This is a genomic window from Paenibacillus chartarius (genome assembly GCF_042432825.1).
GTDB classification, from domain to species: Bacteria; Bacillota; Bacilli; order Paenibacillales; family NBRC-103111; genus Gordoniibacillus; species Gordoniibacillus chartarius.
On the sequence record NZ_JBHLWN010000045.1, the window covers coordinates 1 to 56,669 of the forward strand.

Below are 56,669 nucleotides of genomic sequence, written 5' to 3' on the forward strand. Positions count from 1 at the left end.
CCGACACACCAACGACGCCCCACCGACACACCAACGACGCCCCGCCGACACACCAACGACGCCCCACCGACACACCAACGACGCCCCACCGACACACCAACGACGCCCCGCCGACACACCAACGACGCCCCACCGACACACCAACGACGCCCCACCGACGCACCAACGACACACCAACGACGCACCAACGACACACCAACGACGCCCCAACGACGCTCCAACGAAGCCCCAACTACGTCCCCGCTACGCTCCAAACTCGCACCAAATTCATATATCCTGCGGCACGCTGTTGTAAAACATACAAAACCTAAAACAAAAAAAAGGCGCCCACACAGGCACCTCACGCATTCCTCTTCATCGCCCCGCCGGGCTGCTCGCACACGACCAATTTATTTTTGCCCGTCCGCTTCGCCTCGTACAGCGCTTCGTCAGCGCCTCCGAACAGTTTCTCTTTGCCCATCCCGCGGCCATAAGCGTGCAGCCCGATGCTGACCGTGGCAACATAATTGTCTAATTCCGAATGGTGGATGCTCTCGATGCGTTTGCGCATATTTTCCAGAAGCAGCACAACCTCATCCAGCGATTTTTCCGTGAAAATAACAGCGAATTCCTCGCCTCCGTAACGCGCAGCGAAATCATGGGCGCCCGCCGACTGGCTGATCGTCTCGGCGACCCGTTTGAGAACAATATCTCCGGCCCGGTGCCCATAAGTGTCGTTCGTTTTCTTGAAGTTGTCGATGTCCAGCAAAGCAATGTGCAGTGACAATTGTCCTGTCTCGCTTTGCTCGATCAGTCTGTCCAAATATTCATGGAACGTCATGTGATTGTACAACCCGGTCAAGGCGTCCGTCTTGGCCAGCTTGTCCATTAACGTGTTCTGAATCATCAGCTCCTGCTTCGATTCAAGCGTTTGCCGCAAATCGCGCTCAAGCTCGGCGGAACGACTCATGAAAGCATCGATAATGTAAGCGGCGACCGTTAACGAGGAAGCGACGATGAAGATGTGCTTCGGCGCCAAGTACGGAAGCTGATAGCCTCGAATCAGGAACATTGCCGCGTAGCTCGCCAAAGCAAGCGCATACGAGAAAATCACTTTGCTTCGGCGCAAATAAAACATCGAAACGAGCAAGGGCAAAAAGCATGTAGTCACCACGACGACCGTCTGATAATGGAACACCATCAGAATGAACGAATAATAAGCCATTCCCGAAATCATAATGTAATCTCCGCCGCGGTGAAACAGGCGAAGCAGCAGCTCCATCAAACTGAGACCGATCAGCCAAAAGAGCGCAGTCGGGGCTAACAAACCGTACATATAGGCAAGCGGGTCCGGCTCTGTCCACATATAGGCAAACTGGGCTACTATGCCGATTCCGAACAGCACCCAGTACAAATTTAACATTTTGCGGCTCCAGCGCAGAGGGTCTCCTCCGGCCGCGGCGATCTTTTTTATCATTCGATACACTCCACCGTGACAATCAGTCTATCTACCATCATATCATTTCCAAAGAAAGGATGGAACGGGACTTTTCGCACAATTCGACAAACTCTAAGGCAGCCGGCTTGATCCTCATGTCCAATAGTTGGTTGTATATCTCTCAATCTCCCGACATACACTGAGAAGGAAGCGTTGCGATGCACCGAGCTATTGACCCGGTAGGAAAGGAGTGAGCCTTTTGGAACTGTTCACCTTGATACTGATGGAGCCCTCGGAGGAAGCGTCCTTAGAGCTGGCGCAGCGCCTGCAGGATGCGTTCGGTCCTTTACATAACAGTCCGAATGGAGTTGCGGTACAAGCCTTGCAGCTGGAGGGGCATTCGGTTGTGAGAGTGGAGGCGATCCTGCCGGGTTTCCAGCTTCACGAGCAAGGAGAGGCGGTCTATTCGCGGGCGGGAGACGCGATTGCCGGCTACGTCCAGGAGCGCTGGGAGAGCGCCATTTTGAAGGATCTCATCATTCGCGAATATCACTATACGAGTCAAGAGGACGTAGAGCATATTCAGGGGTATTGCAAGCAGTTTTTGTTTTATGATCACGAAGGCTTGATTTCCAGCGACGAAATCAATAATCGCAGGCGATATAAGATCGCTGCTGCAGTCACGGAGTACCTTCGAGCGCAAACACGGCTCAACCTGGAAGGATTTTTGCGGTTCCGGCTCAACGATTATATCGATGAAATGCGCGAAGTCGTGGAATACGCTATCGATGAATTTATGATGGACCGCCAATATCAGGAATTCATCTCCCTGCTGAAATACTTTGTGTATATACAGGAAGCGAAAATTCCAGCCGCTCATCTCGTGCACAAAGGCGGACATGAATTTTTGATCCTGAACGACAAGTGGGAGCCGATCGATACGAGCGCCCTCGATTCTTCGTTCACGCTGGAAATTCTCGATAAGGACATCAATTTGGAGGATATGATCGTTAGCACCCTGATTACGGTTTCGCCCCAGACGATTTTTATTCATACTCGGGAGCCGGATCAGCAGGTCATTCATACGATCACCCAAATTTTTGAAAACCGCTCGACGGTATGCTCGTATTGCCGGAGCTGCCAAGCCCATTTCGGAGAGGTCAAGATGCACGATCAGCTCTCGCCTTGACCGCGGCGCCGCTCGCAGTTATAATGTTTCTCATGAAGCGATGATCGAAGCCATGAATTCACGGACCGGCTGTTCAGAGAGAGGGGCCCCGGGTGCAAGCTCCTTCCGTCCGCCCATGAATTTACCTCTTCGTAGCTGCGAAGTGGAACGCGGAACCTAGCTCCGTCATTATACCTCGCCGGTTTATTCCCGTTACCGAATCCTTGAGGATGGCCGCCTGCGGGCGCGCTGTCGAAGTAGGGTGGAACCACGAGCCGATCACAGCACACACTCGTCCCTTTGCGGATGCGGTGTGTTTTTTATTTTGTCCAAATGCCAAGGAGGTTGACCCCCATGACGATCAAAATCAAGCTGCCCGACGGTGCCGTTCGCGAATACGAGCCGGGCACTACAGTCGAGCAAGTTGCCGAATCGATTTCGCCGGGGCTGCGCAAGAACGCCGTTGTCGGCAAACTGAACGGCAAGCTCGTCGATCTGAGCACGAAGCTCGAAAGCGACGCTGAGCTCGCCATTATTACCCTTGACAATGAAGAAGGTCTTGAAGTATACCGCCATAGTACGGCGCATTTGATGGCGCAGGCGATCAAGCGCATCTACGGGCAGAAGGCCGTTAAGCTTGGCATCGGGCCGGTCATCGAAGACGGCTTCTATTACGACATCGATATGGAGCAGTCGCTGACGCCGGAAGATCTCGTCAAGATTGAGAAAGAGATGGAGCGCATCACGCAGGAAAATCTTGCGATTACCCGCCGCGTCGTCTCCCGCGAGGAAGCGCTGCGCATCTTCGGCGAGCTGGAAGATCCGCTGAAGCTGGAGCTCATCAACGAGCTGCCGGAAGACCAGACGATTACTATTTACGATCAAGGCGAATTTTTCGATCTGTGCCGCGGCCCGCATTTGCCGTCTACCGGCCGGATCAAGGCGTTCAAGCTGCTCAGCGTCGCCGGCGCATACTGGCGCGGTAATTCGAATAACAAGATGCTGCAGCGCATTTACGGAACGGCGTTTCCGAAGAAAGCGCAGCTGGACGAGCATCTGGAGCTGCTTGAAGAAGCGAAGAAGCGCGACCACCGTAAGCTCGGCAAAGAGCTGGGCATGTTCACCTTCTCGCGCGAGGTCGGCCAAGGCTTGCCGCTCTGGCTGCCGAACGGCTCCAAGCTGCGCCGCGTGATGGAGCGCTACATCGTCGATCTGGAAGAAAAGCTCGGGTACGATCACGTTTATACGCCGGTGTTGGCCAACGTTGAGCTGTATAAAACGTCCGGCCACTGGGAGCATTACCATGAGGATATGTTCCCTGTGATGCAGCTCGATAACGAAGAGCTGGTGCTGCGCCCGATGAACTGTCCGCACCATATGATGGTGTTCAAGAGCGAAATGCGCTCTTACCGCGACCTTCCGGTACGAATTGCCGAGCTCGGCACGATGCACCGCTACGAAATGTCCGGCGCTTTGACCGGGCTGCACCGCGTGCGTGCGATGACGCTGAACGACGCTCACATTTTCTGCCGTCCGGATCAGATCAAGGAAGAGTTCGCCCGTGTCGTCAACCTGATTCGTCAAGTATATGAAGACTTCGGGATTAAGGATTACCGTTTCCGTTTGTCGTACCGCGATCCTAACGATAAAGAGAAGTATTATAACGACGATGCCATGTGGGAGATGTCGCAGCGCATGCTGCGCGAGGTTGTCGAAGAGCTCGGGCTTCCGTTCTACGAAGCGGAAGGCGAAGCGGCATTCTACGGACCGAAGCTCGACGTACAAATCAAGACGGCTCTCAAGAAGGAAGAGACGCTCTCGACCGCACAGCTCGACTTCCTGCTGCCGGAGCGCTTCCAGCTCGAATACATCGGCGAAGACGGACAGAAGCATCGTCCTGTCGTTATCCACCGCGGCATTATTTCCACGATGGAGCGCATGACTGCATTCCTTCTGGAAAATTTCGCGGGTGCGCTGCCGACATGGCTGTCGCCGGTTCAAGCGAAGGTGCTGCCGGTATCGCCGGCGTTCGAGGCTTACGCTCGCGAAGTAACGGAAAAGCTGCAGCGGGCGGGAGTCCGCGTGGAAGCGGACCTGCGCAACGAAAAGCTTGGTTATAAAATCCGCGAAGCACAGCTGGAGAAAATCCCGTATATGCTCGTCTGCGGCGAGGCCGAAGTACAGAACGGCACGCTGTCGGTGCGCAAACGGGGCCAAGGCGACTTGGGCGCGCAAAGCACGGAAGATGTCATCAAGCTGATTGCGGACGAAGTAGCGAATAAAGTCGTATAAATCAAAGAATGAAGCTCTGGAGGCGGATAATTTCCGTTTCCGGAGTTTTTTTTATTGCATGAAAATCGGCATACATATAGTACGGCCCAGCGGGGGAATCTACTATTGAAGCTCTGTAAAGTATAAACGGAAAGGAAATTGGACAACCTCCTATAGTAGGGGAGGTATCGAATTTTATGGAAATCGGAATGAGCATTACCAAGTGGTTCGGTATGCTGCTGCTTACGGTGATGGGGGGAACGAGCGTCGACCGCGATCTGGTCGCCTCGAATCATCAGCAGACAACGCCGGTACCTGCAATTGTCAGGGAACAAACACTGCTCGAGGATGAAGTAAAACCGGTAATTGCCTACGAGAAGCCGGATCTGCCGGAACGGGAATCGTCGCCGGAGACGTCGCGCAAGGTTGCCGTCAATTACAAGCTGGTGCCAAAGCTTAACAAAGATGCGTTACAATCATATAAGGCAGTGGAAGTCGTTGCTACAGGCTATTATGCAGGCAAAGAGTCGACAGGGAAGGCGCCGGGGCACCCGGAATACGGAATCACGTATTCGGGCGTGAAAGTTAAACGCGACGAATATGCGTTTTCCACCGTTGCTGCGGATCCGAAGGTGTTTCCGATTGGCACGGTACTTTATATTCCAGGGTACGGCTATGGGATTGTAGCGGATACGGGCAGCGCGATCAAAGGGAAGAAAATCGATTTGTACTTCGATACGAAGGATCAGGTGTTCCGTGAATGGGGCAAGAAGACGGTTACCGTACTGGTCGTCAAGAAGGGCGAAGGCAAGCTGACCGAAGTGATGATGAATGAGCTGCAGAACGAAATTTTGAATACACCTGCCATTTAGGCGGGTGTTTTTTTTGGCTTGTTAAGTAAAGGGGGGGGCTAAAGTGCCCGGTATTATCGCCATGTCGAAGGCCGCTGGGATTTAACAAAATTAACGCCTTCAAAGCCGCTTAATTCAGGAACCCGACCACAGGACCTTGCAGTTCGCAGCAAAGCGGCATGCAGCCAAAGGCCTGGTGTTGGCTTTGCAGCAATTACCACTGATGAAAACTAACGCTGCAGTACATCATAGTACCGGGGAGGTGATTGAGATGGCAAAGAAAAAGAAACAACAACTTCAAGACACTGAATTTGCTGCGGAAGCAGTGAATGTGACAACCGAGCCAGCTAACGCACCTAAGGCCGGTAAAACGAAATAAGCGCTAAAACCTTACACATATGCAAGCTTGAACACGGGAGAAGCGCCGCTTCTCCCCTTTATTTTGCATAAAGTAGTATTCAAACGGCCCTGATTGTAGTAAAATAAGAGCATTGTTAAGTTATATGACGTGTGGGAGATAGGTGAGTTCTCATGATAACTTCAGCGATGTCAAACGATCAGCCGCTAAAGTGGACGAAACGAAAAGCTGCCGACGTATACCCGTTCCTGGAGACGTATATTGCTCGTAAAGAGCAAGCCATCGCCGAAATTGAGCAGGTTGTGGCCCGTTACGAGAAGAAGCGCCTGATGGAGGATCGCGCTTATCAAGCCATGTCTCCGCTCCGCCGGATGATTAGCGGCAAGAAGCCGGATCATCATTTGGCCGTGGAATATATTCATTATGTGAAGAAGCCGATGGAGCAGGTGAAGCGGCTGCGCGCCGAGGTTGAACAGGCTAAGGCGATATTGACGCAATCCCAGCCGCATGACGATGTGCATGTGCCGGAGGACTTAGGATCGTAACAAGCATACCGAAGGATGGATGTAACCTTGCCCGGGCGTTGATAACGCTCGCTGCAAGGTTATTTTTGTTCGTAAAAAAAAGCGCCCTCTCCGGGGGAGAAGACGCCGTGCGGTTAAGGCTTGAGATCGGATTTGAGCGTGCCGAGATCGAGGAACCCGTCTTCGGTGCTGTAGGCCGGTACGCCGTGAATGCCGACGTCGAGGCCGACCAGCTCCTCGTCGCGGGACACGCGCAGCGGCGTCAGCTTGCCGATCCATTTGCAAGCGATCCACGTGGCGGCAAAGCCCCAGATACAGCAAATGAGCAGGCCAAGCGCCTGTGCGCCGAGCAGCGACCAGCCGCCGCCGTAGAACAGTCCGGCATAGCCTTGGCCGACATTCGCCGTCAGCTCCGGCATCGCGAACAGGCCGACGGCAAGCGTGCCGATGGAGCCGCTGACGCCGTGCACCGCAAACGCGCCGACTGGATCGTCGATACGGCGAGATTCAAGAAATTCGGTAGCGAACACCATGGCAATGCCGCAAACGATGCCGATACCGATGGCGACGATGTCGGAGACGAAGGCACAGCCGGCCGTGATGCCGACCAGGCCCGCCAATGCCCCGTTGATGACCATCGGCGGATCCGCCTTGCGGTAGCGCAGCATCGTAAACAGAATGCAGGTGGCCGAGCCGGCGGCTGCCGCCAGCATTGTTGTTACCGCAATATGTCCGATGGAGCTGTTCGTGGCGCTGAGCGTAGAACCGGAGTTGAAGCCGAACCAGCCGAACCAAAGAATGAAGGCGCCGACCGATGCAAGCGGCAGGTTGGACGGAGGGACGATATTCACCGATCCGTCGGAGCCGAACTTGCCGATTCGCGGACCGACGAGTATGGCCGCCGCCAGGGCGGAGAAGCCGCCCAGAGCGTGAATGACGGCCGAGCCGGCGAAGTCGATCATGCCGAGCTTGCCGAGCCAGCCGCCGACGCTCCATACCCAGTGGCCGGCGATCGGATATATCAGTCCGGTCATGACGATCGTATACAGGATATAGGCCCGGAAATTGATGCGTTCGGCTACCGCGCCGGATACGATCGAGATAACGGCGATGACGAAGGCGCTTTGAAACAGCCAATACGTTTCCTTCGATATCGTCAGATTAATGTGGGACAGGTCCCCGTTAAGCAGAAACCCGCTAGTACCGATGATGCCGAAGGCGTCTTTGCCGTACATGAGTGCGAAACCGAAGAAGTAGAAGATAAGAGCGCCGAAGGCGATGTCGACGAAAACCTTCATAATAATGCTTACCGCGTTTTTTTGCCGGACGAAGCCGGCCTCGAGCAGAGCGAAACCGCCTTCCATCAGCAGAATCATTGCAGCCGTTAATACAACCCAGATCGTATCAAGACCGCTTGCAAGCGTCTCCAGGCTCATGATTTGGCCCCTTCCACCGGATGATAGCTAACATGAATAAAGCTGTTGACACCAATTATACGGGGGTGTCGAAGAAACTGTCAATAAAATGCGTAAGATAAAGTGACAATGAAGGCTTAATATTCGGATTTTCTGTATTATATGACGTATCGTGTTAGATATAAAATCAGTCTCGGGACCGATTCCCGCCTCCACCCCTCGTCTCTTCTCAAGAGCGGGTTGATTCGGTACACTGAAGCTACAGTACAAATCGTTCAAGACCGGGCCCAACCGAATCGATTTCCGGAGCCGGTCACACGTCATCGGAGGGAATAACATGCTGCAGCGCGTCTTTATAGGATTGTTGCTGGTTGGCGCCGGCGTTTTGTTTTTGCTGAATCAGACCGGGCTGATTACGATTAATATCGGCGAGCTTTTGCGCACCTACTGGCCTGTGTTTATTATTATCGCGGGGGTAAACGGTATGCTCGCCTCTCTGCGTTACGGATGGAGTGCGGCGATTTGGAACGTGGTCGTATGCGGGGTCGGCGTTATTTTCCTGCTGCATAATCTGGGAATCACGGGCTTGTCCATCGGAGAGATGTTCGCTTATTTGGGTCCTGTGGCGCTTATCCTGTTCGGGTTAAGCGTCATGTTCAAGCCGTCCTCTTCCGCCCCTCCATCTCCTCCAGTGGTGGATAAAGAGGGCGGCGATTTCAGGCACCCTGACCGTTCTTACTATGATATTTACGGGGAGGAGCCCCCAAGCATCGACGGGAAGACGGACACGCCAAAAGAAGGCTGCAGCGAGAACAACAAGGAGAATCCTAAGGAGAGCCGTGAGGAGATTCCAAAGGAGACTCAAAGGGAGATTCATAAGCAGATTCATAAAGACAGCTTTAAAGCGGATATGGAGAATTGGAAAAATCAGCTCAAAGCGGCCAAATGGGAGCATAAAAAAGCCCGCCACGCTTGGAAGGAAGATTGCCGTAATTGGCGCCACTACCAGCGTCAGTACGAAAACGAGCATAAGCACGAGTACATTAATACGTTCGGGCCCGGCCATGGGGCGGCGCAGCACAAGTCCGGCTTCATCGGCGACGTCGTGCTGGGTAAAGATTATTGGGAGCTGCAGCCGATGACCATATCCCACTTTATCGGCGATACGCTGATCGACCTGACGAAGGCGACCGTCCCTTACGGCGAGACGAAGATTGTCGTGTCGGCGTTCATCGGGGATGTGAAGATGCTCGTACCTGCTGATCTTGACCTGGAAATCTCCGTAAGCGCCTCGTCCTTCATCGGCGATATGCACGTGCTGGACCGTCACGAAACGGGGATGATGAGAAACCTGAGAACAGAGTCCGCAAGCTATGACGAAGCCGAGCGGAAAATCAAGCTGATCGTAAGCTCCTTCATCGGCGATGTCGTCGTACGGAAGGTGGGCTGACGTGAGGCTGGTGCTGAGACGAATTCGCGAATTTAATATGAAATGGCGGCTTATGGTGTATTTCTTTACGGCGAGCTTGCTCGCCGTAGCCTGCGTGTGGGTCGCCTTCCAATATTATAGAGATCAGCTTACCCGCGGCGATGTGCAGCTTGGGGTGTTCGCCGCGATTGTGTGCGCCGGTCAAGTAGTGGGCTATATTGCTGCCAAATGGATGCAGCGGAAAATCGATCTGCTGCACGTTGCGATCATCGAGCTGTCCAAAGGCAATTTCACGAACCGGATTCCGATTGAACCGAACGATCCGTTCCAGCAAATCTTCAGCGAATACAACCGGATGGCCAGGTCGCTTGGCGATCGCATGCAGCTGCTGCAGAAGCTTGGCGGGGACAAGGCTTTGGCCGAATACGCATCTACGGAAGCGGCAGTCATGGAGGAGCGGCGCCGGCTTGCCCGCGATCTGCATGATACGGTAAGCCAGGAGCTGTTTGCTATGCATATGTCCGCATCTTCGCTGCCGAAAGTGCTGGAGCGCAATCCGGACGCCGCCGCAGGACTGATGGATCAGTTGATCCGTATGTCTCATCACGCCCAGAAGCAAATGCGCGGATTGATCGCTCAGCTGAGGCCGATCGAGCTTCACGACAAATCGCTGCAGGAGGCGCTGGATATGTGGTTCCCGGAATATTGCCGAACGAATGAGCTGCAGGGTCAGCTGGATGTGAACGTGAACGGTGAGCTTCCGGAGGCTATGGAGCAGCAATTATTTCTAATTATACAAGAGAGCATGGCGAATATCGTCAAGCACGCTTCGGCTACGCAAGTGACGCTGCAGCTTCAGGATCACGGGCATCAATACGTGCTTCTCGTGCTGGATAACGGCAAAGGGTTTGCCAAGAGCGACCTGCCTTCGGCATCGCACGGACTGAGCACGATGCGGGAACGCGCACAGAAGCTGGGCGGCGATGTGGAGATCGTCAGCCGGATCGGCAGCGGTACGACGGTACGGGTGCGCATTCCGAAGTTCCCGGACAATGAAACGGAGAGGACGAACGAATAGTGATGGATACGGCGAGTGTGAAAGTGATGATTGTTGACGACCACGATATGGTGCGTACCGGGCTGCGTACGTATATGATGCTGGAGCCGTCGCTGGTTATAGCGGCGGAAGCGGGCAACGGTAAGGAAGCGCTTCAAAAGCTGGAGTCGATGACGCCGGAGGAGCGGCCCGATGTGATGCTCGTCGATTTGATGATGCCGGTCATGGACGGGATTGAAACGACGAAAGAAGTAACGAGACTATACCCCGGCATCCGCGTCGTCATGCTGACCAGCTTCCTGGAGGAGGCGAAGGTCGTGCAGGCGGTGGAGGCAGGGGCGTTCAACTATGTGCTGAAGACGGTTTCTTCCGACCAGCTGGTGGACACGGTGCTGAGCGCGGCGCGCGGCGTTCCGGTCATGAATTCGGAGGTGTCGCTTGCCTTGACCCGCGGTTTAAGGCAGCGTACGGCTCCGGGGGAAACGGACGACTTGACGGCGCGGGAGAAGGAGGTGCTGCTCTTGATCGCGGAAGGCAAAACCAACAAGGACATTTCCGAGGAGCTTCATATCAGCATTAAAACCGTGAAAACGCATGTCAGCAACTTGCTGATGAAATGCGAGCTCGAGGATCGGACGCAGCTCGCTATCTACGCGCACAGGAAGGGCTGGATGGACAAAGCGGGCAATTGACACATAAACAGCCAGCTGCGGGGGAAGCCTACTCTCCATAATAGGCCGGATTCCGGCATACAGGAGGAGCCTGGGCATGAAACCGCTGCAATCCCGTTTGGAGCATCAAGAAGAATCGTTCGACCGTGTCCGCGACGTGCTGACCGGCTTTCAATTTAACATCGGAGGCAACTGGGACTACGAGCACGGCTACTTCGACCGTTCTCTGGACGAGGCGCATAAAGTGTTTCTGCGCATCCCGTTCCAAGCGACGCGCGGAGTGATCGATGCGGAAAGCGCGCAGACCGGGGCCCGCGTAGAGCTGGGGCAGCCGTTCGTTCTGAAGCATGTGTATAATGAAGGCCTCGACCCGGAGGCGGAAGTGGAAGTGATGGGCGGGCTGGTCGACCAATTCTCGGCTCCGCTCGACCCGGATGCCGAAGTGGAGCAGAAGTGGGTCACGCAGGCTTCACAGCTTTTGGAGCAAGTGGAAGCGGAATTTTTGCAATAAAACCGAATCTTTTACCTCCGTTTATAGTTTCTTTAATGTGCGATTAAGGTTGAGGGTGCATGATAGAGGCATAGCCAGTTAATCATCTGCATTCGCCGGCGGCTCATACGAACCGATGGCCGGCGCAATCTTACCTTTATAAACGGAGGGCATATGCTATGGAAGACAACAACAACAAACGCGACTATGACGAATTCTTCAAGCCGCAGAAGGATCACGATGCCGAAGAACGGACCGGCAAAGCTGAGCAGCCTTCGTACTATTACTCTTACGGTCCTTATAAATCCGGAGCCGAGCGTCCGGAGAGCGAAGCGGAAGTGACCACGTATACGTCCGCGGCGAGCGGCTCGACGGGCAGCGTAGAAGTGTCGCCGCCACGTCCGGTTCGGCCGTTCGGCTATACGGACGGTTCCGGCCAGCAGACGACGTTCAACGGCTGGCAGGAGCAGAAGCGTCAGCGCACCTCGTTCAAGAGCGTGTTCTCCGCATTCCTTGCCGGTGCCGTCGTTGTAGGCGGGCTGATGTTCGCCGCCGACAAGACGAATATGTTTACCGGCGACGTGAAGCCGCTGACTTCGAGTCCCGCCGCTTCCCAATCGAATGCCGGCGGAACCGGCAGCGCGGGAAGCAACAACGGAGGCGCGACGACGGCGGCGCTCGACACATCCCGTCCTGACAACATTTCCGAGATTTTTAAGCAGGCAAGCCCGGCGGTCGTCAAGATCGAGACGAAGGTGAAGGCGCGCAGCGGCCGAAGCGGCAGCTCGCTGTTTTCGGATCCATTCTTCCGTCAATTTTTCGGAGATTCGTTCGACAATCAGCAGCCGCAGAGCGGCGACCAGCTCGTTCCGGGCGGAGCGGGGACCGGATTTATTTTCGAAAAGTCCGGCTACATCTTGACGAATGAGCACGTCATTGACGGCGCCGAGGAGATTTATGTTACGGTAGAGGGATACGACAAGCCGTTCAAAGCGACGCTGCTCGGCAGCAACTACGATTTGGACCTTGCGGCTCTGAAGATTGAAGGCGACAAGGATTTCCCGATTCTACCGATCGGCAACTCGGACACTGTTGAAGAAGGCGATTGGGTCGTTGCTATCGGCAACCCATACGACTTCGACCATACCGTCACGGTCGGCGTATTGTCCGCGAAGGAACGTCCGATTTCGATTCCGGACCAGAATGGTACGCGCAACTATAAGCACTTGTTCCAGACGGATGCGGCGATTAACCCGGGCAACTCCGGCGGACCGCTGTTGAACTTGAACGGCGAAGTCATCGGGATTAACACAGCCGTAAGCGCGCAAGCGCAAGGGATCGGCTTTGCCATTCCAACCAATACAGTGACTCAAGTTCTCAATAACCTGAAGAACAACATTACGATTCCGAAGGAGCCGGCTCCGTACATCGGCGTCCAGTTGTCCGATATTAGCCAGGATTGGGTTTCCGAGCTGAAGCTGGAGAATACGGAAGGCGCACTAGTCGCTTCCGTGCCTCGTCGTACGCCGGCGTTTACCGCGGGTATCCGTCAATATGACGTCATTACGGCAGTGAACGGCCAGAAGGTTGCGAACACCGCGGATTTGAAGAAGAAAATTGAAGCGGCGAAAGTCGGCGATAAGCTGACACTGACCATCGTGCGCAACGGTGCCAAGCAGGATGTCTCTGTTACAGTAGGAGACCGGAATGAAAATTCCGACCTGAATAATTAAGATACGGACCGTGCTTTTGGAGCAGAGGCTATCGGGGTTCCCGAAGCCCTGCTCCTTTTTGGTAAGCGGGAGTACGTGATACAATGGGAGTGCTTATGATGACGGGTTTAACGGGGAGGCTGAATCAGCCGGTGAGAGAGAAAATATTGGTCGTCGACGACGATGACAAAATTACGTCCATGCTGCGCCGCGCACTCGCTTTCGAAGGCTATACGGTGGCGACGGCGGCCAACGGGCTGGACGGGCTGAAGGCGATGCTGGAGCAGGATCCGGACCTGCTGATCCTGGATGTGATGATGCCGCAGGTAGACGGCTGGGAAGTCGTGCGCCGCATCCGCGAGGGCGGCAGCGACGTGCCGATTCTGATGCTGACTGCAAAGGATGAGGTTAGCGACAGGGTCAAAGGGCTTGACTTGGGCGCCGACGATTATTTGGTCAAGCCGTTCGCGCTGGAAGAGCTGCTCGCCCGCGTGCGCGTGCTGCTCCGCCGCCGTACCGAACGCGCGGAAGCGCCGACGAACCGCATCTCCTATGACGACTTGACGATGGATCTCGATACGCGCGAGGTGACCCGCGGCGATCAGCTCATTGAACTGACGGCGAAGGAATTCGAGCTGCTGCACTTGTTCCTGCAAAATCCGAAGCGGGTGCTGTCGCGCGACGTGATTATGGAAAAAATATGGGGCTACGATTATAGCGGCGAATCGAACGTGCTCGAAGTGTACATCGCCCTGCTGCGTCAGAAGACCGAAGAGTACGGGCATAAGCGAATCATTCAAACCGTTCGCGGCGCGGGCTATGTATTGAGAGGAGATTGACGATGTCGATTCGTCTCCGCCTCACCATGTGGTATACCGGAATTCTGGCGGGAACGCTGCTGCTGTTCGGAGCCGGGCTGTACTTTTTTCTGCACTACTACTTATACGATCAGATTCGCAGTGAAATGCAGGTGCAAGGAAACAAGACGTATCAGCGCATATTGCCGGTGTATTCGCTGCGCGGCAGCGGGCTCGATCTGCTCCTGGACGATACCGATGTGCTCTCCAGCAGCTATTATACGCAAGTGTACAATTTTACCGATAATACCGTCAGCCGTTCCTGGCTGCTGCAGCAGACCCGAACTACGCTGCCGGTTACCCAGGAAACGAAAAAGCTTCTGCAGGAGAAGGAAAGCTTTTTTGAGAAGATTACGTTATGGGATGAGCCGTTTCTCGTCTATAACAAACCGCTGTTCTTACCTACGTCCGGCGGGGGCTATCAGATCGTCGGCGTTCTGCAGATGGGGACGCGGATCGGAACGTTTGAACAATTTTTCCAGCTGCTTCAATATATTTTGTTTATGCTGGCCTTCGTTGCGATCTTTGCCGCTGCGACGGTCGGGCTGTTTCTGGCGCGCAAGGCGCTTATGCCGATCGATAAGGTGATCGCAGCGGCGAATCAAATCCAGCAGGGAGCCGATCTCGGCCGGCGCATCGATTACAACGGGCCTTATGACGAGGTCGGCAGGCTGACGCATACGATTAACGGGATGCTGGACCGCATTCACGCTATGTATACGGAGCTTGACGAAGCGTACCGGGCCCAGCGGCGGTTCGTGTCGGATGCTTCGCACGAGCTGCGGACGCCGCTCACGACGATTCGGGGCAACGTCGATTTGCTGGAACGGATGTGGACGCGTGCCGCGGAAGCTTCCGGTGAGGGGAACGACGGGCACGATCCGGAGCAGCTGCAGCTGTCGCTGGAGGCGATGAAGGATATCGCAGGCGAAGCGCAGCGGATGAGCCGGCTTGTCGGCGATCTGCTGTCACTCGCGCGGGCCGATGCGGGCGTGCAGATGGAGAAGGCGGAGGTCGAGCTGAAGCCGGTCGTGGAAGAAGTGGCGCGGCGGGCGGCGTTTCTCGACAGGAAGGCGGAATGGATCGTCGGGTCGCTGGAGGCGCTGGACGGCGTGCGCGTGACCGGAAGCCGCGATTATTTGCAGCAGCTGCTGTTCATTTTCATCGAAAATGCATTCAAGTACACGCCGGAAGGTACGGTGACGATGGATGCGGTCAGGGCCGACGGCCAGATCGGGATCCGGATTGCGGACACCGGCATCGGGATGGAGAAGGAAGAAGTCCCGCATATTTTCGAACGGTTTTACCGTGCCGACGAGTCGCGGGGCAGAACGTCCGGCACAGGCCTCGGGCTGTCGATCGCCAAGTGGATCATCGACGAGCACGGCGGTTCCATCGAAGTCATGACCCGTAAGGATACGGGGACCACTTTCGTCATCTGGCTGCCGGCGCGCTTTCAAGCGGCCCTGCAATAGTCTATAATTAATTTGATTCGATATACGTTGATTCCCACCAAAACCATTTGCGAACGGGGGCTGCAGCTGTTATGGAAGTTTTGAAAATATCCCCGCGCGGCTATTGCTACGGCGTTGTCGATGCGATGACGCTGGCGATGCAGACAGCAAAAAATCTCGATCTTCCAAGACCGGTATACATTCTCGGCATGATCGTGCATAACGCGCATGTAACGAAATATTTTGAGCAGGAAGGGATCGTGACCTTGGACGGCACGAACCGCCTGGATATTCTGGAGCAAGTGGACAAAGGCACCGTCATCTTCACGGCGCACGGCGTTTCCCCAGAAGTGCGCCGCCGCGCGGCAGAGAAGGGGCTGACGGTCGTGGACGCGACGTGCCCCGACGTTACCCGCACGCACGACTTGATCCGGGAGAAGACCGCGCAAGGGTACGAAGTGATCTATATCGGCAAGCAGGGGCATCCCGAGCCGGAAGGCGCCGTCGGCGTCGCTCCGGGCAAGGTGCATTTGATCGAGCGCCTCGACGATCTGGACGGTCTCGAGATTAAGGCGGAGCGGGTGCTTGTCACGAATCAGACGACGATGAGCCAATGGGATATTCGCCATCTGATGAATGGGGTTATCCAGCGATATCCGCATGCGGAAATTCATAACGAAATTTGTTTGGCAACCCAAGTGCGGCAGGAAGCCGTCGCCGAGCAGGCCAAAGAAGCGGATTTGACGATTGTCGTCGGCGACCCGAAGAGCAACAATTCGAACCGTCTGGCCCAGGTGTCGGAAGAGATTGCCGGGGTCAAGGCATACCGGATCGCCGATTTGTCCGAGCTGAAGGTCGAATGGCTGCTGCCGGTGCGGAAGGTGGCCGTTACGTCGGGTGCGTCAACGCCGACACCGGTGACGAAGGAAGTTATCGAATATTTGGAAGCTTTCGATCCGAAGGACGAGTCGACCTGGGAAATCAAGCGCACCATTAATATGAAAAAATTGATTACCGTACGGGGCTAAGCCATGGTGAAGACGAACCGAAACGCGGCTGCCGCATACGGAAAGTTCGACCGGCGCAAAGCGGGACGTTGGTTTCGTTATCAATATGTGCGGCTGCTGCGGGCGAAAGGCGGCCCCCACAGAGTAGCGCTTGGTTTCGGCATCGGCCTTGCGATCGAAATGTTCACTTTGCCGACCGGCGGACTTGCCGCTCTGCTCATCTTACCGCTCGTAGCGCTGCTCCGGGCCAATCTGGCCGCTGCCTTCATCGGCTTTCTGTTCGGTAAAATCATCTACGTACCGATGGCTTTTTTGAATGTCAGGGTCGGAAGCCTTGTGCTGCCGAAACAAGCGGAGCATTATTTTCTGCATCACCTTCCGCATTGGGCTGCGCGCGTCATGGAGAAAAGCTTGGCCTTGATCGTGGGCGGCATGATCGACGGCGTGCTGCTGGCGCTTGCCGCATACATTCCGCTTCGCATGCTGCTCACTTATACGGCGAATCGGCGCAAAGAGAAGCGGCGCGTCCGGCTTATGCAGGGATAGCCGCTTCTCTTCATTAAATCATTACAATTTCGTGCTTGACGGAATTCCGTCAAGCGTTGTATAGTTGCTTTAGCGAGTAAAAGCTTAAAAGCGTATAAGCGTTGAAGTGATACAGAACAAATATGGGAGAGTGGATTGCAATGATCGTCATTATGTCCAGCAAGGCCGGGGAAGAACGCATCCAGGAGATCGTTTCCATTATCGAGAAGCATGAAGTTCAAGCTCATGTGTCCAAAGGCGAAGACAAAACCGTCATCGGAATCATCGGCAAATTCGACCCGAAGCTGGGCGAGCACCTGCGTCAGCTGTCCGGCGTCGAGCAAGTTGTGAAAATTTCCAAGTCCTACAAGCTTGCATCCCGCGACTTCCATCCTGCGAACACCGTCATTAAGCTGAAGGGGGTTGAAATCGGCGGCGAAGAGCTGACGGTAATGGGCGGACCTTGCGCCGTCGAGTCGCCGGAGCAAATCGACGAAATCGCCCGTCTGGTGAAGGCTGCCGGCGGCCAAGTGCTGCGCGGCGGAGCATTCAAGCCGCGGACAGGTCCTTACAGCTTCCAGGGCGTTGGCGTTGAAGGCTTGAAGATGATGAAGGAAGCCGGCGACAAGCACGGCCTGCTGACGATCACTGAAGTCATGACGCCTGAATACGTCGACATCTGCGCCGAATACGCGGACATTCTCCAAGTCGGTACGCGCAACATGCAAAACTTCGATCTGCTCCGCAAGCTGGGCACGATCCAAACGCCGGTTCTGCTGAAGCGCGGCTTCAGCGCAACGTACGATGAGTTCCTGAACGCCGCCGAATATATTCTAGCGGGCGGAAATCCGAACGTTATGCTCTGCGAGCGCGGTATTCGTACGTTTGAGACCTACACGCGCAACACGCTCGACCTGTCGGCGATTCCGGTCCTGCAAAGCCTCAGCCACCTGCCGGTCATCTCCGACCCAAGCCACGGCACGGGCCGCCGCGAGCTGGTGGAGCCAATGGCGAAAGCCTCGGTAGCTGCGGGCGCCAACGGGCTGATCATCGAAATGCACACCGACCCGGACAACTCGATGACCGGCGACGGCGTACAATCCTTGTTCCCGGATCAGTTTGCCCGTCTGCTGCAGGATTTCGAGAAGCTCGCTCCATTGTTCGGCAAGCGTTTCGACGTTGCGAAGCAAGCGGTTCACGCTTAATAATACGGAAGCATTATTTTCCAATAACATTTGCCTTCCTCGAGGAATCGGGGAAGGCAATTATTTATGTCAGAAATGTTAGAATACCTTACAATTGGATCAAAAATACCTGACATAAGTATTGACGTGCTTTCTGGCGAAGACTTATAATATGGGCAAGACGACGAGCCAAATGATGAACATTGCTCGTATCAAACACTTTGAATGTACGGAAATAGGAGGGTAATCCATGTCTGTTCAGAACGTTTTAAACCTTATTAAGGAAAAAAACATCGAGTGGGTAGATTTTCGTTTCGTAGGTCTTCTTGGTAAAGAACAACACATTTCGCTGCCTGCGACTGAGGTGGATGAAGATACGTTTGTCAACGGTGTAGCATTCGACGGTTCTTCGATCCCGGGCTTCCGCGGTATCGAGCAGTCTGACATGGTTATGATGCCTGTTACGGAAACAGCTTATATCGATCCATTCACTGCACATCCTACTCTTATCATCATGTGCGACATCTATACCCCGGACGGCCAGCGCTATGACCGCGACCCGCGCGGTATTGCCAGAAAGGCTGAAGAATATCTGCAATCGACAGGAATCGGCACGAAGGCGTTCTTCGCACCGGAATCCGAGTTCTTCATTTTCGACGATGTTCGTTACGAGTCCGGCATGAACAAGTCCTTCTTCGAGGTTGATTCCGAAGAAGCTGCTTGGAACACAGGCCGCAAAGAAGAAGGCGGCAACCTGGGCTACAAAATCCCTGTTAAGGGCGGCTATGTACCGGTTGCGCCGATCGACACGCAGCAGGATATCCGCAGCGAAATGTGCCGACTGATGATGGAAGCAGGCCTGCGCATCGAGCGTCACCACCACGAAGTGGCGACAGCCGGTCAAGGCGAAATTAACTTCCGCTTCGACACGCTGACGAAAACTGCCGACAACCTTCTGAAATACAAGTACATCATCGCTAACACAGCTCGCCAATACGGCAAAGTGGCGACCTTCATGCCGAAGCCGCTGTTCGGCGACAACGGTTCGGGTATGCACGTACACATGTCCATTTGGGATCAAGATACTCCGCTGTTCTATGAAGCTGGCCAATACGCAAACCTGAGCGAAATAGCTCTGCACTACATCGGCGGTATCCTGTACCACGCTCCGGCGCTGATCGCTTTGACGAACCCGTCGACGAACTCGTTCAAGCGTCTGGTTCCTGGCTACGAAGCACCGGTTAACCTGGTATTCTCCGCAGGCAACCGTTCCGCAGCCGTTCGCGTACCGATCGCTGCCGTAACGCCGAAGGGCTGCCGCATCGAGTTCCGTACGCCGGACTCCACAGCGAACCCTTACCTGGCATTCGCAGCTATGCTGCTTGCCGGTCTGGACGGCATCCAGAAGAAAATCGATCCTCGCGCTCTGGGCTACGGTCCGCTCGACAAGAACATCTACGAGCTGTCCGACGCTGAGAAGGCAGAGATCCGCTCCGTACCGGGTTCCCTGGACGAAGCTTTGGACGCACTGGAAGCAGATCACGAGTTCCTGCTCGCAGGCAACGTCTTCACGAAGGACTTCATCGACAACTATGTCGAATTGAAGCGCGGCGAAGCAAAAGCCGTCAACATCCGCATTCACCCGCACGAGTACAGCCTGTACTTCGATTGCTAATTGACTATAGCACTCATATCGAGGCTCTCGACAATCGTCGAGAGCCTTTTACGCGAGAGGAGAACGGAGCGCGGCGGCTTGCAGCGGGAAATGGGCGAGGGCTTCATACATCGGCGTCCGTCCCAAGTGGCTGCGGTATAGCGTGATGGAGTCCGCCGTCCAGCGCAGCGAATGGGATTGCAGCAGCTCTTCGGCGGTTTCCAGCGCTTTACGGTCAAAGCCGGCTGAGCCATTGTAGCGCCGCGCCAGCGTGATATGAGGGCGGTACCCCCGTTCCTCGCGTTCGTAGCCTAACGCTGCCATAGCCCCTTCTACAGCGCTCTGAAGCTGTATTAGCGATGTTTTGTCGCCCTGCAGCCCTGTCCACAGGATGGAGGGGCGAGCGGGCGGTCCGAACACTCCAAGTGCTGCTGCTTGAAGCTCGAACGGCTGTAAAGCGGTGTCGGCTGCCGCCGAACGTAGCGCATCCATGACGGCATCAACCCGGGCGGCCGGCGTTTCCCCGAGAAATTTCAACGTAATATGGATGTCGTCGGGATGGGTCCATTTTTGAAAACGGACTTGATCTTTCAGCCTTCGGCCGATCTCATGCAGCGCAGCGCGAATATTGTCCGGGACAGGAACGGCGGCGAACAATCGCGGCGGCTGGTTTGTCGACTGGAATGCCTTGTGAGTCAAACGAGGGACCTCCTTGAACTGCAGGTGATTCGGTTAGCATTCCCCATTCCCACGGGAAACCTCGCGAGAAATCTTCACGATTATTTTGCTTGCCGAAGCCTATGAATATTGCTATCATAGCCCTAAATAAACGGAAAAAGGTGGAGTAGTTACATGGGAAATCGCGCTTATAATTTCAATGCAGGACCGGCCGCGCTTCCGCTCGAAGTACTGGAGCGCGCGGCTCGTGAGCTTGTCGAATATCAAGGAATCGGCATGTCGGTAATGGAGATTTCCCACCGGAGCAAGGAGTACGAAGCGCTGAACGACGAGACGCAGGCGTTGATCCGCGAGCTGTTCGGCGTACCGTCCGGCTACAAGGTTTTGTTCCTTCAAGGCGGAGCCAGCACGCAGTTCGCCATGATTCCGATGAACCTGCTCACCCCCGGCAAATCCGGGTCCTACGTACTGACAGGCGCTTGGGCGGAGAAGGCTTATAAAGAAGCAAAGCTGTTCGGCGACGTATCGGTCGCGGCATCGACGGAAGCGGACAAGTTCATGCGCATGCCTGCGGTCAGCGAGATTGTCGTCGATCCGAATACTGCGTATCTCCATCTGACCTCGAACGAAACGATCGAAGGCACGCAATTCGCCGAATTCCCGGATACCGGCAGCGTACCGTTGATCGCCGATATGTCGAGCGATATTTTGTCGCGTCCTGTAGACGTGTCGAAGTTTTCGCTGATTTATGCGGGCGCTCAGAAGAACTTGGGACCGTCCGGCGTAACCGTCGTTATCGTACGCGATGAGCTCGTGGAAGCTTCGCCGAAGGGCCTGGCGACGATGCTGCGGTACGATATCCATGCCAAGAACAACTCGCTGTACAACACGCCGCCGGCTTACTCGGTGTACATGATGAACCGTGTGCTGCAATGGCTCCGTGACAATGGCGGGGTAGCGGCGATGGAGAAGCGTAACATCGAGAAGACGGACCTGATCTATAATGCGATCGATAACAGCGGCGGCTTCTATCGCGGTGCCGCTCAGCCGGGCAGCCGCTCGCGTATGAACATCACGTTCCGTCTGGCATCCGAGGAGCTCGAGAAGCAGTTTATCAAGGAATCGGAGCAGCAAGGGTTTGTCGGACTGAAGGGTCACCGCAGCGTCGGCGGTCTCCGCGCCTCGACCTACAATGCCGTACCGCTGGAGTCGTGCAAGGCGCTTGCCGAGTTTATGAGCGATTTCCAACGCCGCAACGGATAAGGAAAAAGGATCATAACGGAGGGACATCCGGCCACGGGTGTCTCTCTTGCGTGTCGAGAAACGGCAATAAGGCTCCAGTGCCTTGCGGCAGTGGAGCCTTCAGTCGTCCATTAAGCGAGCACTTCTTTCACAACCGGTTCGGTCAGCTTGTAGCCGACATTCCGCACCGTAACGATATACTCCGGATTGCGGGCGTTGGTCTCGATTTTATCGCGCAGATGAGAAATATGAACGTCGACAATGCGCGTATCGCCGAGGAAATGATAGTCCCATACGCCGTGCAGCAGCTGTTGGCGGCTCAGCACTTTACCGCGGTGCTTGCAAAGGAAGAGCAGCAGCTCGAACTCCTTCGGCGTCAGCTCGATCGGCTTGCCCTTGACGGTAACTTCACGGCCTTCAGGCTGAATCGAAATGTCGCCGATGACGACAGGAGCGGAGTCTGAAGCGGACGGCAGAGCCTGCAGCCGGCGCATAATGGCTTGAATGCGGGAGATCAGCTCCTGCGGAGAGAAGGGCTTGGTCATATAGTCGTCAGCGCCGTTGTCGAGACCTGCGATTTTGTCGGATAAGTCCTGCATGGCGGTCAGCATAATAATCGGGACAAGGTTGTTTTGGTTGCGAAGCTTGCGGCATACTTGAAGTCCGTCCATCTTGGGCAGCATGAGATCCAGCACGATCAGGTCGGGACGGAACTGTTGGATCGCGTCGAATACGGCTTCGCCGTCGTATACGCAATGTACGTCATAGCCAACTAACTTTAGATTGAATTCGATCAGCATCGAGATCGAGGGTTCGTCGTCTACGACCAGAATTTTTTTCTTCATGCCGGGCGTGCTCCTTTATTAGTGAAGGTATTCTCATTATGCAAGAGCTCTATCATCCGCATATTAAGATCACGTAAACGCTGTGTAAAATCGGCCTGGACCGGCCAGATATACTTACATAATCGAAGAGGTGAAGTGAGCAAGATGGCGTTTCATATCGTACTCGTGGAGCCGGAAATCCCGGCTAATACCGGCAACATCTCCCGCACCTGTGCCGCGACCGGCGCCTGGCTGCATCTTGTCAAACCGCTCGGGTTCGACATTGACGATCGGACGCTGAAGCGTGCGGGACTCGATTATTGGCCCTCCGTGAAGCTGGAGGTGCACGATTCGTTCGCCGAGGTGGAAGAGAAATATCGGGGCTCCCGGTTTTTCTTTGCGACGACGAAAGCGACGAAACGATATACGGACTATCAATTCCAGGACGGCGATTTTCTCGTGTTCGGCAAAGAAACGAAGGGATTGTCCCCGGATATTCTCGCGGCTCATCCCGATACGCTGCTGCGCATGCCGATGGATACGAGCGCGGTCCGGTCGCTGAACTTGTCGAATTCGGTGGCGATCATGCTGTACGAGGCTTTGCGGCAAACGGGGTTTGAAGGATTAACCTAGCCCGCATAATAGAAGAAATCTAAAGAAAATTTATGCAAATCGGACTCCATCCAGCCAAAAATCGGAAGGATTTTCACCGAGGATGCCGAATAAGTAAGGGAAGATAGGTCTTTCGTTGCAGTCAGCATTTTGGCAGGAGCGAGGTGAGAAACCGATGATGAAGCCGGCAGGAGTTGTGAGGAAAGTCGACCAACTGGGGCGTATTGTACTGCCCAAGTCGCTGCGGAAGAGGTACCAGATGAACGAGGGGGATCCCGTGGAAATTCTGGTTCAGGGCGACCATATCATTTTGGAGAGATATCGTCCGAAATGCGTATTTTGCGGCAATATGGATCGGGTCTCGGAATTTAAAGAGCGCCATATTTGTGCAAATTGTTTGACCGAGATGAATGGATTGAAGGAACGCGCATAAATAAGAATGAACATGATATGGAGCTGCAAAAGCACCACCGCCTGAGTCGAACACGCTGAGGTCTGGGGTGCTTTTCCCTGCTTCATGCGATAATTGATACGACGAGAGGAGCTCGATTGCATGCCATTAGTCGATATGCCGCTTGAGAAGCTGTACAGTTATGAGGGAGTGAATCCGCGACCGGCGGATTTCGATGCTTACTGGGAACGGGCGCTGGCCGAAATGAAAGCGGTTGATCCGCAGGTTGAGCTCATTCCGAGCGCATTTCAGGTTCCGTTCGCGGAATGCTTCGATCTGTACTTCACCGGTGTACGGGGCGCGCGCATTCATGCCAAATACGTCCGTCCGAAGGGGGTTCAAGGCGAGCACCCGGCTCTCGTGCAGTTCCACGGCTATACGGGGAACTCAGGCGATTGGCACGATAAGCTTGTCTACGCGGCGCTTGGCTTCTCGATCGCATCGATGGATTGCCGCGGTCAAGGCGGCTTGTCCGAGGATACGGGCGGGGTAAAAGGGACGACGCATCATGGCCACTTCATACGCGGCTTGTCGGACGATCCGGACAACCTGCTGTTCCGCCATATTTTCCTGGATACGGCACAGCTGGCCGGCATTGTGATGGGCTTCCCGGAGGTAGACGAGACGCGTGTCGGGGCGACAGGGTGGTCGCAGGGCGGCGCGCTGACGATCGCTTGCGCCGCTTTGGAGCCGCGCATCCGCAAGCTCGCCCCGGTATATCCGTTCCTCAGCGATTACAAGCGCGTATGGCAGATGGACCTCGCCAAGGACGCCTATGCCGAGCTGCGCACGTATTTCCGCCACTTCGATCCGCAGCATGTACGGGAAGATGAGGTGTTCACCCGGCTCGGTTATATCGACATCCAGCACCTCTCTTCGCGAATCCGCGGCGATGTGCTCATGGGGGTCGGCCTCATGGATACGGTCTGCCCGCCGTCGACTCAATTCGCAGCCTACAACAAGATCACGGCGCCGAAGCAGCTGGAGATCTATCCGGATTTTGCCCACGAAGGACTACCGGGAATGCATGACAAAATTGTTCAATTCATGCTCGAACTTAGCAGCTGACTGTGAAAAACAAATCCCCCTGCCTCGCGATAAGCGGGACAGGGGGATTCTCTTTGCGAGGCTTACAGCCCCGATGTCTTGTCTTCGTTATAAGCAGCCGTAAGAATCGCCGCTAGGAACAACGCGCATGTAATCATCGTAAGCCAGAACGCAGCAGACATGAGGCGCACCTCCTGATTAATGTGACTGAACGGTCAATGCACAATCCGATCGACAGACTACCCCTATTATACCCAAGGCCCGCACAAATGAAAACGGCGAAAATGTGAACAATCACCGGAAAAACAAATAATGCGTCGCCAGCGGCCGCAGTTTGCCGTCCGACGGGCGGTTGATCACTTGGCCTTCCCAGACGAGCGTCGAGGAACCGCCGCCGTCCAGATTATAGGCGTCCTTGATGCCCAGCGAAACCATCTTGTCTTGAAGCTCGGCTAGCGTCGCGCCGGAGTTGCCGCTCTCATCGTAGCCGTCCGTCACGATGAACAGCAGCTGGTCGTGCTTATAGTTGCCTACGACGGTACGGGCTGCGCGGGCGGGCGAAGTCTGCCATTGCGCCGGAATCGGCTGTTTGACGCCGCCTTTCAATAAAACGGGGACGAACGTGGAGCCGAACGCCGGGCTCAGCTTATCCAGGTCCTCCTGCTTGCTGAATTTGCCGCCGATCAGCTTGCGGCTCGTGGAAATACCGATAAACGTCTCATCGTTGCGGCTCGGAAAGAAGCCGGTCAAATATTTGCCGGCAAGCACCGTCGTGTTGAGCGGATACCGTCCGGTATTGTCGTCGGCGAAGCCGCCGGCGTTGACCCCGGCTACCGCTCCGTACCGGCGCGCCGCATCCAGCGTTGTCTCGGAAGACCCGAGCTTGTCCTTGCCGAGCACCATCTTCATCGCTTTATCGGTCTTAAGATTCACCTTCAGGGCATAGCCGTTATAGCGGTCTCCGTCCAGATTGAACAGCTTCAGCTCAATATTGCCAGACGAGGCCTGCTTGATCGGTGTGCCGAGCTTAGCGGTAACCCTCATGTCATAGACGGCCGCCGGCCGCGCCGCTTGAAGCGCAGCGGTCTTAAGCAGCTCGGCGGTGACGACAGAACTCTGTTCGTACATTTGATAAAATTTCTCGATGACGCTCTTCGTTTGGCCGGCCGCGTCCTGCGCCTGCTCCAGCTTGGCGGAGATTCCGCCGATGCCCGTGCCAGCGGCATTCCCGCCGCCGGCGAGCGAGCTGTGGAGCTGCGGGACGGCTACATTCGTCTGCATCGTGAACAGCCAGAGAAGACCGCCCAGGAACGGGGCGCAGGCGAGAAGGAAGAGACGGTTCATCAATTGGACCGGATTCGCCATAGGTATGAAACCGCCTTCCTTACTTCAGCATATCCAAATTCGTCTTGAGCTCGTCGAGCTGCTTCTTCACATCGTTCAGCTGCGTGTACAGCTGGTTGCTGTTGTCCGTCTTGTTCGAGGCGCTGTCTTTAACGAAGGTAAGCAGCTCATTAAGCGTATCGACCTTCGTCTGCAGCGCTGCCATATCGCCCGTTACACTGTCGCGGAGCTGATTGACCTGGAGCTGGTAATCGGCCTGAATAGCCTGGAGCTGACGTTCGGTCTGGTCGGCGATATCTTGAGCGATTTGCGCTTTGACGTAATCCGTGTACAGCTTGGCTCCGGTGGCGCCGATGCCGATCAGCACAACCCAACCCGCCAGCAGCGTGATATATGTCCGCCGCTTCGACTTCGTACCGGACTTCGCCGCGCGTCCGGCTTGGATGCCTTCCGCTCTCTCGATCAGCGTATCCATGTTGCTTCACTCACCTCAAAACCTATAAATCTATTGACCAGTATACCACAATCTGACACATGGGTGCATCGTTCGCGGTTATTTGACCGCTTGCTTGCGGTATTCGGCGGGCGAGCTGCCGCACGCTTTCTTGAACACTTTGCTGAAATATTTTTCGTCTTGATAGCCGACAGCATCGGCGACGTCGACGATCCGCAGGTTCGGATTCGCGAGCAGCAGCCGCGCCTTCTGCATACGGATGTCAGTCAGAAAGTCGGACAGGTTGACGCCGAATTCCTGCTTGAATTTTCTGGAAATATACTCACGGCTTAAGAAAAATTTGGCAGCTATGTCTTGCAGCGACAAATCCTCGCGATAGTGCGTTTCAATGTATTTGGCGATATCGTGAATCGAGCTGCCTTCCCTCTGCTGTGCCTGGAGCAGCAATGCCGACAGCTTGACGAACCGGTCCGTGAGCTGCTGCTGCCAGCGGGTGACGGAGAATTGGCCGTTCTCGTCAAGAGCTACGATCGTCTCCCGGTCCTCCTCCTCGAAGCGCATATCCGCCAGGGCATCCGAGCCGGGAGCCAGCTGACGAAGCCAAGCCCTCCGCATGACGGTGAATTCCTCGCGCCACCGCTCGATCTGATCCATGCGGATGACCTGCAGCCGCCGGACCGCTTCGAACCAGGGGGACAGGGCTGCTTGGATATGCTCGGCGGAGCCGCTTCTCACAGCAAGCAGCAGCTGCCCTTCATATTCGGTGAGCGACAACGGACGGACCGGCGCGGCTTGCTCCGGCGGCCGGTGCAGCCATACGTGCTTGACCAATAGGTTTCGGTGCTGCAGCGCAGCTTGCGCTTCCTGATGGGAAAGCGGCAATTCGCCCGGGAGCGGCCGAGCGCTGCCGATACCGAAGTGCAGCCGCGTGCGCAGCGTGGCCGCCATCCCTTCGTTGATCTGCTCGAGCAGAGCGGTCGTACGGTTCAGTCCGCTCCACAGCAGCAGCACGATCTCGCTGCCGTCCCAGTAGCGGAAAGCGACCCCGCCGCGGCCGCGCTGCAAATATTCGTTGCATATGTTCACGAGCGAGAAGGCGAGCAGTTCTTGAGACATCCCGAACCGTTCCTTCAGCTTCTTCTCCATCATGTCCATGCGAGTCGTAACGACCTGCGCATGAGCAGCGTCAGGAGGAAGCCCGAATTCCTTCTGCAATCTCGCCGCGACTTGCCGGAACCGCCCCGGGTCTTGCAGAAGCGCAGACAGCTCCTTGTCCCAGAACACCGGCTTGATCTCGTTGATTTCGATCCGGCGCTCCCGCTCCTGCCGCCGTTCGTTCTCCTCGCGAAGCCAGGCAGCCCTCGCTTTGGCGATTGCCGCGTTGAGCTGGCCAGGATCGATCGGCTTCAAAATGTAGTCCGTTCCGCCATATTGAACCGTATGCCGCACCAAAGAGAAGTCGTCGTGTCCGCTGATGACGATCGTCTTGCTCTCCGGCGCGTTCGCATATAACCATTCGAGCAGCTGAGCGCCGCTGCCCGAAGGCATCATCATGTCGGTGACGATGATCTCGGGCTTATGCTCGGCAATCAGCCCGATCGCCGAATTGCCGTCCGCGGCTTCGAGCATGGTCGTGATGCCGTGCCGCTCGAAATCGATCAGCAGCCTCATCGCTTCCCGGACATGGTTCTCATCGTCGACTACCAACAGCTTCATATGGGATTCGCCTCCGTGTCCTTCTGGATGGGGACCTCGATGTGCACGACAGCGCCGCCGTCAGCGGCATTGGCCGCGGTCAGCCCGGCCCGCTCGCCGAAATAAAGGCGAAGCCGCTGCTGCACGTTGCGAAGGCCGATGCCCTCTTCCTCGCCGGGGGCGGCTCCGGCTCCTTGAGCGAGCTCCGCCCGGAGCAGCTCCAGCCGGCCCGGCGAAATGCCGGGGCCGTTATCTTCGATCGTCAAGCGCAGCATATCGCCGATCTGTTCGCTGCGGACCGTCAGCTTACCGATAGTGCCTTCGCTTCCCCCGGCTTGATGGAACGCATGTTTGAAATAATTTTCGACAATCGGCTGTACAATCATCTTCGGCACTAGGCAATCGTACGTCTGCTCGTCCAGCTCGTAGACAATGTCGACCTGATCGTCGAAGCGCTGCTTCTGCAGGGCGAGATACGCTTTGACGTGCTCCAGCTCTTTCTTAAGCGGCACGGTCGTTTCGGTTGTCATGTTGTACCGCATCATACGCGCGAGAGAGGACAGGAGCGAATAAATTTGCGTCGCGCCGAGCCTTAGCGCCAGCGTGCCGATCGACTGCAGCGCATTGTTCAGGAAATGAGGATTGACCTGGGCCTGCAGCACTTTCAATTCGTTCGTCTTATTCGCCAGCTCGAGCTTGTACTCCTTCAAGACAAGGTTGTTGATCGTTTCCATCATCGATTGGAAACGCTGCGCCAGAATACCGATCTCATCCTGCGAGTCGACGGCGATCCGGACATCCAGCCGTCCGGTTTGAATCTTGGTAATATACCCGATCAGCCGTTTGATCGGCGACGTGATGCGCAGGCTGATCGCAAGCGTAGCCGCAACGATGATCAGCAGAGATACGACGGCAATGGCCATCAGAATCAAATTCAATTCACGGGCGCTTTCGTACAGGAAAGCATCGGGCACCCGCTTCACGAGAACCCAGTTCATATACGGGGTTTCCATGCGCGTATACACATGCGTGGCTTGATCGCCGTCGAAGCTCCCTTCCGGTGCGGCGTGACGCTGCAGCATGACGTGCAGCCAGGCTGACATTTGCGCACGTTCCGGTTCATTCGCGGTCGTATAGATGATTTGTCCTTGTTCGTTAAGCAAGTAAAGCTCTTCCCGGTCCTGTACGACGAGCGGGTCGCAAATTTCCCGCAAAACGTCGAGCCCTGCATCAATCGATAGCGTTCCGAGCACTTTAGTGGAGGGAACGTCGTAGATAATCCGATGCATGGAGATGACCGTTTCAGGGGGATAATAAGGAAACTGCTGCTGCATCCCGTAATAGCTGCTTTCGTGGGAAGGCTGTACATAAGAGTCGACTCCTGGCGGAAAAGTAACCTCGTTTTGCTCTTGATAGCTCCGCTTGGCCGAGTCGTTAATCAGCAGCGTCGTTTGCTTGGAGGCGTTCACATAAAGTCTGACCTGGAACGTCCCCTTGACCGCGTGCAAAATATTTTGCAGTGACGTATACAATTCGCCACGGCTGACATAATCGTCGGCCCCCGTCTGCATGATTCTCAGCATCGAATCGGAGGTTTGGAATGGCCGGCCGTTATAAACGAGGAAGGTGGTCTGATTTAATGAGTTCATGTAGTTTACAATGTTGGATCTGGCCTGGAAAAGAAGGTTGGCATTCTCGCGAACCGTCCGGTTCTTGAGCGTTTCCTTCGTATAGGCATAAGTAATCGCCATCGAGAGGACGGTCGGAATGACCGTGGCGATCAGCATCAGCGCGATTAACTTCGTACGGATACTGGTTGTCCGTATCATCATAAGCTTCCTTCTTTCCGCAGCATCGGCAGGTCAATATATTCCACCTAACGTATCACAGGCATGAGTGGCTGACGCCGTCAGCCGAGTCCTATACTGATATCACCAATCTTTAGGAGGGAGCAATATGAACAGAAAAGGATCCGAGTTCGTCCAGCAGCTTGTTTTCGTGGGACCGGCTCTTGTATTCTTCACCATCATCATGATTTTGCCGTTCTTGCTGGGCATGTACTATTCGTTTACAAGCTGGAACGGCGTTTCGGGAACGGTGACGTGGGTCGGCTTCGCTAATTTTAAGACGATCTTTGCGAATGATCAAGACTTTTGGCGATCTTTCTGGTTTACGACCCGATTCACCGTCGTCGGTGTCATTGTAACCAATCTCGTCGGCTTCGGACTGGCTTTCTTGCTGACCAGACCGCTCAAGCTGCGCAATGCGCTCAGAACGATTTTCTTCATGCCGAACGTCATCGGCGGCCTGCTGCTCGGCTTCATCTGGCAGTTCATTTTCGTCAAAGGCTTTGCCGCCGTCGGCGAGGTGACGAATTGGCCTTTGTTCCAGCTGCCGTGGCTCGGCGATGAAGCGACCGGCTTCTGGGGCATTATCATCGTGTTTACGTGGCAGGCGGCCGGCTATTTAATGGTCATTTACATCGCCGCTCTCACCAACGTTCCGAAGGAGCTGATCGAAGCCGCTCACATCGACGGAGCGAGTGCATGGACGCTGCTGCGCAACGTGATCGTGCCGCTCATTATGCCGGCGGTTACCGTATGCCTGTTCCTTGCGATATCGTGGTCGTTCAAGATGTTCGATCTGAACTTGTCGCTGACAAAGGGCGGGCCGTTTCGGTCAACCGAATCGCTTGCGCTTAATATCTATAATGAAGCGTTCCAGAACAACCGTTACGGTCTCGGTACTGCGAAGGCGCTGCTATTCTTCCTGATCGTCGCGATCGTGACGTCGATTCAGGTGCGCGTGACGAAGAGCAAGGAGGTTGAAGCGTAATGGATACAGGAAATCGATACGGCTTGCGATGGCTGACGATTGAAGTCATCACCGTGATTATCGCGATTTTGTTTCTGGTGCCGTTCTACTTCCTATTCGTGAACTCGGTCAAGAGCTTCGGCGAGCTGCTGTCCGATTCCGCCGGCTGGCCGAACGAGTTCCATTTCGAAAACTACAGCAAAGCATGGAAAATTACGAATTTCCCGCATGTCTTCTGGAACTCGCTGCAAATTACGGTTCTCAGCAACATCGGTATTGTGCTGTTCGCCTCTATGGCCGCATACCGGATGGTTCGAAGGAATACAAGGATAAACCGGTTCTTGTTCAGTCTTTTCGTAGCGGCTATGGTCATTCCGTTCCAATCGATCATGATTCCGCTCGTGAAGGTCACGTATAACTTCGGTTTGCTGAACAGCATTTGGGGTCTCACGGTGTGCTATTTCGGCTTCGGCATCCCGCTTTCGCTGTTCCTGTTCCACGGCTTCGTCAAATCGATACCGCTGGAAGTCGAAGAATCGGCCGTTGTCGACGGCTCGTCTCCGTACGGGGTGTTTTTCCGGATCGTTCTGCCGCTATTGAAGCCAATGTTTGTGACGGTCATCATTTTGAACTCGCTTTGGATTTGGAACGACTTCCTGCTGCCTTCGCTAATCCTGCAAAGGCCGTCGCTGCGAACGATTCCGATGGCGACGTTCTCGTTCTTCGGTCAATACACAAAGCAGTGGGATTTGGCGCTCCCTGCGCTCGTGCTGGGCATCACGCCGATCATCATTTTCTTCCTGGCGCTTCAGAGGTATATTGTGGAGGGGATTACGGCGGGCTCGGTCAAAGGGTAAAACAGGGGGGCGGCAAGCGGTTACATGAATCAATTTCTTCCACCGTTTCGTTCAATATCTTCTCATTACAACAAAATATGAATGTTTTAATATGAAATTGTAAAACTAAATATGAAATTCAAATAAAGGGAGGCATTATCATGAAAAGGGCTTCGGTCACTGCTCTTTCCGCAGCGCTTTCCTTGTCGCTTCTGGCGGCGGGCTGCGGCAACAACGATAACAACAACACCGGCACGAACACAGGCACGGCTACCGGGGGAAATACAGGGGCGGCAGCGGGCAAAGAGGTTACCATCAAGATTTTCCAGTTTAAGGTCGAGATCGCAGAGGCGCTTAAGAAAATGCAAGCGGAATACGAAGCCTCCCATCCCGGCGTAAAGCTGCAAATCGAAACGGTCGGCGGCGGCGCGGACTACGGTGCGGCTCTCAAAGCGAAGTTTGCTTCCGGCGACCAGCCGGATATCTTCAACAACGGCGGCTTCCAAGAGATGAACACCTGGATGGATCGCCTGGAAGACTTGTCCGACCAGCCTTGGGTCGCCAACGTCCTGCCGGTGGCGAAGGAACCAATGACCAAAAACGGCAAGCTGTACGGCATGCCGATGAACGTCGAAGGCTACGGCTTCCTGTACAATAAAGATCTGTTCGCCAAAGCGGGCATCACGGAGCTGCCGAAGACGCTGTCTCAGCTGCAAGCTGCCGCCGAGAAGCTAAAGGCCGCCGGAATTACACCGTTCTCCAACGGCTATCAGGAATGGTGGATCCTCGGCATCCATAACGTCAACGTTGCGATGGCGCGTCAGTCCGATCCGGCCAAATACATCGAGGGTCTGTACGCCGGCACGGAAAAAATTCCGGGCAATGCGGTATTCAACGATTGGGTGAAGCTGCTCGATACGACGATTAAATATTCTTCGAAAAATCCGCTGACGACGGACTACAACACGCAGGTGACGCAGTTCGCGAAAGGCGAAGCGGCCATGATGCAGCAGGGCAACTGGACGCAAGTGCAGATCAGCGGCATTAACAAAGACATCAAGATCGGCGTGCTGCCGATGCCGATTAACGAAGATCCGGCCGCTAACGATAAGCTGTTCGTCGGCGTACCGAATAACTGGGTTATCAACAAGGACTCCAAAGTTAAGGCTGAGGCGAAGGAGTTCCTGAACTGGATGGCTACCTCCGACATCGGCAAGCGTTACATGACGAAGGAGTTCAAGTTTATTCCGGCATTCACGAACGTTACGGCGGATCCTGCCGATGTCGGCGAAATCGCAGTGGCGATCATGGATTACAACAAAGCGGGCAAAGTGCTCGGCTGGCACTGGCCTCGTCTGCCGGAAGGCACGACGCAGCTGTTCGGTGCGAACTTGCAGGCGTACATCGCGGGCAAAATGAATGCGCAGCAGCTGCTTGAAGCGCTGCAGAAGTCGTTCGATCAGCAAAAAGCAGGCGTAGCGAAGTAAGAGGTTTCGGAAAAACCGGTCTTCTCTAAGGGGAGGGCCGGTTTTTTGTGCCTACATCTGAAAGTATAAAAATTCGTTATACTTTGGCTGATTCCGCTATGGTAAACGCGCCGTCTTGAGGACGGCGTAAGCCGTTTATCCTTGGCTTGGATTGGTTCCGCAGGGGATGGGGGAAGCTATACGTACGAATGAAATAGGATGGAAGGGTGACGGACATGGACAAGCAGGAATATGACGCGATCATCATCGGCGGCGGGATTGCCGGGCTGCAAGCGGCGATTCAGCTCGGACGATCGCTTCGTAAAGTCGTCGTAATCGACAAGGGAGAGGGCCGGTCGACGCTGTGCCGGAGCTATCATAACGTGCTTGGGTACCCGAACGGGATTTCGGGCGAGGAGCTGCGATATATCGGGCGCGGGCAGGCGGAGAAGGTTGGCGTGCAGTTTGTTCTGGATGAAGCCGTTGATGCGAAGCGACTTCAGGACGGACGCTTCGAGGTGACGGGCAAGCTGAGCGGCGTGTACCGGTGCGACGAGCTGCTGATCGCCACCGGCATCGCCGACAGGCTTCCCGAGGTGCCCGGCCTCAAGCCGTGCTTGGGTAAAACCATTTATATTTGCCCTGACTGCGACGGGTATGAGGTCAAGAACAAAAGCACGGTGGTAATCGGCTCGGGAGGGACCGGCGCGGGAATGGCGGTATCGCTGCTGTATTTTACCGATCGGGTGACGCTGGTGAATCACGTATGGGAGGGCGGCCCGGCCAAAGCGATTCCTCCTGAGCTGGAGCAGCAGCTTCGTGCCGGCGGGGTTGACATCGTAACGGGAACGATCGCGGAAGTAGTAACGAAGGGCGACGGAGAGTTCCAGGCCGTTCGGCTGACGGACGGCAGGGAGCTGGCCGGAGAACGGGGCTTTGCTTCGTTCGGCGGCAATACGGTGAATACGAAGCTGTTTCAGCTGCTTGGGGCGGAGCGGATGGAATCGGGTCATGTCGTCGTCGAACCGCGGACCCAGATGACGTCGGTGCCCGGCTTATTCGCGGCCGGCGATGTCGCCGTCCACTCGGAGCAGTTGACGATTGCGATGGGTAACGGGCAGCAGGCGGCGATCTGGATCCATAAGCGGCTCAAGGAACGGGACAAGAAGCGGGCCGGCGGGTCCGCAGCGAATGCGGCGGCGGCTGGGGCGAGGTAACGGGGCGAGAGGTGCAGGGAATTGGGGCAAGGCATCGATGCGAGGTGCAGGGACCTGTGAAGCGAGGCTTAGTAGAGAGACGAGGTAACGGGGATAAACGGCAGACGGTCGGCAGAAGCTAATGAGTGTAATTGACGATCTTCATGAAGGAGGAGTGAGAGCGATGGTACGACAAGGCGACTACAACAAAAAGGGCAATGCCGAGCAAACGCTTAATGAAGCGATGGAAGCAAGCGTAGAGCTGAACGGCGAGACGAATTCGGAAGATAACGCAGTCGGTGCGCTGGCGCAGCATGTGAACCGGACTGCCGAATTTGACGAAAATGTGCAGGAATAGAGGCTTCAGGCGGCGCATCGCGGGATGGATCGCCGGACTGGCGCTGGCGGCGTCTTCCGTTCTAGGAGCGGCGGAGAGGGGATCGGCGGCGGCGGTCGATCCTCATCGGGAAGCAGCTGCGGGAGCTATTGGCCGGCCGGCCACGCCCGCCTGGATGGGGACGGCGACTATCGTGCCGCCGGTCGTCACGGATGGCGACAAGGTTCGTACGCTTGGCGAGGCGCAGGGTGCAACGGGGACGACGCCGCTGCCGGAAGCGGCGGCTCCCGAGCCCGCTCCGGCCGGTGAAGGCGGTTCTGTTAGAGCGGAAGCGTCGCGCTCGGGCGGCGCATACCGGTCTCCGGGCGGGTCGTTTTCCGGCGGCGGGACACGCACCGGCGTGACGCCGGGCACAGGTGCCGGATATCGGACAGGCACGAGAACGCCTTCCCCGAACGTCACGCGGCCGGGGACGCCGCCGGCGACAGGCGGGGGCTTCTTCGGCGGCGGAGCGGGCTCGTTCTTCGGGGGAGTGGCGGCCGGCGCCGTGCTCAGCCATCTGTTTAACCCGTTTGCCGGGTTCTACGGCGGCGGATATGGCGGATACGGCGGCTTCGGCATGTCACTGCTCTCTTTGCTGATTTGGGCTGTGCTGCTGTTCGTTGCATACCGCTTGATCCGCCGGATGTTCGGAGGCGGCAGGGGCGGAGGCGGCGGATATGGCGGCAGAGGCGGGTGGCGTCGGTGAAAATCATGTTCGATGAACCGGATGTTATCGATGCCGCTTGCGTTTATGTGGCCCAGACATACCGCGTGCCGATCGAGAGGCTGCAGGCCGAGCTACGGTACGAGGAAGCCTTCGGTATACGCGGTACAGTGGAGCTTGCCGGCGAGCGCCGGATGTTCGACTTGTCGGAGCAGGATTTGATAGACGGGGCGGCGATGTATTTGGCCTCCTATCACGCCTTTGATCCACACCAGCTGTCCGTAGAGCTGCTGTTTAACGAAGAGGAAGGCATTACGGCGGTAGCGCAGCTGTAGCTTTTGGATCGTGATAAGCGCCCGGGGGCGACGACGCTTCCGGGCTTTGCTGCGCGGACCTCGTGCACAGTCCTGCAGTGCCCGGCGGTGCGGCAGGTGATGGCCGTATATGGTTGCGCTTAAGTTGAAGAAAGTAAGTGAAAACGTTTTGCCTAATAGTCAGTAGCCGCCTCGTCCTTTATACTAATTGGTATTAGCTGGCTGTACATATACGCTGGGAGGCGAATGATTCGTGAAGAACGCTGCTGCATTGGAGAAGCATGGATTTAACGTTAGCCGCATTGTGCTTGGCTGTATGGGATTTGGCGGGGGCTGGAACAACGATCCGCTGACGGCGGACGACCTGAAGAAGGCTCGCGCCGGCGTGGAAGCGGCGCTGGAGGCGGGCATAACGATGTTCGACCATGCCAACATATATACGATGGGTAAGGCGGAGCAGGTGTTCGGCCAGGTACTGAAGGAGTCGCCGGGGCTGCGCGACCGGATCGTGCTGCAGTCGAAGTGCGGCATCCGTTTCGAGGAGGGACCGGGGCGGCCGCACCGGTTCGATTTTTCCGAGGAGCATATTTTGAGCAGCGTTGATGAAATTTTGACCCGGCTCGGGATCGAAACGCTTGATATTCTTCTGCTTCACCGTCCCGATCCGCTCATGGAGCCTGAAGAAGTGGCCAGCGCATTCTCCAAGCTGAAGCAAGCGGGCAAAGTCAAAGGCTTCGGCGTCTCGAACATGAGCCCCGCGCAAATGCGGCTGCTGCGGTCTGCATGGAACGAGCCGCTGCTCGTTAACCAGCTGGAGCTCAACCTGCTGAAGCTGGATTGGGTCAACGCGGGCGTCCACGTGAACCAAGCGGCGGGGCTGAAGGATAATTTTGCCGACGGACTGCTCGAATACTGCCGGATGGAAGGCGTTCAGGTACAGTCGTGGGGGCCTCTGGCGAAAGGGCTGTTTACGGGGAAGGACGTTTCCGATCAGCCGGAGAACGTTCGGAAGACGGCGGCGCTCGTGAAGCACATGGCGGAAGAACGCGGAACGTCGCTGGAGGCCATCGTTTTGGCGTGGCTGATGCGTCATCCGGCCGGCATTCAGCCGGTCATCGGCACGACGAATCCGGAGCGCATTCGTGCTTGCGCCGAGGCGGATCACGTTACGCTGACGCGCGAAGAGTGGTACGATTTGTACATTACTTCACGCGGCGTAAGAATGCCTTAAGAATCTCTATAACCGTATAACCGGGGGCCCGGCGCCTCCGGTTTCTTTATGCTTCCAGGAGCACGCACAGAGTGCCGAAATCCGGTTCATTCCATGTCGATTTGATGAACAAAACTTTGCTACTTGTCAAACCTGATAGCAACCATTAAAATGAAAATCATTATCAGTGATAACGACTATCATTTTCACATATAATGGAGGAGTAGGAATTCTATGATAATATCTAAGCGCCGGTCCGTTTTGACCGCACTGGCTTGTTCTTCATTGCTTTTTACCGCATGCAGCAGCGCTGCTCCGTCAGCGTCCCCGGCGGCCGGCAAGGAATCCGCCCCGGCGAGTACCGCTGCCGCTCCGGCAGCGCAGGCTGCAGAGCTTAGTTCGGCTATCGACCAATACCGCAAGTTTGTGATCAGTCAAAGCGACGAGTTCGTCAAGGCGACGGAAGCCTTCACGAAAGCGGTCAAATCGGGAGATATGGAAACCGCAAAGAAGCTTTATGGGCCAAGCCGCATGTATTTCGAAAGAATCGAGCCGATTGCCGAATCGCTCGGCGATTTCGATCCGTGGATCGACGCCCGCGAAGGCGACGTTCCCGCTGAGGAATGGAGAGGCTTCCACCGGTTGGAGAAAGCGTTATGGGAGACGAAATCGGTTGCCGGACAAGAAAAGGTGGCGGACCAGCTGCTGCAGGACGTGAAGCAGCTTCGGGTTAAGGTGGAAAGCGTTGAGATCGACACTTCGATGCTCGTCACCGGGGCGGTGGAGCTTCTGAATGAGGTGTCCTCCAGTAAAGTAACCGGTGAGGAAGAACGCTATTCGCATACGGACCTCTATGATTTTGCAGCGAATGTCGAAGGGGCCTCGCAAATTTTTAAGGTGCTGAAGCCGGCTCTGGACCAAAAGAATGCGGCTCTGGCCAAGGAGATCGAAACCCGCTTCAATGAGCTGGATCAGACGCTGTCACCGTTCCGCAAGGATAAAGACTTCGTGCTGTATACCGAGTTAACCCAGGACCAAGTGAAAAAGCTGAGCCAGGCAATCGATGCGCTGGCGGAGCCTTTGTCCCAAATGGGCACTGTCGTAGAGGGATAACGTATGAGCCACGAGGAAAACAAAGCGACGATCTCGAGACGCGATGCGCTGAAGCTGGCCGGTGTGGGAGGCTTGGGACTTCTGCTCGGCGCTGGCGGAATGACGGGCTTGGCCTCCGGTATGCTGCAGAAATCAAAGACGACCGGCGGAAACGATCACCCTGCCAATACGGTGCCTTTCTACGGGAAGCACCAAGCCGGCATCATTACACCCATGCAGGATTTTGTATGTATGGGTGCGTTTGATTTAACGACGTCGAGTATCTCGGAAGTCAGAGAGCTGTTTCAAAAATGGACCGCCGCTTCGGCACGCATGACGCAAGGCCAAAGCGCCGGCGAAGAAAGCGGCAATACGCTGCTTCCGCCGGTGGATACCGGAGAAGCGTTAGGGCTGGGGGCCGTCAGAACGACCATCACCTTCGGTCTCGGCACGAGCTTCTTCGATGAACGCTTCGGTCTTGCGGGCAAACGCCCGCCGGCTCTGGTGGACCTGCCCAAGTTCAAAGGCGACGACCTGCGTTCCGAATGGTCCGGCGGCGATGTAGTCGTACAGGTTTGCGCCGACGATCCGCAGGTAGCGTTCCACGCCATTCGCAATTTGGTCCGAATCGGGCGAGGCAAGGCCGTTCTGCGCTGGATGCAGGAAGGATTTCAAAGAACCGGCGCAGCCGATCCCAAAGGATCTACTCCCCGCAATCTGCTAGGGTTTAAGGACGGTACGAATAATCCGAACGTTCAGGACGCCGCCGTGGCCGACGAGGTCGTATGGGCGGGCGCCGGCGATCAGCCTGCGTGGATGGGAGCGGGCAGCTACATGATCATGCGCCGCATCCGGATGCGCATCGAGGTATGGGACCGCACCACGCTCGGCGAGCAGGAGGCGACTTTCGGCCGGCACCGTGATTCCGGCGCGCCGCTAGGCTCCCGAAATGAGTTCGATCCGCTCGATTTGGCCAAAACCGGTCAAGACGGGAAGCCCCGTATCCCGGCCGATTCTCATGTTGCCTTAGCCCATATGAACGGCAAGGTGCGTATTCATCGCCGCGGTTATTCGTATTCGAACGGTATCGACATCAAGACGGGGCAGCTGGACGCGGGCTTGTTATTTATTTGTTATAACCGGGATCCGAGAAATCAATTTATTCCGATGCAGCAGCTGCTTGCCTCACAGGATAAGCTGAACGAATATATCGTTCATGTCGGCAGCGGCATCTATGCCTGCCTGCCGGGAACAAGCTCCGGCGGATACATCGGGGACACTTTATTTTAACGTTTGGAGAGTGCTGGTATGAGACGCATCCTGATTTGCTTCTCGGTCCTCTTGTGCTTACTGCTGCCGGCCGCGTCTGCGCTGGCCGCAGGGGAAGCTTCCGCCGATAACCGCAACCGGGTGATTTCCCTTGCAAGCGACGCGCTGCTTAGTAGCGGGGCACAGGATTGGAACCAGGCGGGGAGCGTGATCACTCAGCTCAAGACAGCCTGGACGATCGTTGCTGCGGGCGATACGTCCAAGAACGCGCAAAGCGTCGCCGCAGCGTTCGAAAGAGCCGAGACAGAGCTGGCCAAGCCGCAGATCGATTCGGCCGCCGCTTATGAAGCCGTGTCCGCCCTTGTGAAAGCGGTGGATGCCTACGTAAGCTCGGGAGACGAGGCCGGCGCCAAAGAGAAGGCGCACAAGCAGGTGCAGCAGACGCTGCTTCCGATTCTGCAGAAGAGCTTGGCGGCTGTCCAAGCAGGTGACTGGGCGCAGGCGAAACAGGCGTTCGGCTCGTTTGTCGGCGGCTGGTCCAAGGTCGAGAGCCTGATCCGGCAGGATGATGCGAAAGTTTACTGCGGTATGGAAGTAAAGATCAGCGGGGCGCGCATCGCCATTAACACGGAGCCGCCGGATGCGGCCAAGAGCACGGCTAAGCTGCAGGAGCTGATCGGCGCCCTGCAAAGCTACGCGAAGGGCGAAGCTGTTGCTGTGGCGGATACGCCGGACTCGCCGGACAGCATTCAAACGATCGGCGGACTGATCCAGCTGCTTGATTCGGTGAAATCGGACGTTGATAACAAGCGTAGCGGGGAAGCGGCCGACCGGATGGACCGGTTTGTGGCTGTCTGGCCATCGCTCGAAGGTGTTGTGATGGCCCGTTCACCGCAAGCGTACGACCGCATTGAAACGAAGATGGTGGCCGTATCCAGCCTTATCCAGTCGAATCCGCCCCAATTGGAGCAGGCGAGCGCCGCACTCGCGGAGCTGCGCAAGGAGCTGGAGCCCTACACGGAGTCGTCCTCCTATACGGCATGGGACGCAGGGTCCATCCTGTTCCGTGAAGGCTTGGAAGCCATTCTGATTATTGCGGCTTTGCTCGCGTTCCTGGACCGGTCGGGAAACGCCGGGAAACGTGCATGGATTTGGTCCGGGGCAGGGGCCGGCATACTCGTTTCCGGAATCATGGCCCTGATCTTATCGGTGATGCTGGCCCACATCTCGACAGGCAGCTCGCGCGAACTGATCGAGGGGATCACCGGTATCGTTGCGGTAGGATTCATGATTTCCATTGGAGCTTGGCTGCACAGCAAGTCCAATCTTCAAGCCTGGAACCGATTCGTAGAGAAGTCGCTGAGCAGCTCGTTAACCAAAGGGACGCTGTGGTCATTGTTTGTAACGGCCTTCTTGTCCGTTATGCGGGAAGGTGCGGAGACGCTAATCTTCTACATCGGGATGGCTTCGTCCATCTCGCTGTGGGATTTGCTCATCGGCGTCGGAGCAGCGCTGCTGCTGCTGGTCGTGATCGGCTACGCCGTCATCAAGATGAGCTCGCGTATTCCGGTTCGGCCGTTCTTCCTGGCGGCGAGCCTGCTGCTCTATTATCTGGCGTTCAAGTTTATCGGCGTAAGCCTTCACGCCCTGCAGGTGACGGGCAAGCTTCCGTCTCATACCGCCGGCTACCTGTTCGATGCCCCGTCGTTCGGCATTTACGGCAGCTGGGAGACGACGGTGCCTCAGCTCGTTGTGCTTGTCATAGTGGTATGGAATTTCGTCCGTTCGGGAAGCCGTTCGAACGTGAACACAGCAAGCAAGACCGCATAGCTATTTGAAAGTGAGTCGCTATTGACCTCATAGGAGGCGGCATAAGAAAGGCCCGCAGACCGGTGGTTGCCGGTTTACAGGGCCTTTTGGCGCGCTTAAGCAGCGTCTTGACTAAGGAGTGAAAGTCTCCAATACGCTGCGAGGCTGCGCAGGCAAAGCCCCGAGGCGTAGTTCGGACTCCTCATCCGGCGGCGGTTCCCCTCGGTGTATTCGCCGCAAGCTGGGTGCCGGCCAATATTTTCTTCTTATATAAGCCGATAATGGTCGAAACGATGAATACCGACGCGATCGACAGCACTCCCTGCAGCACGCCGACGGAATAGAAGCCGAGCATGACGATGCTCGTATCGAACACAAAGTTGACGGTTCCCGGATTCATTTTATAACGCTTTTGCAAAAACAACGCTAAAATGTTAACTCCGCCCAAAGAAGCGCGGTTGACGAACAGCGTCGTTAATCCTACGCCGCAAAGGACGCTGCCGAGGATCGTTCCGATAAATATATTGACTTCAAAGCCAGGCAGCCATCGATCTGCGGCCGTCATGATCGTCACCAAGATGACGGAAATCATTGTGGACAGCATGAAGTTCCATCCCATCTGGATTACCGCAATGAAATAAAACGGAATATTGATGACGAAAAACAACAGAGCGAACGGAATATCGAAGATATAGGACAGCGTCAACGTCAGTCCCGCCGTTCCGCCCGTGACGACCTGCGAATGCTTTAGTACAATAAGTCCGAGGCTTATGAGCAAACAACCTGCCGCTATCGATAACGGACGATTCATGACGACCTCCCCGTTTCGACCGACACCTTCTCGATTTGGATTGCAATGTTCATTGATCTGTTCCCTTCTCGTTGTTTAAACGTCAGTGTGGTTGTTTACATGTTATAATATGATGAGCAGAAAACATAGGCATTTATGAATAGGAAACGGCAATCATCCTTTATATTTCGAATGTAATGGGCTTCTATTTCATTCATATTGAAACCAAAGGGGCGGGGGAATGGACAAAATCGATGTATCGTTGCTGAAAATTTTGCAGGAAGATGCGCGCATTACCGTGAGCGAGTTATCCAAGAAGCTGATGCTGAGCCGGCCGAGTGTTACGGAGAGGCTGCACCGTCTTCAAGAGAAAGGGATCATCGAGGGATTCTCGGCGCGCGTATCGCCTGCCGCTTTCGGCAGGAATACGCTGCTTATTATTCAAGTCAGTGATTTGAAAATTGCTGCGAAGCAATGGGAGAAAATGATTGTAGAGGAGCCGGACGTGCTGGAATGCCACCGGGTAACAGGACACATCGGTTATGTCATTAAGGCTGCGGTGAATGGAATGGACGGTCTTCGGGCGCTTGTGGATCGTCTTATGCAATACAGCAATTACGTGAACACGTCCGTGATCTTGACTTCCCCGGTTTCCTATCGCCCGATGCTGCCAACCGAAGAAGAGTAGATGACCCGATTCGCACTAAAAGGACGGTCATTCTGCGCATCTTCCCGCTTCACGGAAATCCGGTAATACGGATGGCCGGGAGCGTCGGAAAGACTGACAGCATTTCATAGAAGCGCTTCGTAATCGCGGTGCCGTGTACTTCAAGCACGGGGACGGTAGATTTGATGATTTGAATCGCTTTTTCGCTAAGCATGGATTCCTCTCTCCTCTGCACTGTGAATTATGTTACTCATTATTAAACAGCGCAGGGAAGTCCCCTTGTGATTGCAATCACTTCTAATCGTAACAATCTGTGACGGCTCCTGACCGGTTGCGGCGGGTGGAACGTTTAGGTAAGCGGCGGCGGGGTGTAGCCGGACACGACGTGGCTGTACGTGACGAGTGCAGTTTCGCCCTCGGGAGCGAGCGCATACACGCCGCGCGATACGCGCCGGAACCAGCGGTACACGTTGTCCTGCAAAAATGCCGCCGCTTTCCCGTTGCCGGTCATCTCCCGCAGCTGACGCGGGGAAAGAGGACCGTGCTTTTGCAGCAAATAAGCGATGTGGAGCGATTTTTCCCGGTAGGCGGTAATCAGCTTGCGCTTCGAGCTGCCGCCGACGTTGTAGTCGCCGCTGCGCTCGCGGAACTCCACGGCGAGCCTCTGGGCGCCGCGCTTGTTCGGACGAGGGACGTACGGTTCGGGGTGACACATGAAGTCGACGGCGGGCTTTTTCTTGCTCTTGTAAAATTGTACCGTAATCAGGCCCAATCCGAGCATCCGGCACAGCTTCTGCAGATCGGACCATGAGACGCCGTGCGGGGCGCGGCCCTTGGGCGGCAGCTCGCAGGCGACATAGACGAGATCGGTCAGCTTCTGGCGGTCGATCCCCTGAATGAGCAGCGGGATATTGAAAGAGCGTTTCAGCTCGACAATGACCGGCGGTTCATCGCCGCGGACGGCAACGACGTCGCAGTGGTTGACTTCGGCCTTCACTTCGTACCCGAGGCGCTCCAGTGCCTGCTTAATCGGCTCATACAGTTCGGTTTCGTGTTGGATCGGCATGGCGGCGACGCGGCTCCTTTCGAGCGGGAAGTTGTCGATTTCCATTGTAAACGCTACGAGGTTCGCTTCGCCAGTGGACGACGGGCATTTACATTCTCCAAAAAATCGGGAAACTTATCCATGGCGAGCGCATAGGTATTAATACACCAGCCGGCAAAACCACCTCAAGAGGGCGGGACGGAAGCGCAGGCGAGAGGAGGACTCCCATGGACATTTTTAAACGAATTGCGGAGCATCGGACGGAAAAGGAGCAACTCGCGTGGACAGGGACGTTCGTGGAGTATATCGATCTGATTCGCAAGCAGCCGAGCCTGGCAATGACCGCGCACTCCCGAGTGTACGAGATGATTGCTTCGCACGGCATCACCGAGCAGGGCGGACAGCGTAGGTACAAATTTTTCGAGAACGATATCTTCGGATTGGACCGAACGCTGGAGAAGCTGGTGGAAGAATATTTCCACTCGGCGGCGCGCCGCCTCGACGTACGCAAGCGGATCCTGCTGCTGATGGGACCGGTAAGCGGCGGCAAGTCGACGCTTGTCACGCTGCTGAAACGCGGTCTGGAGCAGTTCTCCAGGACGGACCTTGGCGCGGTGTATGCCATTAAAGGCTGCCCTATGCATGAGGAGCCGCTGCACCTGATCCCGAACGAGCTGCGTCCCGACATCGAGAAGGAGCTCGGCGTGAGGATCGAAGGGACGCTGTGCCCGTCGTGCCAAATGCGGCTGCAGACCGAATACGACGGCAAAATTGAAGACGTTCAGGTCGAGCGCGTGCTGATCTCCGAGGAGCAGCGCGTCGGTATCGGCACATTCAGCCCGTCCGATCCGAAATCGCAGGATATTGCCGATTTGACCGGCAGTATCGACTTCTCCACGATTACGGAATTCGGCTCGGAGTCGGATCCGCGCGCTTACCGCTTCGACGGCGAGCTGAACAAAGCGAACCGCGGTATGATGGAGTTCCAGGAAATGCTCAAGTGCGACGAGAAGTTCCTGTGGAACCTGCTGTCGCTGACCCAGGAAGGCAACTTCAAGGCCGGCCGCTTCGCGCTGATCAGCGCCGACGAGCTCATTGTCGCCCATACGAACGAATCTGAGTACAAAGCGTTCATTGCCAACAAGAAAAACGAAGCGCTGCAGTCCCGCATGATCGTCATGCCTGTTCCTTACAACCTGAGGGTGTCCGACGAAGAGAAAATTTACAGCAAGCTGATCAAGCAGAGCGACATGTCGCACATTCATATCGCCCCGCATTCGCTGAAGGCAGCGGCGATCTTCTCCATCCTGACCCGCCTGAAGGAATCCAAGAAGCAGGGCATGGATCTGCTGAAGAAGATGAAAATGTACGACGGCGAAGCGGTCGAAGGCTACAAGGAAGCCGATCTGAAGGAGATGCAGAACGAGTACTCCGAGGAAGGCATGACCGGCATCGACCCGCGGTACGTCATCAACCGGATTTCGAGCGCGCTCATCCGCCACGATCTTCAGTGCATTAACGCGCTGGATGTGCTGCGGGCGCTGAAGGACGGTCTGGATCAGCATCCGTCGATTACGAAGGAGGAGCGGGAGCGGTTCCTGAACTTCATCTCCGTCGCACGCAAGGAATACGACGAGCTGGCGAAGAAAGAAGTGCAGAAGGCGTTCGTGTATTCGTTCGAAGAGTCGGCCAAGACGCTGTTCAATAACTATCTCGACAACATCGAATCGTACTGCAATTGGACGAAAATCAAAGATCCGCTCACCGGCGAAGAGATGGACCCGGACGAACGGCTGATGCGTTCCATCGAAGAGCAGATCGGCATCTCGGAGAACGCGAAGAAAGCGTTCCGCGAAGAAATTTTGATCCGGATCTCGTCCTACTCCCGCAAGGGCAGAAAGTTCGAGTACAGCTCGCACGAGCGGCTGCGCGAGGCGATCGAGAAGAAGCTGTTCGCGGATCTGAAGGATATCGTGAAAATTACGACTTCAACCAAAACGCCGGACGAAACGCAGCTCAAACGCGTCAACGAGGTTACGAAGCAGCTGATCGACGAGCACGGGTACTGCCCGGTCTGCGCCAACGAGCTGCTGCGCTACGTCGGCAGTCTGCTGAACAGGTAATTGCCGGAGCCCGCCGAACAAAGCCGGTTCCCGAAATGATGAGAAACCCGCGTATGGTGTCCATACGTCGGGTTTCTTTATTTTTGCACGTATTTACAGCGGATTGCGGCATCCGTCAAAAGCAAGCGTGCCCGTTGAATTTGTAGCCCATGCCCCGAATCGTTACGATATATTTGGGATTCGTTTCCTGGGTTTCGATCTTCTTGCGCAAGTTGCTCATATGAACCTGCAGCGTGCGAATATCGCCGACCGAGTCGACCCCCCAAATGTGAGTGAACAGCTGCTCGGGACGATAAACGCGGTCCGGATGCTTGGCGAGTGTATACAACAGCTCGAATTCGGTGGAAGAAATCTGGACTTCCTTGCCGGACACCGTCACTTTGCGGGTGATCACGTCGATCTCCAGACCTTTGAAGGTGAGCGTCGGAACGCTCTTGCCGACGGAAAGCTCCTGCTGCCGGTAACGCCGGAGATGCGCCTTCACCCGGGCGACCAGCTCGCCGGGCCCGAACGGCTTCGTGATGTAATCGTCTCCGCCGAGACCGAGTCCGATGATCTTATCCGCTTCCTCGTCCTTGCAGGAGACGAATATGACCGGCGCGTCCGTAACGCTGCGAATGAGCTGGCACAGCTCGTACCCGTCGGGACCCGGCAGCAGCAGGTCGAGCAATACGAGCTTCGGCTCGTGCTTCAAGATCAGCTCGCGTATGCCGTTACCGTTCGGCAAGGTTACTACCTGAAGGCCCTCGCGGCTTAAATATATGCGAATGAGATTGCGAATTTCTTCATCATCGTCGATGACGAGAACCTTATCTCCCGACATGTTCGTTTCCCCTCCCGCGCAGTCTTTGATCTATGTCGATTTGAGCTTTCGGACCCATTTACCTTCTATGTCAAGTATGGCAAATTTTGATTGTCTATGCAAGTGAAATGTGCAAAAATGAAGTTGAAAGATGTCGCATGTATAGTTATAAAGAACCACAAAAAATAAATCATCATTACAAAAGACCTAAATATTAAGGGGATCTAAGATGGGGAAAAATCAGCGTGTCTGGTTCAGACTGTTTGCCGTGCTGTTATGCTCCTTTACTCTCGTTGGGCTGCTTTCCCAAACAAAGCCCGATCATTCGGATATAACGGCGAAGAAGGGCGAGCTTCATCTAGAGAAGTGGAACTTGGACCAAGACGGTCCTATCGACTTGAATGGGGAATGGGAAATGTATTGGGGCCGGCTTCTTACTCCGGACAGCTTTACCGGCGGCATCCCGCTCCAGCCGTCCTACATGAGCCTCCCGGCCTCATGGAACAGCAGCGGCTACCCGGCGGAGGGCTATGCAACGTTTCGGCTGCGTATTCATTGGGATGCCATTCCCCAAGTGATCGCGCTGCACTTTGTTTCCGTTGCCAGCTCACACGTGGTCTGGGTCGATGGGGTTCAGGCCGGAAGTATGGGACAGGTCGGCACAAGCGAGGCGGATTCCGTTCCGGAAAATGCACCGGTATATTACGTCGTTCAGCCGAAGAGCAAGTCGACGGAAATCGTGGTCCAGGTGGCGAACTTCGATCATCGGCGGGGAGGCATCTGGGAATCGGTGGAGCTTTCCACGCCTAAGCAAATGCACGATCTATCGCTTCGCCGGCTTGCGATGGACTTGATCCTGTTCGGCAGTCTCTTCATGATGGCGATCTACCATCTCATCTTGTACACCATGCGGCGGAGGGACAGGTCGACGCTTTATTTCGGGTTATTTTGCCTGATCGTTTCCGTCCGGACCTTGCTGCTTGGCGAGTCGTTTCTTTATTCGCTGATCCCCGAGCTGGGCTGGGAGATAAGGTTACGGCTCGAGTATTGGGGAGCGTTTCTCGGCGTGCCGATCTTCGCGATGTTCATCCGCGAGCTGTATCCGGACGAAACGTCCAAGCTTGTTACAAGAACGTTGGCCTTCGCTGGCGTCGCTCTCTCGGTGATTACGGCATTCACGGCGCCGATCTTTTTTACGAAGTTGATCTACGTCTATCAGCCGATCCTTATTTTATCGGGTTTGTATTCATTCGCAGCGATCCTCCGGGCGACGGTACGCCTTCGCTACGGGGCCGGGCTCGCCGCAACCGGCGTAGCCATCTATGTATTCTCACTCGTCAACGACATTCTGTACTTCAATGAAGTGATCAAGACGGGATCGTATTCGCCGTTCGGATTGTTCGCCTTTATTGCTCTGCATTCCGCCGTACTGTCCATGAAATTTTCCCGGGCGCTCACCTCGGAGGAGCATTTCAGCCAGCAGCTGGCCCAGCAGGCGCAAGAGGTGCAGCAGTTGAACGAGCGGCTCCAGGAGATGAATCGCGGCTTGGAGGCCACGATCGCCGAACGTACGCACGAGCTGCGCCGCTCGAACCGGCATCTTGCCCAGAAGGCGGCGGAGCTCGGGCAGATGGATGATGCGAGGCGCCAGCTGCTGAGCAACATTTCGCATGAGCTGCGCACTCCGATGACGTCAATCCGCGGATACGTCGAAGCGCTGCTCGACGACGTCATCGTCAAGCCGGATGAGAGGCGGCATTATTTGCAGCTGATTTTGAACAAAATGATCGGACTTAACCGGCTTATTGCCGACCTGTTTGAGCTGTCGAAGCTGGAGTCGGGCCAGCCGGACCTGCTGTTCCACTCCGTTCCGCTTACCGCTTTCCTTGCCCGTACGAGACAAAAATATGAAATGGATATCGTGAGCAGCGGCATGGTGTTCGTTTGGAACGATTCGGCACTTGCCGAGGTGCCGCCACATGCCTGCGTCGTGCTCGATCCCGAACGGATCGACCAAGTGCTGACGAATTTTGTATCGAACGCGATTCGCTGTACGCCGGCGGGCGGTTCGGTCGGATTTTCATTCGCCACGAGAGCCGGTACCCGGGGCGAAGAGCAGGTGCAGGAACTCCTTGTGCAAGTGGAGGATACCGGCAAAGGCATCGACGAGGATGAGCTTCCGCTGCTGTTCGACCGGTTTTACCAGGGGCATAAGGAAGCGGCCGGTGGAAGCGGCCTCGGTCTCGCCATTGCGAAGGAGATCGTCACGCATCACGGAGGCAGCATTTGGGCGATGCCCCGCGAGGAGGGCGGCAGCACATTCGGCTTTTCGCTGCTCCTGTACGTGGATGAAGAGGAAGAGCTGATGTGACGGAAATATGGGGGAAGCTTAAGAAAAATTAAGCTTCCTTAATTACTCCTTAGTAATTACTTAATCCGTTTCTGTTACAATAGCAGTATTCACATATATACGACGGAGGGGCTCATGGCAAAAATTTTAGTAGTAGACGATGCGGCATTCATGCGCATGATGCTGAGCGACATTCTGCGCAAAGCCGGTCATGAGGTGATTGGTGAGGCGGAGAACGGAGTCGTTGCCGTCGACAAATATTCGAAGCTGCAGCCCGATCTGGTGACTATGGACATTACGATGCCGGAGATGGAAGGCATAGACGCGTTGAAGCATATCCGCAAGGCGGACCCGAAGGCGAAGGTCATTATGTGCTCGGCGATGGGGCAGCAGCTGATGGTCGTCAACGCTATTCAAGCCGGTGCCAAGGATTTCATCGTCAAGCCGTTCCAGCCGGATCGGGTCGTCGAATCGGTGAACAAAGTGCTGGCGGGATCTTAAACGGTCCTTCCGCTGCATAAACTTTATAAAAATGAGCGAGACGCCATCGTCTAAGGACGGGACGTCTCGCTCTTTGTCATGAGGCCGGCTTTACTCTGCGCTTCGCGTGATAGGCAGCATGATGTCAACGGTTGTGCCATGCCCGAGCTCGGAAGTGATGGACATGCGGCCGCGGTGATTTTCGATGATTTTGTAGCTGACCATGAGGCCGAGTCCGGTTCCCTTTTCTTTCGTCGTGTAGAACGGCTCTCCGAGTCGCGGGATGCGTTCCTCCGGTATACCTTGTCCTTCATCAATGAAACGGAAGACGATATCGCTTTCGCGAACGAACGCCTCGATTCGAATCATGCCGCCTTCCGGCATCGCTTCGATCGAGTTGTTCAGGACGTTGATGAATACTTGTTTGATTTGATTCTCGTCGCAGAGAACGGGCGGGAGCGGCTCGCGGATGCCAACGGTAATTTCGACATCCTGCATAATCGCCTTCGTATTGACGAGCGCGACGGTATTCATAAGGACGTTGGCCATATCGCGGATCTGGAACTTGACGACCTGCGGCTTGGAGATGACGAGAAATTCGCTCACAATAAAATTAATACGATCAAGCTCGGACGACATAATGTCAAAATAATGCCCGTAATTATCCACCTTGGACTTGAGCAGCTGAACGAAGCCGATCAGCGCCGTCAGCGGGTTGCGGATTTCATGGGCGACCCCCGCTGCAAGCTGGCCGACGACCGACAGCTTCTCCGATTTGATCAGCAGCTCATCGGAGCGCTTGCGTTCCGTAATATCCTTGGCAATAACATAGACGCCGTTAATCTTCTCGTTAAAATAAATCGGCACGTGAATGAAGCTCATAATCGACTGCATTCCGTCCCGTCGAATGAATACTTGTTCGAAATATTGCGTATCCCCTTGCAGCGCAGAGGCGAAGTGATGGTCCCACTTCCCGGTTTCTTCCGGCAGCAGCAGGGTATGAATCGTGACATTCTTCAGCTCCTCCGAGCTAAAGCCGGTGATGCGCTCCATGGCCGGGTTAACGGTCACGATCCGTCCGATGCGGTCGAGCGAACAGACGCCGTCCGGATTGTTCTCGAATAGCGATTTGTACCGCTGCTCGCTTTCCTTCAGCAGCTTCTCGGCGCGGGAGCGCTCATACAGCGCCTGAATCATGGAATAGGAGCGCAAGTACGGATCGTCCTTGCTCTGCTCGACGAGCCGTCGCAGCTGGGCGTCGGTCGTATCGTCTTCCGGAAACCCTCGTCGCATCGAGGTTTTGGCCAGGCGCAGCATTTCCATTACATTCATGATGTGCTCGCGGTGGATGCGGGCGGCCGAAGCCCGCTTCTTCGTCTTGCCTCCCTCCGTGCTGAGCGTCACCACACCGTTATTGCTGTCATATTCAGTTACGTAATTCATATTGACGATATTCGTCCGATCGATAAGGCGGAAGCCGTCTTCATACAGCCACTCTTCGAACAAGTCCAGCGTCGGGCTGTAATGATACACATCGGTAAGCGTATGGATCAGAAATTCCTTATCGCGAATGCTTTCGATCTTGACGACGTCATTCGAAGCAATGAGGATAATTTCCGAATCTTTGCGGCCGTCTCGTGTGACCGGAATTTGTCTCATTAGCTCAACTCCTGACATCTGGCTGCATTTGATAGGTTGTGTTGTGTGATTGGAAATATAGTTCTTTCCTCCTACATGAACCAGTTTCATTATACGCTGTCCATTCTATTCTAGTAAATGAGAAAATTAGAGGAGATATGGCAAATATATAGGTAATAACTATAAGTATTAGATCATCCATATATTAGACAAATAAAGTAGAGGCGTTAAAATGGGAACATACGGAAGCGGAAGCTGTGCTTCACAAAATTACGGAGGCGATTCGAGATGGATAGATCCCAATTGTCACAAGATCAATGGAAGCCGAAGCATTACGATGAGAATTTATCGTTCGTTTCCCGGCTCGGCGGGGCGCTGCTGCGACTCTTAAGCCCTCAGCCGGGGGAGCGCATTCTTGACGTCGGCTGCGGGACGGGAGACCTGACTGCGGAGCTGGCCCGCTTGGGGGCGGATTGCACGGGCATCGACGCATCGGCCTCCATGATTGAGGAGGCCTGCGTCAAGCATGCAGGCACCCGCGGCCTGCAGTTCCGCGTGGCGGACGCACGGGAGTACCGCGGCGGCGATTGCACGTTCGACGCGGTATTCTCCAATGCGGCACTGCACTGGATCCGGCCGCCGGAGCAAGCCGTCGCTACGATGTGGTGCGCCCTTCGGCCCGGAGGCAGGGCGGCGCTGGAGTTTGGCGGCAAGGGCAATGTCGGAGCCGTAGTCGGCGCGCTGATCGAATCGCTGCGGGGAAGAGGCTTTGCCGCCGAATCGCCGTGGTATTTTCCAAGTGTGGCGGAATATGCGGCGCTGCTCGAGGAGTGCGGCTTCGAGGTGCGGTATGCCGAGCTTTTCGATCGGCCGACGCAGCTTATTGGCGGTGACGAAGGACTCTTCCACTGGCTGAATGCGTTCGCCTTCCCCTTCTTTGCGGACCGGGATTGGCCGCCGGAGGAGAAGCAAGCGGTTTATGAGGAGGTCGCGGAGCGCCTCCGCTCCGATTTGTACCGCTCGGGCGAATGGTTCGCCGATTACCGGCGGCTGCGGCTGCTGGCGGTAAAACCGCATTCCTCCCAGTCATGAATTCGCCTAACGGCACATAAGCTGAAACCATCACATCGCGCAAGAATGGAGGATGGTCTCATGCCTGCATTGCTCTTTCAGATTGCGTTGATCATCATCATCGTCCGTTCCGTGTTCATGGTATTCCAGCACGCCCAGAAATCCCGCAAGGAGTGGCTTGAGCTGCTGTATTACATCGCCGTCGCAGTAGCCGCACTGTCCTTCTTGCTTTAACGAACGCAGCTAATAAGCTCCCGCCGCCGCATGATCACGGCAGCGGGAGCTTATTCATTGTGAAGCGCCGGCCGCGACGGCGTCCTCGAAATATTCCTCGAGCGTAATGCCCCGCTCGGCAATCTCCTTGGCCGCATCGACACCGATGTAGCGAATGTGCCAAGGCTCGTATTGATAACCCGTTATCGATTCCTTGCCTTTCGGGTACCGGATGATAAAACCGTATTCCGCGGAGTTGGCTGCGAGCCACTTGGCCGCTTTCGTATCGGCGAAGCAATCCTGCACGTCGCATTTCGGGTTGCCGTCGCCGACATCGATGGCCAGTCCCGTTTGATGCTCGCTTTGTCCGGCTTGCGCGCTGAATTGCCCCGCCTCCTTCTCGCCATGCGTCTTCACATAAGAGCTGAACAGCGACTTTTGTGTCGCATAGGAGCGGTAGGCCGAGACGCCGTACAGCTGAATGCCGTCCTTCTTGGCGCCGGCGAACAGCTGCTCGAGCGCTTGGGCGGCCTCGGAGCGGAGCATCCGCTTATCGATCTTCTCCTTGAACGTAAACGGCACGTTCGGCTCGACCAGCTTCGGCGCATAAGTCGAAGGCAGGTTGCGCTTTTTATTGACGACGACATCGATGGCATCGCTGTTTGTAACCGTCGGCACGCCGGATACGGTTTTGACGGTGTCTTCCAGCGATGTCTTCACGGTAACGGGGATTTCTTTCTTCATGCCTTCGTACTGGACGGTTACGGTGGCGTGCTGGCCGCTCTTCGCTTTGGCGGAGGCGGTTACGGTACCGTCTGCCGCAATGGAGATGACGCTGCCCTCGCTAGCCGTGAACGTGACCGATTTGTCGCCGGCAAGCGGCTGCTTGCTCTGATCCTTCTTGACGCCCGTGACCGTAAGCTTCATCTTTGCACCGGGCGAAAGCGACAAGGCGGCGGGCTCCACGGTTAGGGAGGCGTATGCCGACTTGGCAGCCCCCCCGGTGCCGGCGGACGGCGAAGCCGCCGGCTTCTCCGCTGCCGGCGCGGATGCTTCCGGAGCCGGCGCGGTGCTGGCCGCGGGAGTGGGATCGGGCTGCGCCGAGCTGCAGCCGTTCAGCAGCGCGGCGGTGCATAGCAGGAAGGCGGCGGCATGCCGCCGGATTCGATAATCATTCATACTTACCAGCTCCTCTATTCAGCCCGGTAGGGCCGTCGTACAAATTAAGATTATATCACGAACCGGTGCAACTTGCTCCCAATAACCTCCTGACGGTTCTGTACAGGAACGGGCAGGAATTTTGCTGCGAAGAGTCGAACTCTTTAAGCTAATTGCGACATCATTCGACTTCATCCATCATCTTGCCTGCAAGGAAGTGCTTGCTCATGCGGACACGCAGACGATACTTGAGGCTGTCGATCGCCTTCATCGTGCTTGTTATCGTCTACTCTATATATCCGTATAGGGAATTATTGACGGTATCAGGCGAAACGGCGATGCCGAAATTCGTCCTGATGCGGCTCGAGGACGTCGGTCCCGGCGGCCAATACGGTACCCTGGAAGGGGTCGGCAGGCTGCGGGCGGTGCTGGAATACATGCAGAGTAACCGAATCGCCGTCCATATCGCTGTCGTGCCGCGCTGGATCAACATCGATGCAGACGGAACACGCAGCGACCGATCTCTGGACGACCCGAACGACGCAGTCAGCAGTGCGCTGCGCAGCGTGCTGGCGGAGGCCGAAGCGCGCGGGGCGTCGCTCGGCCTGCACGGCTATACGCATCAGGTCGGCGACGAGCGCCGGGCGGACGGCTTCCATGAATCGGGTATAGGCAACGAATTTCACGTCGAGGATGTGCCGGCTACGGACAGCGTCGCGTTCGCGGAGGACCGCGTTCAGCGGGGGCTGGCCGTCATGCGGAGAGCAGCCTTAACGCCGCGCTTCTGGGAGGCGCCTCATTATCATACGACGCCGGATCAGGATCAAATGTTTCGGCGATATTTCGGTCTGCTGTATCAGGCCGATGTCAGCGTTGACTATTATGCGCGGGAAGCGCAATACCGCACGGAGCGCCAGTGGGGCGGAGGGCTCGGAGCCGTCAACGTACCGACGCCGTTTTCGTATATCGCTTACGATAAAGATGAGAACGCCATCCTGAGCAAGCTGGGCCGTACGCAGGACATCGCTTCGTTCTTTTATCATCCGTTTCTGGAGTTTCCGCATCTGCAAGCGGTTGCAGACGTGGACGGAGAAGCGCAGCTGAAGGAAGGGATTCCCGTTTACCGTTATCCGGAGCGGGAGCGGTCCGTGCTGCAGAAGCTGTCCGGCCAGCTGAAGGCCAAAGGCTATGCGTTTTATTCCATCCACGATTACATTCCGTTCACGCCGGCCTCGTCGGTCCGGCTCGGCGAAGACGGCACCGAGCTGCGTCAGCTTGGCGACGTGGACGGCAGCGGGAAGGCGGATTTGATCCGGTGGGTGAAGCAGGACGGCACCTTGCTGGTCGCTTCCGACCCGCTTGCCGGTACGCGCGGCGAGCCGCAGCGGGAAGCGAAGCCGTGGGGGATTGTCCCCTACGCGAAAGGGTCGTCGATGACGCTGTGCGACAGCGACAGGGACGGCCGGAGCGAGCTGTGGATCGTCCGCACGGGAAACGGCGGCGCCGCAGGCCGCAGCGCGGTTCTTGAACGTTACGATGCGTCCGGAGGCACCTTCAAACGTTCCCGGACATGGACGTTGGGAGCGGAGCTTACCGGGCTTCAAGAGCTGTTCGTGCTTCCCCGGAGTAACGGGGAGACCGTTGTGGCGGGCGTTACCGCGGATCAATCGTTCTTGAAGGGATTGCGGATTCGAGGCGATAGTGCGACACCGCTGAAGCCGTACGCCTTCAAGACCGGCAATGAAAAACATATGACGGTGAGCCGCGACGCCGCCGGACTGGCGATGGACGGGGAGCCTGCACTCGTGCTGTCGCCCAAGGATTCTTCCCTGCTCGTTGCCTTCACCCCGGATACGGCGCTGCTGGAATGGAAGGTACGGAAGAAAGAGCTGGATGTGCCGATAGAGCGCGGACATTTTACATTGGGCGATTTCAACGGGGACGGTCGCGAGGACGTGCTTCACTATGATACGGAGAGTCAGAAGTACGGCGTATATTTGCAAGGACAGGACGGCGGGCATACGCTGCTGTCGACGTTCGGCCCGTGGGGGCGCGTCGGAGCCAAAGTGGTTCCTGCCGATCTGGACGGCAACGGTAAATGCGACATCGCCCTGCTCGATCTTGCCGAGCCGTTCGCCGATGCCGCGCTCTCCTATGAGACGACAGATTCGCCGGCGTTTCACAACTAACAAAAAAGCTTAGCCTGCTCCTCTGCCGGAAGAGCGGACTAAGCTTGCTTCGTATGGCCGTACCGGCAGCGCTTTAGCGCAGAGAACGAATACCTTGGTACATCAGAATACCGGAAAATGCAATCATCGCAATCGCTCCCACAACGTCAAGCACGAGAGCGATCTCGGCAGGCACCGGCGTGTGAATAAGCGCATAACCGCCGATCAAACCGCCCAAGGAAGGGATGAATTTATCCATTCGGCAACTCACCTCCTAGTGATGATACTTACTTATATGAGAGGGGAGTGCGAATGGTGATAGATTTATAGTGAAAATAGTCAGCTGTACACGGCATCCCGTATCCGCTTTAGGCCTTCCTCCAATGTCGCTCTCCGGCATGCGGCGTTGAGCCGGTGGAAGCCTTCGCCCTCGGGTCCGAAGCTCAGCCCGTCGTTCAGCGCGACCTTCGCCTTGCGCAGCAGGAGCAGCTTCAAGTCCGTTGTGCTCAGACCGAGACCGCGGCAGTCGAGCCATAGCAAATAAGTCCCTTCCGGCTTCGTCACTTTGATTTGCGGGATGTAGTTCTCCATATAGCCGATCGCATAATCGATATTCGCTTCGATGTAGGCGAGACATTGCTCCAGCCATTCGCCGCCTTCGCGATAAGCGCTCTCCGAGCCGACGATGGAGAACGTATTGCTCATCGTATGATGCCCTTTGGCC

At 55.8% G+C, this 56,669-nt stretch carries 53 protein-coding genes (1 of these 53 running past the window's edge); 37 read left to right on the forward strand and 16 right to left on the reverse strand.

Going from position 1 to position 56,669, the window contains the following annotated elements; translation table 11 throughout:
• Positions 1–340: 340 nt before the first annotated feature.
• Positions 341–1,456, reverse strand: coding sequence for a GGDEF domain-containing protein (locus tag ACFFK0_RS11200; protein ID WP_377470267.1), 1,116 nt, complete (start codon positions 1,454–1,456; stop codon positions 341–343).
• A gap of 220 nt (positions 1,457–1,676) precedes the next feature.
• Here ACFFK0_RS11200 and ytxC point away from each other — a divergent pair, with 220 nt between their 5' ends.
• The 4 genes from ytxC (at position 1,677) to ACFFK0_RS11220 (ending at position 6,610) form a co-directional block, all read left to right on the forward strand.
• Positions 1,677–2,606: a sporulation protein YtxC gene (gene ytxC / locus ACFFK0_RS11205; protein ID WP_377470268.1), complete on the forward strand. Its 930-nt coding sequence runs from the start codon at positions 1,677–1,679 to the stop codon at positions 2,604–2,606.
• A gap of 333 nt (positions 2,607–2,939) precedes the next feature.
• Positions 2,940–4,877 carry a threonine--tRNA ligase gene (gene thrS / locus ACFFK0_RS11210; protein ID WP_377470269.1) on the forward strand — a complete coding sequence of 646 codons (1,938 nt, stop codon included), beginning with the start codon at positions 2,940–2,942 and terminating at the stop codon, positions 4,875–4,877.
• Between the two features lie 176 nt (positions 4,878–5,053).
• Positions 5,054–5,728 (forward strand): 3D domain-containing protein, encoded by a 675-nt coding sequence (locus tag ACFFK0_RS11215; RefSeq protein WP_377470270.1) that lies wholly within the window; start codon positions 5,054–5,056, stop codon positions 5,726–5,728.
• Positions 5,729–6,238: 510 nt separating this feature from the next.
• Complete coding sequence (locus ACFFK0_RS11220; protein WP_377470271.1) at positions 6,239–6,610, forward strand: hypothetical protein; 372 nt, start codon at positions 6,239–6,241, stop codon at positions 6,608–6,610.
• A gap of 113 nt (positions 6,611–6,723) precedes the next feature.
• Here the strand turns inward: ACFFK0_RS11220 and ACFFK0_RS11225 are convergent, their stop codons facing one another.
• Positions 6,724–8,025 carry an ammonium transporter gene (locus ACFFK0_RS11225; protein WP_377470272.1) on the reverse strand — a complete coding sequence of 434 codons (1,302 nt, stop codon included), beginning with the start codon at positions 8,023–8,025 and terminating at the stop codon, positions 6,724–6,726.
• A 316-nt stretch (positions 8,026–8,341) separates the two neighbouring features.
• Between ACFFK0_RS11225 and liaF the strand changes: the two genes are divergently transcribed.
• The 11 genes from liaF (at position 8,342) to glnA (ending at position 20,065) form a co-directional block, all read left to right on the forward strand.
• Complete coding sequence (gene liaF, locus ACFFK0_RS11230; protein ID WP_377470274.1) at positions 8,342–9,454, forward strand: cell wall-active antibiotics response protein LiaF; 1,113 nt, start codon at positions 8,342–8,344, stop codon at positions 9,452–9,454.
• A gap of 1 nt (position 9,455) precedes the next feature.
• Complete coding sequence (locus tag ACFFK0_RS11235) at positions 9,456–10,511, forward strand: sensor histidine kinase (RefSeq protein WP_377470275.1); 1,056 nt, start codon at positions 9,456–9,458, stop codon at positions 10,509–10,511.
• 2 nt (positions 10,512–10,513) lie between these two features.
• Positions 10,514–11,182 carry a response regulator gene (locus ACFFK0_RS11240; RefSeq protein WP_377470276.1) on the forward strand — a complete coding sequence of 223 codons (669 nt, stop codon included), beginning with the start codon at positions 10,514–10,516 and terminating at the stop codon, positions 11,180–11,182.
• 76 nt (positions 11,183–11,258) lie between these two features.
• Entirely contained in the window at positions 11,259–11,672 is a 414-nt protein-coding gene (locus ACFFK0_RS11245; RefSeq protein WP_377470277.1) for a YugN family protein, read from the forward strand.
• A gap of 158 nt (positions 11,673–11,830) precedes the next feature.
• The gene (locus tag ACFFK0_RS11250) at positions 11,831–13,384 is read left to right on the forward strand and encodes a S1C family serine protease (RefSeq protein ID WP_377470278.1); all 1,554 of its coding nucleotides are present in this window, start codon (positions 11,831–11,833) and stop codon (positions 13,382–13,384) included.
• A gap of 131 nt (positions 13,385–13,515) precedes the next feature.
• The gene (locus tag ACFFK0_RS11255; protein WP_377470333.1) at positions 13,516–14,202 is read left to right on the forward strand and encodes a response regulator transcription factor; all 687 of its coding nucleotides are present in this window, start codon (positions 13,516–13,518) and stop codon (positions 14,200–14,202) included.
• A 2-nt stretch (positions 14,203–14,204) separates the two neighbouring features.
• A complete protein-coding gene (locus ACFFK0_RS11260; RefSeq protein ID WP_377470279.1) occupies positions 14,205–15,695 on the forward strand; it encodes a sensor histidine kinase in 1,491 nt (496 codons plus the stop codon).
• Between the two features lie 71 nt (positions 15,696–15,766).
• Entirely contained in the window at positions 15,767–16,702 is a 936-nt protein-coding gene (locus ACFFK0_RS11265) for a 4-hydroxy-3-methylbut-2-enyl diphosphate reductase (RefSeq protein WP_377470280.1), read from the forward strand.
• A gap of 3 nt (positions 16,703–16,705) precedes the next feature.
• A complete protein-coding gene (locus ACFFK0_RS11270; RefSeq protein WP_377470281.1) occupies positions 16,706–17,227 on the forward strand; it encodes a DUF2062 domain-containing protein in 522 nt (173 codons plus the stop codon).
• Positions 17,228–17,367: 140 nt separating this feature from the next.
• Complete coding sequence (gene aroF / locus ACFFK0_RS11275) at positions 17,368–18,411, forward strand: 3-deoxy-7-phosphoheptulonate synthase (RefSeq protein WP_377470283.1); 1,044 nt, start codon at positions 17,368–17,370, stop codon at positions 18,409–18,411.
• A 229-nt stretch (positions 18,412–18,640) separates the two neighbouring features.
• A complete protein-coding gene (gene glnA, locus ACFFK0_RS11280) occupies positions 18,641–20,065 on the forward strand; it encodes a type I glutamate--ammonia ligase (RefSeq protein ID WP_377470284.1) in 1,425 nt (474 codons plus the stop codon).
• Between the two features lie 48 nt (positions 20,066–20,113).
• On the opposite strand, the gene thpR is transcribed toward glnA, so the two are convergent.
• On the reverse strand, positions 20,114–20,743 hold the full coding sequence (gene thpR, locus ACFFK0_RS11285; RefSeq protein WP_377470285.1) for an RNA 2',3'-cyclic phosphodiesterase: 630 nt from the start codon (positions 20,741–20,743) through the stop codon (positions 20,114–20,116).
• 153 nt (positions 20,744–20,896) lie between these two features.
• Here thpR and serC point away from each other — a divergent pair, with 153 nt between their 5' ends.
• On the forward strand, positions 20,897–21,985 hold the full coding sequence (serC, locus tag ACFFK0_RS11290; RefSeq protein ID WP_377470286.1) for a 3-phosphoserine/phosphohydroxythreonine transaminase: 1,089 nt from the start codon (positions 20,897–20,899) through the stop codon (positions 21,983–21,985).
• Positions 21,986–22,095: 110 nt separating this feature from the next.
• Here serC and ACFFK0_RS11295 read toward each other — a convergent pair whose 3' ends face one another.
• Positions 22,096–22,809 carry a response regulator gene (locus tag ACFFK0_RS11295; RefSeq protein ID WP_377470287.1) on the reverse strand — a complete coding sequence of 238 codons (714 nt, stop codon included), beginning with the start codon at positions 22,807–22,809 and terminating at the stop codon, positions 22,096–22,098.
• Between the two features lie 144 nt (positions 22,810–22,953).
• Here ACFFK0_RS11295 and trmL point away from each other — a divergent pair, with 144 nt between their 5' ends.
• The 3 genes from trmL (at position 22,954) to ACFFK0_RS11310 (ending at position 24,919) form a co-directional block, all read left to right on the forward strand.
• Entirely contained in the window at positions 22,954–23,421 is a 468-nt protein-coding gene (gene trmL / locus ACFFK0_RS11300; RefSeq protein WP_377470334.1) for a tRNA (uridine(34)/cytosine(34)/5-carboxymethylaminomethyluridine(34)-2'-O)-methyltransferase TrmL, read from the forward strand.
• Between the two features lie 157 nt (positions 23,422–23,578).
• Complete coding sequence (locus tag ACFFK0_RS11305; RefSeq protein ID WP_377470335.1) at positions 23,579–23,833, forward strand: AbrB/MazE/SpoVT family DNA-binding domain-containing protein; 255 nt, start codon at positions 23,579–23,581, stop codon at positions 23,831–23,833.
• Positions 23,834–23,953: 120 nt separating this feature from the next.
• Positions 23,954–24,919 (forward strand): acetylxylan esterase, encoded by a 966-nt coding sequence (locus ACFFK0_RS11310; protein ID WP_377470289.1) that lies wholly within the window; start codon positions 23,954–23,956, stop codon positions 24,917–24,919.
• 273 nt (positions 24,920–25,192) lie between these two features.
• Here ACFFK0_RS11310 and ACFFK0_RS11315 read toward each other — a convergent pair whose 3' ends face one another.
• The 4 genes from ACFFK0_RS11315 to ACFFK0_RS11330 form a co-directional block, all read right to left on the reverse strand.
• Positions 25,193–26,263, reverse strand: a complete 1,071-nt coding sequence (locus ACFFK0_RS11315) for a phosphodiester glycosidase family protein (protein ID WP_377470290.1) — start codon at positions 26,261–26,263, stop codon at positions 25,193–25,195.
• Between the two features lie 19 nt (positions 26,264–26,282).
• Complete coding sequence (locus ACFFK0_RS11320) at positions 26,283–26,717, reverse strand: hypothetical protein (RefSeq protein ID WP_377470291.1); 435 nt, start codon at positions 26,715–26,717, stop codon at positions 26,283–26,285.
• A 78-nt stretch (positions 26,718–26,795) separates the two neighbouring features.
• Positions 26,796–28,412, reverse strand: coding sequence for a response regulator (locus tag ACFFK0_RS11325; RefSeq protein WP_377470292.1), 1,617 nt, complete (start codon positions 28,410–28,412; stop codon positions 26,796–26,798).
• A complete protein-coding gene (locus ACFFK0_RS11330; RefSeq protein ID WP_377470293.1) occupies positions 28,409–30,223 on the reverse strand; it encodes a cache domain-containing sensor histidine kinase in 1,815 nt (604 codons plus the stop codon). Before ACFFK0_RS11330 ends, ACFFK0_RS11325 begins: the two co-directional genes overlap by 4 nt.
• 124 nt (positions 30,224–30,347) lie before the next feature.
• Between ACFFK0_RS11330 and ACFFK0_RS11335 the strand changes: the two genes are divergently transcribed.
• From ACFFK0_RS11335 to ACFFK0_RS11385, 11 genes are all read left to right on the forward strand, one after another.
• On the forward strand, positions 30,348–31,226 hold the full coding sequence (locus ACFFK0_RS11335; RefSeq protein WP_377470294.1) for a carbohydrate ABC transporter permease: 879 nt from the start codon (positions 30,348–30,350) through the stop codon (positions 31,224–31,226).
• A complete protein-coding gene (locus ACFFK0_RS11340; protein WP_377470295.1) occupies positions 31,226–32,062 on the forward strand; it encodes a carbohydrate ABC transporter permease in 837 nt (278 codons plus the stop codon). The genes ACFFK0_RS11335 and ACFFK0_RS11340 overlap by 1 nt, the downstream gene beginning before the upstream one ends.
• 140 nt (positions 32,063–32,202) lie before the next feature.
• Positions 32,203–33,528 carry an ABC transporter substrate-binding protein gene (locus ACFFK0_RS11345; RefSeq protein ID WP_377470296.1) on the forward strand — a complete coding sequence of 442 codons (1,326 nt, stop codon included), beginning with the start codon at positions 32,203–32,205 and terminating at the stop codon, positions 33,526–33,528.
• A gap of 215 nt (positions 33,529–33,743) precedes the next feature.
• Positions 33,744–34,724, forward strand: coding sequence for an NAD(P)/FAD-dependent oxidoreductase (locus ACFFK0_RS11350; protein WP_377470297.1), 981 nt, complete (start codon positions 33,744–33,746; stop codon positions 34,722–34,724).
• Positions 34,725–34,887: 163 nt separating this feature from the next.
• Entirely contained in the window at positions 34,888–35,061 is a 174-nt protein-coding gene (locus ACFFK0_RS11355; protein WP_377470298.1) for a hypothetical protein, read from the forward strand.
• Positions 35,048–35,788, forward strand: coding sequence for a hypothetical protein (locus ACFFK0_RS11360; RefSeq protein WP_377470299.1), 741 nt, complete (start codon positions 35,048–35,050; stop codon positions 35,786–35,788). Before ACFFK0_RS11355 ends, ACFFK0_RS11360 begins: the two co-directional genes overlap by 14 nt.
• Before the next feature lie 5 nt (positions 35,789–35,793).
• A complete protein-coding gene (locus tag ACFFK0_RS11365; protein WP_377470336.1) occupies positions 35,794–36,081 on the forward strand; it encodes a DUF2653 family protein in 288 nt (95 codons plus the stop codon).
• A gap of 232 nt (positions 36,082–36,313) precedes the next feature.
• Entirely contained in the window at positions 36,314–37,291 is a 978-nt protein-coding gene (locus ACFFK0_RS11370) for an aldo/keto reductase (protein WP_377470300.1), read from the forward strand.
• 213 nt (positions 37,292–37,504) lie between these two features.
• The gene (gene efeO, locus ACFFK0_RS11375; RefSeq protein ID WP_377470302.1) at positions 37,505–38,383 is read left to right on the forward strand and encodes an iron uptake system protein EfeO; all 879 of its coding nucleotides are present in this window, start codon (positions 37,505–37,507) and stop codon (positions 38,381–38,383) included.
• 3 nt (positions 38,384–38,386) lie between these two features.
• Complete coding sequence (gene efeB / locus ACFFK0_RS11380) at positions 38,387–39,652, forward strand: iron uptake transporter deferrochelatase/peroxidase subunit (RefSeq protein WP_377470303.1); 1,266 nt, start codon at positions 38,387–38,389, stop codon at positions 39,650–39,652.
• 18 nt (positions 39,653–39,670) lie between these two features.
• Positions 39,671–41,461 (forward strand): FTR1 family protein, encoded by a 1,791-nt coding sequence (locus ACFFK0_RS11385; protein WP_377470304.1) that lies wholly within the window; start codon positions 39,671–39,673, stop codon positions 41,459–41,461.
• A gap of 181 nt (positions 41,462–41,642) precedes the next feature.
• Here ACFFK0_RS11385 and ACFFK0_RS11390 read toward each other — a convergent pair whose 3' ends face one another.
• The gene (locus ACFFK0_RS11390) at positions 41,643–42,251 is read right to left on the reverse strand and encodes a YitT family protein (protein ID WP_377470305.1); all 609 of its coding nucleotides are present in this window, start codon (positions 42,249–42,251) and stop codon (positions 41,643–41,645) included.
• Between the two features lie 220 nt (positions 42,252–42,471).
• Between ACFFK0_RS11390 and ACFFK0_RS11395 the strand changes: the two genes are divergently transcribed.
• Positions 42,472–42,918, forward strand: coding sequence for an Lrp/AsnC family transcriptional regulator (locus ACFFK0_RS11395; RefSeq protein WP_377470306.1), 447 nt, complete (start codon positions 42,472–42,474; stop codon positions 42,916–42,918).
• A gap of 49 nt (positions 42,919–42,967) precedes the next feature.
• On the opposite strand, the gene ACFFK0_RS11400 is transcribed toward ACFFK0_RS11395, so the two are convergent.
• On the reverse strand, positions 42,968–43,111 hold the full coding sequence (locus tag ACFFK0_RS11400) for a hypothetical protein (protein WP_377470338.1): 144 nt from the start codon (positions 43,109–43,111) through the stop codon (positions 42,968–42,970).
• Positions 43,112–43,246: 135 nt separating this feature from the next.
• The gene (locus tag ACFFK0_RS11405; RefSeq protein ID WP_377470307.1) at positions 43,247–43,963 is read right to left on the reverse strand and encodes a DUF2161 domain-containing phosphodiesterase; all 717 of its coding nucleotides are present in this window, start codon (positions 43,961–43,963) and stop codon (positions 43,247–43,249) included.
• A gap of 206 nt (positions 43,964–44,169) precedes the next feature.
• Here ACFFK0_RS11405 and ACFFK0_RS11410 point away from each other — a divergent pair, with 206 nt between their 5' ends.
• Positions 44,170–46,065, forward strand: coding sequence for an ATP-dependent protease PrkA (locus tag ACFFK0_RS11410; protein ID WP_377470308.1), 1,896 nt, complete (start codon positions 44,170–44,172; stop codon positions 46,063–46,065).
• 115 nt (positions 46,066–46,180) lie between these two features.
• On the opposite strand, the gene ACFFK0_RS11415 is transcribed toward ACFFK0_RS11410, so the two are convergent.
• Entirely contained in the window at positions 46,181–46,888 is a 708-nt protein-coding gene (locus tag ACFFK0_RS11415; protein ID WP_377470309.1) for a response regulator transcription factor, read from the reverse strand.
• 208 nt (positions 46,889–47,096) lie between these two features.
• Here ACFFK0_RS11415 and ACFFK0_RS11420 point away from each other — a divergent pair, with 208 nt between their 5' ends.
• Entirely contained in the window at positions 47,097–49,238 is a 2,142-nt protein-coding gene (locus tag ACFFK0_RS11420; protein ID WP_377470310.1) for a sensor histidine kinase, read from the forward strand.
• A gap of 114 nt (positions 49,239–49,352) precedes the next feature.
• Positions 49,353–49,718: a response regulator gene (locus ACFFK0_RS11425; protein ID WP_377470311.1), complete on the forward strand. Its 366-nt coding sequence runs from the start codon at positions 49,353–49,355 to the stop codon at positions 49,716–49,718.
• Positions 49,719–49,808: 90 nt separating this feature from the next.
• On the opposite strand, the gene ACFFK0_RS11430 is transcribed toward ACFFK0_RS11425, so the two are convergent.
• A complete protein-coding gene (locus ACFFK0_RS11430) occupies positions 49,809–51,356 on the reverse strand; it encodes an ATP-binding protein (RefSeq protein WP_377470312.1) in 1,548 nt (515 codons plus the stop codon).
• Between the two features lie 267 nt (positions 51,357–51,623).
• On the opposite strand from ACFFK0_RS11430, the gene ACFFK0_RS11435 reads away from it, so the two are divergent.
• Together ACFFK0_RS11435 and ACFFK0_RS11440 are read left to right on the forward strand one after the other, a co-directional pair.
• Entirely contained in the window at positions 51,624–52,427 is an 804-nt protein-coding gene (locus ACFFK0_RS11435) for a class I SAM-dependent methyltransferase (RefSeq protein WP_377470313.1), read from the forward strand.
• A gap of 60 nt (positions 52,428–52,487) precedes the next feature.
• Entirely contained in the window at positions 52,488–52,640 is a 153-nt protein-coding gene (locus ACFFK0_RS11440) for a hypothetical protein (RefSeq protein WP_377470314.1), read from the forward strand.
• Positions 52,641–52,694: 54 nt separating this feature from the next.
• On the opposite strand, the gene ACFFK0_RS11445 is transcribed toward ACFFK0_RS11440, so the two are convergent.
• Positions 52,695–53,798 (reverse strand): D-alanyl-D-alanine carboxypeptidase family protein, encoded by a 1,104-nt coding sequence (locus tag ACFFK0_RS11445; RefSeq protein WP_377470315.1) that lies wholly within the window; start codon positions 53,796–53,798, stop codon positions 52,695–52,697.
• Between the two features lie 206 nt (positions 53,799–54,004).
• On the opposite strand from ACFFK0_RS11445, the gene ACFFK0_RS11450 reads away from it, so the two are divergent.
• Positions 54,005–55,966 (forward strand): DUF2334 domain-containing protein, encoded by a 1,962-nt coding sequence (locus tag ACFFK0_RS11450; RefSeq protein ID WP_377470316.1) that lies wholly within the window; start codon positions 54,005–54,007, stop codon positions 55,964–55,966.
• Positions 55,967–56,039: 73 nt separating this feature from the next.
• On the opposite strand, the gene ACFFK0_RS11455 is transcribed toward ACFFK0_RS11450, so the two are convergent.
• Complete coding sequence (locus ACFFK0_RS11455) at positions 56,040–56,204, reverse strand: hypothetical protein (protein ID WP_377470317.1); 165 nt, start codon at positions 56,202–56,204, stop codon at positions 56,040–56,042.
• An 80-nt stretch (positions 56,205–56,284) separates the two neighbouring features.
• A protein-coding gene (locus tag ACFFK0_RS11460) for a MalY/PatB family protein (protein WP_377470318.1) crosses the window boundary here: on the reverse strand, positions 56,285–56,669 show its final stretch. The gene runs 788 nt beyond the window's last position; 385 of the gene's 1,173 nt are visible here — the last part of the coding sequence; its start codon lies beyond the right edge, outside the window; it ends in the stop codon at positions 56,285–56,287.

Excerpts from the sequence above, each read along its gene's own strand:
- ACFFK0_RS11200 (WP_377470267.1), bottom strand. The coding sequence starts at position 1,456 with ATGATAAAAAAGATCGCCGCGGCCGGAGGAGACCCTCTGCGCTGGAGC.
- thrS (WP_377470269.1), top strand. The coding sequence starts at position 2,940 with ATGACGATCAAAATCAAGCTGCCCGACGGTGCCGTTCGCGAATACGAG.
- ACFFK0_RS11215 (WP_377470270.1), top strand. The coding sequence starts at position 5,054 with ATGGAAATCGGAATGAGCATTACCAAGTGGTTCGGTATGCTGCTGCTT.
- ACFFK0_RS11220 (WP_377470271.1), top strand. The coding sequence starts at position 6,239 with ATGATAACTTCAGCGATGTCAAACGATCAGCCGCTAAAGTGGACGAAA.
- ACFFK0_RS11225 (WP_377470272.1), bottom strand. The coding sequence starts at position 8,025 with ATGAGCCTGGAGACGCTTGCAAGCGGTCTTGATACGATCTGGGTTGTA.
- liaF (WP_377470274.1), top strand. The coding sequence starts at position 8,342 with ATGCTGCAGCGCGTCTTTATAGGATTGTTGCTGGTTGGCGCCGGCGTT.
- ACFFK0_RS11240 (WP_377470276.1), top strand. The coding sequence starts at position 10,514 with ATGGATACGGCGAGTGTGAAAGTGATGATTGTTGACGACCACGATATG.
- ACFFK0_RS11245 (WP_377470277.1), top strand. The coding sequence starts at position 11,259 with ATGAAACCGCTGCAATCCCGTTTGGAGCATCAAGAAGAATCGTTCGAC.
- ACFFK0_RS11250 (WP_377470278.1), top strand. The coding sequence starts at position 11,831 with ATGGAAGACAACAACAACAAACGCGACTATGACGAATTCTTCAAGCCG.
- ACFFK0_RS11260 (WP_377470279.1), top strand. The coding sequence starts at position 14,205 with ATGTCGATTCGTCTCCGCCTCACCATGTGGTATACCGGAATTCTGGCG.
- ACFFK0_RS11265 (WP_377470280.1), top strand. The coding sequence starts at position 15,767 with ATGGAAGTTTTGAAAATATCCCCGCGCGGCTATTGCTACGGCGTTGTC.
- ACFFK0_RS11270 (WP_377470281.1), top strand. The coding sequence starts at position 16,706 with ATGGTGAAGACGAACCGAAACGCGGCTGCCGCATACGGAAAGTTCGAC.
- aroF (WP_377470283.1), top strand. The coding sequence starts at position 17,368 with ATGATCGTCATTATGTCCAGCAAGGCCGGGGAAGAACGCATCCAGGAG.
- glnA (WP_377470284.1), top strand. The coding sequence starts at position 18,641 with ATGTCTGTTCAGAACGTTTTAAACCTTATTAAGGAAAAAAACATCGAG.
- serC (WP_377470286.1), top strand. The coding sequence starts at position 20,897 with ATGGGAAATCGCGCTTATAATTTCAATGCAGGACCGGCCGCGCTTCCG.
- ACFFK0_RS11295 (WP_377470287.1), bottom strand. The coding sequence starts at position 22,809 with ATGAAGAAAAAAATTCTGGTCGTAGACGACGAACCCTCGATCTCGATG.
- trmL (WP_377470334.1), top strand. The coding sequence starts at position 22,954 with ATGGCGTTTCATATCGTACTCGTGGAGCCGGAAATCCCGGCTAATACC.
- ACFFK0_RS11305 (WP_377470335.1), top strand. The coding sequence starts at position 23,579 with ATGAAGCCGGCAGGAGTTGTGAGGAAAGTCGACCAACTGGGGCGTATT.
- ACFFK0_RS11310 (WP_377470289.1), top strand. The coding sequence starts at position 23,954 with ATGCCATTAGTCGATATGCCGCTTGAGAAGCTGTACAGTTATGAGGGA.
- ACFFK0_RS11315 (WP_377470290.1), bottom strand. The coding sequence starts at position 26,263 with ATGGCGAATCCGGTCCAATTGATGAACCGTCTCTTCCTTCTCGCCTGC.
- ACFFK0_RS11320 (WP_377470291.1), bottom strand. The coding sequence starts at position 26,717 with ATGGATACGCTGATCGAGAGAGCGGAAGGCATCCAAGCCGGACGCGCG.
- ACFFK0_RS11325 (WP_377470292.1), bottom strand. The coding sequence starts at position 28,412 with ATGAAGCTGTTGGTAGTCGACGATGAGAACCATGTCCGGGAAGCGATG.
- ACFFK0_RS11330 (WP_377470293.1), bottom strand. The coding sequence starts at position 30,223 with ATGATGATACGGACAACCAGTATCCGTACGAAGTTAATCGCGCTGATG.
- ACFFK0_RS11335 (WP_377470294.1), top strand. The coding sequence starts at position 30,348 with ATGAACAGAAAAGGATCCGAGTTCGTCCAGCAGCTTGTTTTCGTGGGA.
- ACFFK0_RS11340 (WP_377470295.1), top strand. The coding sequence starts at position 31,226 with ATGGATACAGGAAATCGATACGGCTTGCGATGGCTGACGATTGAAGTC.
- ACFFK0_RS11345 (WP_377470296.1), top strand. The coding sequence starts at position 32,203 with ATGAAAAGGGCTTCGGTCACTGCTCTTTCCGCAGCGCTTTCCTTGTCG.
- ACFFK0_RS11350 (WP_377470297.1), top strand. The coding sequence starts at position 33,744 with ATGGACAAGCAGGAATATGACGCGATCATCATCGGCGGCGGGATTGCC.
- ACFFK0_RS11355 (WP_377470298.1), top strand. The coding sequence starts at position 34,888 with ATGGTACGACAAGGCGACTACAACAAAAAGGGCAATGCCGAGCAAACG.
- ACFFK0_RS11360 (WP_377470299.1), top strand. The coding sequence starts at position 35,048 with ATGTGCAGGAATAGAGGCTTCAGGCGGCGCATCGCGGGATGGATCGCC.
- ACFFK0_RS11365 (WP_377470336.1), top strand. The coding sequence starts at position 35,794 with ATGTTCGATGAACCGGATGTTATCGATGCCGCTTGCGTTTATGTGGCC.
- efeO (WP_377470302.1), top strand. The coding sequence starts at position 37,505 with ATGATAATATCTAAGCGCCGGTCCGTTTTGACCGCACTGGCTTGTTCT.
- efeB (WP_377470303.1), top strand. The coding sequence starts at position 38,387 with ATGAGCCACGAGGAAAACAAAGCGACGATCTCGAGACGCGATGCGCTG.
- ACFFK0_RS11385 (WP_377470304.1), top strand. The coding sequence starts at position 39,671 with ATGAGACGCATCCTGATTTGCTTCTCGGTCCTCTTGTGCTTACTGCTG.
- ACFFK0_RS11390 (WP_377470305.1), bottom strand. The coding sequence starts at position 42,251 with ATGAATCGTCCGTTATCGATAGCGGCAGGTTGTTTGCTCATAAGCCTC.
- ACFFK0_RS11395 (WP_377470306.1), top strand. The coding sequence starts at position 42,472 with ATGGACAAAATCGATGTATCGTTGCTGAAAATTTTGCAGGAAGATGCG.
- ACFFK0_RS11400 (WP_377470338.1), bottom strand. The coding sequence starts at position 43,111 with ATGCTTAGCGAAAAAGCGATTCAAATCATCAAATCTACCGTCCCCGTG.
- ACFFK0_RS11405 (WP_377470307.1), bottom strand. The coding sequence starts at position 43,963 with ATGCCGATCCAACACGAAACCGAACTGTATGAGCCGATTAAGCAGGCA.
- ACFFK0_RS11410 (WP_377470308.1), top strand. The coding sequence starts at position 44,170 with ATGGACATTTTTAAACGAATTGCGGAGCATCGGACGGAAAAGGAGCAA.
- ACFFK0_RS11415 (WP_377470309.1), bottom strand. The coding sequence starts at position 46,888 with ATGTCGGGAGATAAGGTTCTCGTCATCGACGATGATGAAGAAATTCGC.
- ACFFK0_RS11420 (WP_377470310.1), top strand. The coding sequence starts at position 47,097 with ATGGGGAAAAATCAGCGTGTCTGGTTCAGACTGTTTGCCGTGCTGTTA.
- ACFFK0_RS11425 (WP_377470311.1), top strand. The coding sequence starts at position 49,353 with ATGGCAAAAATTTTAGTAGTAGACGATGCGGCATTCATGCGCATGATG.
- ACFFK0_RS11430 (WP_377470312.1), bottom strand. The coding sequence starts at position 51,356 with ATGAGACAAATTCCGGTCACACGAGACGGCCGCAAAGATTCGGAAATT.
- ACFFK0_RS11435 (WP_377470313.1), top strand. The coding sequence starts at position 51,624 with ATGGATAGATCCCAATTGTCACAAGATCAATGGAAGCCGAAGCATTAC.
- ACFFK0_RS11440 (WP_377470314.1), top strand. The coding sequence starts at position 52,488 with ATGCCTGCATTGCTCTTTCAGATTGCGTTGATCATCATCATCGTCCGT.
- ACFFK0_RS11445 (WP_377470315.1), bottom strand. The coding sequence starts at position 53,798 with ATGAATGATTATCGAATCCGGCGGCATGCCGCCGCCTTCCTGCTATGC.
- ACFFK0_RS11450 (WP_377470316.1), top strand. The coding sequence starts at position 54,005 with ATGCGGACACGCAGACGATACTTGAGGCTGTCGATCGCCTTCATCGTG.
- ACFFK0_RS11455 (WP_377470317.1), bottom strand. The coding sequence starts at position 56,204 with ATGGATAAATTCATCCCTTCCTTGGGCGGTTTGATCGGCGGTTATGCG.